Source organism: Stenotrophomonas sp. AS012628 (assembly GCF_010608305.1).
GTDB lineage: Bacteria > Pseudomonadota > Gammaproteobacteria > Xanthomonadales > Xanthomonadaceae > Stenotrophomonas > Stenotrophomonas geniculata.
The window spans coordinates 1-56,093 of record NZ_VMBJ01000004.1; the positions used below are offsets into that span (position 1 = coordinate 1).

Annotated in this window: 58 protein-coding genes, 2 tRNA genes and 1 pseudogene; 24 read left to right on the forward strand and 37 right to left on the reverse strand. The window is 60.2% G+C overall.

Translation table 11 applies throughout. The features are described 5' to 3' along the window. Positions 1–87: 87 nt before the first annotated feature. Genes thrC through thrA form a run of 3 tightly spaced genes read right to left on the reverse strand, consistent with a single transcriptional unit; the run spans position 88 to position 4,822 of the window. Complete coding sequence (thrC, locus tag G5A07_RS03135) at positions 88–1,377, reverse strand: threonine synthase (RefSeq protein WP_049453133.1); 1,290 nt, start codon at positions 1,375–1,377, stop codon at positions 88–90. Positions 1,378–1,406: 29 nt separating this feature from the next. Next, positions 1,407–2,321, reverse strand: coding sequence for a homoserine kinase (locus G5A07_RS03140; protein WP_043397198.1), 915 nt, complete (start codon positions 2,319–2,321; stop codon positions 1,407–1,409). Beyond that, on the reverse strand, positions 2,318–4,822 hold the full coding sequence (thrA, locus tag G5A07_RS03145) for a bifunctional aspartate kinase/homoserine dehydrogenase I (protein WP_191862691.1): 2,505 nt from the start codon (positions 4,820–4,822) through the stop codon (positions 2,318–2,320). The genes G5A07_RS03140 and thrA overlap by 4 nt, the downstream gene beginning before the upstream one ends. A gap of 27 nt (positions 4,823–4,849) precedes the next feature. Between thrA and G5A07_RS03150 the strand changes: the two genes are divergently transcribed. Continuing rightward, the gene (locus G5A07_RS03150) at positions 4,850–5,170 is read left to right on the forward strand and encodes a hypothetical protein (protein ID WP_191862693.1); all 321 of its coding nucleotides are present in this window, start codon (positions 4,850–4,852) and stop codon (positions 5,168–5,170) included. Between the two features lie 9 nt (positions 5,171–5,179). Here G5A07_RS03150 and G5A07_RS03155 read toward each other — a convergent pair whose 3' ends face one another. Together G5A07_RS03155 and G5A07_RS03160 are read right to left on the reverse strand one after the other, a co-directional pair. After that, entirely contained in the window at positions 5,180–6,130 is a 951-nt protein-coding gene (locus G5A07_RS03155) for a DMT family transporter (protein WP_191862695.1), read from the reverse strand. Positions 6,131–6,296: 166 nt separating this feature from the next. Beyond that, positions 6,297–6,992, reverse strand: coding sequence for an AraC family transcriptional regulator (locus G5A07_RS03160; RefSeq protein WP_010482600.1), 696 nt, complete (start codon positions 6,990–6,992; stop codon positions 6,297–6,299). A gap of 81 nt (positions 6,993–7,073) precedes the next feature. Here G5A07_RS03160 and G5A07_RS03165 point away from each other — a divergent pair, with 81 nt between their 5' ends. Beyond that, positions 7,074–7,853 carry a DUF6491 family protein gene (locus G5A07_RS03165; RefSeq protein WP_099560677.1) on the forward strand — a complete coding sequence of 260 codons (780 nt, stop codon included), beginning with the start codon at positions 7,074–7,076 and terminating at the stop codon, positions 7,851–7,853. Here G5A07_RS03165 and G5A07_RS03170 read toward each other — a convergent pair. From G5A07_RS03170 to G5A07_RS03180, 3 genes are all read right to left on the reverse strand, one after another. Beyond that, entirely contained in the window at positions 7,850–8,902 is a 1,053-nt protein-coding gene (locus G5A07_RS03170; protein ID WP_019338492.1) for a linear amide C-N hydrolase, read from the reverse strand. The two genes, G5A07_RS03165 and G5A07_RS03170, sit on opposite strands and share 4 nt — an antisense overlap. Before the next feature lie 67 nt (positions 8,903–8,969). Further along, positions 8,970–9,383, reverse strand: a complete 414-nt coding sequence (locus tag G5A07_RS03175; RefSeq protein WP_191862697.1) for a DUF6691 family protein — start codon at positions 9,381–9,383, stop codon at positions 8,970–8,972. Continuing rightward, positions 9,380–9,817, reverse strand: coding sequence for a hypothetical protein (locus tag G5A07_RS03180; RefSeq protein WP_054171584.1), 438 nt, complete (start codon positions 9,815–9,817; stop codon positions 9,380–9,382). The genes G5A07_RS03175 and G5A07_RS03180 overlap by 4 nt, the downstream gene beginning before the upstream one ends. Positions 9,818–9,903: 86 nt before the next feature. Between G5A07_RS03180 and G5A07_RS03185 the strand changes: the two genes are divergently transcribed. Continuing rightward, positions 9,904–10,224, forward strand: a complete 321-nt coding sequence (locus G5A07_RS03185; protein WP_019338489.1) for a metalloregulator ArsR/SmtB family transcription factor — start codon at positions 9,904–9,906, stop codon at positions 10,222–10,224. 3 nt (positions 10,225–10,227) lie between these two features. On the opposite strand, the gene G5A07_RS03190 is transcribed toward G5A07_RS03185, so the two are convergent. From G5A07_RS03190 to G5A07_RS03210, 5 genes are all read right to left on the reverse strand, one after another. Further along, entirely contained in the window at positions 10,228–10,656 is a 429-nt protein-coding gene (locus G5A07_RS03190) for a BLUF domain-containing protein (protein ID WP_010482608.1), read from the reverse strand. Positions 10,657–10,739: 83 nt separating this feature from the next. Next, positions 10,740–11,873, reverse strand: coding sequence for a hybrid sensor histidine kinase/response regulator (locus G5A07_RS03195; protein WP_191862699.1), 1,134 nt, complete (start codon positions 11,871–11,873; stop codon positions 10,740–10,742). After that, positions 11,870–12,445 carry a chemotaxis protein CheB gene (locus tag G5A07_RS03200; RefSeq protein ID WP_049449145.1) on the reverse strand — a complete coding sequence of 192 codons (576 nt, stop codon included), beginning with the start codon at positions 12,443–12,445 and terminating at the stop codon, positions 11,870–11,872. The genes G5A07_RS03195 and G5A07_RS03200 overlap by 4 nt, the downstream gene beginning before the upstream one ends. Continuing rightward, positions 12,445–13,269: a CheR family methyltransferase gene (locus tag G5A07_RS03205; protein ID WP_010482611.1), complete on the reverse strand. Its 825-nt coding sequence runs from the start codon at positions 13,267–13,269 to the stop codon at positions 12,445–12,447. Before G5A07_RS03205 ends, G5A07_RS03200 begins: the two co-directional genes overlap by 1 nt. Further along, on the reverse strand, positions 13,266–16,367 hold the full coding sequence (locus tag G5A07_RS03210; protein WP_191862701.1) for a response regulator: 3,102 nt from the start codon (positions 16,365–16,367) through the stop codon (positions 13,266–13,268). The genes G5A07_RS03205 and G5A07_RS03210 overlap by 4 nt, the downstream gene beginning before the upstream one ends. A 177-nt stretch (positions 16,368–16,544) precedes the next feature. Between G5A07_RS03210 and G5A07_RS03215 the strand changes: the two genes are divergently transcribed. Then, a complete protein-coding gene (locus G5A07_RS03215; protein ID WP_191862703.1) occupies positions 16,545–17,681 on the forward strand; it encodes a PAS domain-containing sensor histidine kinase in 1,137 nt (378 codons plus the stop codon). After that, on the forward strand, positions 17,671–18,030 hold the full coding sequence (locus tag G5A07_RS03220; protein WP_010482617.1) for a response regulator: 360 nt from the start codon (positions 17,671–17,673) through the stop codon (positions 18,028–18,030). Before G5A07_RS03215 ends, G5A07_RS03220 begins: the two co-directional genes overlap by 11 nt. Before the next feature lie 31 nt (positions 18,031–18,061). Here G5A07_RS03220 and G5A07_RS03225 read toward each other — a convergent pair whose 3' ends face one another. Next, complete coding sequence (locus G5A07_RS03225; protein ID WP_049453152.1) at positions 18,062–18,628, reverse strand: transcriptional regulator; 567 nt, start codon at positions 18,626–18,628, stop codon at positions 18,062–18,064. A gap of 171 nt (positions 18,629–18,799) precedes the next feature. Here G5A07_RS03225 and G5A07_RS03230 point away from each other — a divergent pair, with 171 nt between their 5' ends. After that, positions 18,800–19,630, forward strand: a complete 831-nt coding sequence (locus tag G5A07_RS03230; protein WP_043397173.1) for a universal stress protein — start codon at positions 18,800–18,802, stop codon at positions 19,628–19,630. Here the strand turns inward: G5A07_RS03230 and G5A07_RS03235 are convergent. Continuing rightward, a complete protein-coding gene (locus G5A07_RS03235; RefSeq protein WP_019338485.1) occupies positions 19,578–20,471 on the reverse strand; it encodes a helix-turn-helix domain-containing protein in 894 nt (297 codons plus the stop codon). The genes G5A07_RS03230 and G5A07_RS03235 overlap by 53 nt on opposite strands. 146 nt (positions 20,472–20,617) lie before the next feature. Between G5A07_RS03235 and G5A07_RS03240 the strand changes: the two genes are divergently transcribed. Continuing rightward, positions 20,618–21,175, forward strand: coding sequence for a GNAT family N-acetyltransferase (locus G5A07_RS03240; protein ID WP_143994254.1), 558 nt, complete (start codon positions 20,618–20,620; stop codon positions 21,173–21,175). A 7-nt stretch (positions 21,176–21,182) separates the two neighbouring features. Here the strand turns inward: G5A07_RS03240 and G5A07_RS03245 are convergent, their stop codons facing one another. Next, entirely contained in the window at positions 21,183–21,647 is a 465-nt protein-coding gene (locus tag G5A07_RS03245; protein ID WP_143994269.1) for a GNAT family N-acetyltransferase, read from the reverse strand. Between the two features lie 147 nt (positions 21,648–21,794). Here G5A07_RS03245 and G5A07_RS03250 point away from each other — a divergent pair, with 147 nt between their 5' ends. Beyond that, positions 21,795–22,685: a dihydrodipicolinate synthase family protein gene (locus tag G5A07_RS03250; RefSeq protein ID WP_191862705.1), complete on the forward strand. Its 891-nt coding sequence runs from the start codon at positions 21,795–21,797 to the stop codon at positions 22,683–22,685. Positions 22,686–22,719: 34 nt separating this feature from the next. Here G5A07_RS03250 and G5A07_RS03255 read toward each other — a convergent pair. After that, positions 22,720–22,813, reverse strand: a tRNA-Ser gene (locus tag G5A07_RS03255). 19 nt (positions 22,814–22,832) lie between these two features. Then, positions 22,833–23,339, reverse strand: coding sequence for a hypothetical protein (locus tag G5A07_RS03260; protein WP_029379832.1), 507 nt, complete (start codon positions 23,337–23,339; stop codon positions 22,833–22,835). A gap of 1,676 nt (positions 23,340–25,015) precedes the next feature. On the opposite strand from G5A07_RS03260, the gene G5A07_RS03265 reads away from it, so the two are divergent. Further along, entirely contained in the window at positions 25,016–26,590 is a 1,575-nt protein-coding gene (locus tag G5A07_RS03265) for an N-acetylmuramoyl-L-alanine amidase (protein WP_191862707.1), read from the forward strand. A 284-nt stretch (positions 26,591–26,874) separates the two neighbouring features. Here G5A07_RS03265 and G5A07_RS03270 read toward each other — a convergent pair whose 3' ends face one another. The 5 genes and pseudogenes from G5A07_RS03270 to G5A07_RS03285 all read right to left on the reverse strand — a co-directional run bounded on the left by G5A07_RS03270 (position 26,875) and on the right by G5A07_RS03285 (position 28,796). Further along, positions 26,875–27,450, reverse strand: a complete 576-nt coding sequence (locus G5A07_RS03270) for a hypothetical protein (protein WP_049410722.1) — start codon at positions 27,448–27,450, stop codon at positions 26,875–26,877. Between the two features lie 123 nt (positions 27,451–27,573). After that, positions 27,574–27,924: a hypothetical protein gene (locus G5A07_RS03275; RefSeq protein ID WP_191862885.1), complete on the reverse strand. Its 351-nt coding sequence runs from the start codon at positions 27,922–27,924 to the stop codon at positions 27,574–27,576. A 44-nt stretch (positions 27,925–27,968) separates the two neighbouring features. Beyond that, positions 27,969–28,229, reverse strand: a pseudogene (locus G5A07_RS22375) (hypothetical protein); the annotation flags it as partial. A gap of 15 nt (positions 28,230–28,244) precedes the next feature. Next, complete coding sequence (locus G5A07_RS22380) at positions 28,245–28,391, reverse strand: hypothetical protein (protein WP_231298722.1); 147 nt, start codon at positions 28,389–28,391, stop codon at positions 28,245–28,247. A 225-nt stretch (positions 28,392–28,616) separates the two neighbouring features. After that, a complete protein-coding gene (locus G5A07_RS03285) occupies positions 28,617–28,796 on the reverse strand; it encodes a hypothetical protein (RefSeq protein ID WP_126560419.1) in 180 nt (59 codons plus the stop codon). On the opposite strand from G5A07_RS03285, the gene G5A07_RS03290 reads away from it, so the two are divergent. From G5A07_RS03290 to G5A07_RS03315, 6 genes are read left to right on the forward strand one after another with little or no spacing between them, the layout of a single operon-like run. Next, complete coding sequence (locus tag G5A07_RS03290; RefSeq protein WP_191862709.1) at positions 28,795–29,118, forward strand: hypothetical protein; 324 nt, start codon at positions 28,795–28,797, stop codon at positions 29,116–29,118. The two genes, G5A07_RS03285 and G5A07_RS03290, sit on opposite strands and share 2 nt — an antisense overlap. Then, positions 29,093–29,338 (forward strand): hypothetical protein, encoded by a 246-nt coding sequence (locus G5A07_RS03295; protein WP_010484771.1) that lies wholly within the window; start codon positions 29,093–29,095, stop codon positions 29,336–29,338. The genes G5A07_RS03290 and G5A07_RS03295 overlap by 26 nt, the downstream gene beginning before the upstream one ends. Next, the gene (locus G5A07_RS03300) at positions 29,335–29,769 is read left to right on the forward strand and encodes a hypothetical protein (RefSeq protein WP_191862711.1); all 435 of its coding nucleotides are present in this window, start codon (positions 29,335–29,337) and stop codon (positions 29,767–29,769) included. Before G5A07_RS03295 ends, G5A07_RS03300 begins: the two co-directional genes overlap by 4 nt. Beyond that, entirely contained in the window at positions 29,766–30,062 is a 297-nt protein-coding gene (locus G5A07_RS03305) for a hypothetical protein (RefSeq protein WP_126560415.1), read from the forward strand. The genes G5A07_RS03300 and G5A07_RS03305 overlap by 4 nt, the downstream gene beginning before the upstream one ends. Then, on the forward strand, positions 30,059–30,913 hold the full coding sequence (locus G5A07_RS03310; RefSeq protein ID WP_191862713.1) for a hypothetical protein: 855 nt from the start codon (positions 30,059–30,061) through the stop codon (positions 30,911–30,913). Before G5A07_RS03305 ends, G5A07_RS03310 begins: the two co-directional genes overlap by 4 nt. Then, the gene (locus tag G5A07_RS03315; RefSeq protein WP_010484763.1) at positions 30,906–31,115 is read left to right on the forward strand and encodes a hypothetical protein; all 210 of its coding nucleotides are present in this window, start codon (positions 30,906–30,908) and stop codon (positions 31,113–31,115) included. The genes G5A07_RS03310 and G5A07_RS03315 overlap by 8 nt, the downstream gene beginning before the upstream one ends. 114 nt (positions 31,116–31,229) lie before the next feature. Here the strand turns inward: G5A07_RS03315 and G5A07_RS03320 are convergent, their stop codons facing one another. After that, positions 31,230–31,718, reverse strand: a complete 489-nt coding sequence (locus G5A07_RS03320) for a hypothetical protein (RefSeq protein ID WP_160317664.1) — start codon at positions 31,716–31,718, stop codon at positions 31,230–31,232. 62 nt (positions 31,719–31,780) lie between these two features. On the opposite strand from G5A07_RS03320, the gene G5A07_RS22385 reads away from it, so the two are divergent. The 4 genes from G5A07_RS22385 (at position 31,781) to G5A07_RS22400 (ending at position 33,522) form a co-directional block, all read left to right on the forward strand. Then, positions 31,781–31,912, forward strand: a complete 132-nt coding sequence (locus G5A07_RS22385) for a hypothetical protein (protein WP_262405811.1) — start codon at positions 31,781–31,783, stop codon at positions 31,910–31,912. A gap of 27 nt (positions 31,913–31,939) precedes the next feature. Next, complete coding sequence (locus G5A07_RS22390) at positions 31,940–32,629, forward strand: DNA cytosine methyltransferase (RefSeq protein WP_231298726.1); 690 nt, start codon at positions 31,940–31,942, stop codon at positions 32,627–32,629. Positions 32,630–32,702: 73 nt separating this feature from the next. Continuing rightward, positions 32,703–32,927, forward strand: a complete 225-nt coding sequence (locus G5A07_RS22395) for a hypothetical protein (RefSeq protein ID WP_010484756.1) — start codon at positions 32,703–32,705, stop codon at positions 32,925–32,927. 115 nt (positions 32,928–33,042) lie between these two features. Next, positions 33,043–33,522, forward strand: coding sequence for a tyrosine-type recombinase/integrase (locus tag G5A07_RS22400; protein WP_262405813.1), 480 nt, complete (start codon positions 33,043–33,045; stop codon positions 33,520–33,522). A gap of 11 nt (positions 33,523–33,533) precedes the next feature. Here G5A07_RS22400 and G5A07_RS03335 read toward each other — a convergent pair whose 3' ends face one another. Together G5A07_RS03335 and G5A07_RS03340 are read right to left on the reverse strand one after the other, a co-directional pair. Continuing rightward, complete coding sequence (locus G5A07_RS03335; protein WP_191862715.1) at positions 33,534–34,463, reverse strand: hypothetical protein; 930 nt, start codon at positions 34,461–34,463, stop codon at positions 33,534–33,536. A 290-nt stretch (positions 34,464–34,753) separates the two neighbouring features. Then, a tRNA-Arg gene (locus G5A07_RS03340) sits at positions 34,754–34,830 on the reverse strand. 26 nt (positions 34,831–34,856) lie between these two features. Between G5A07_RS03340 and G5A07_RS03345 the strand changes: the two genes are divergently transcribed. Both G5A07_RS03345 and G5A07_RS03350 read left to right on the forward strand, forming a co-directional pair. Then, positions 34,857–36,281: a site-specific integrase gene (locus tag G5A07_RS03345; protein ID WP_191862716.1), complete on the forward strand. Its 1,425-nt coding sequence runs from the start codon at positions 34,857–34,859 to the stop codon at positions 36,279–36,281. 167 nt (positions 36,282–36,448) lie between these two features. Continuing rightward, on the forward strand, positions 36,449–38,620 hold the full coding sequence (locus G5A07_RS03350; RefSeq protein WP_262405822.1) for a type 4 pilus major pilin: 2,172 nt from the start codon (positions 36,449–36,451) through the stop codon (positions 38,618–38,620). A gap of 20 nt (positions 38,621–38,640) precedes the next feature. Here the strand turns inward: G5A07_RS03350 and G5A07_RS03355 are convergent, their stop codons facing one another. Next, positions 38,641–39,180, reverse strand: coding sequence for a hypothetical protein (locus G5A07_RS03355; RefSeq protein ID WP_191862720.1), 540 nt, complete (start codon positions 39,178–39,180; stop codon positions 38,641–38,643). Positions 39,181–39,416: 236 nt separating this feature from the next. On the opposite strand from G5A07_RS03355, the gene G5A07_RS03360 reads away from it, so the two are divergent. From G5A07_RS03360 to G5A07_RS03370, 3 genes are all read left to right on the forward strand, one after another. Next, entirely contained in the window at positions 39,417–41,024 is a 1,608-nt protein-coding gene (locus G5A07_RS03360) for a YadA-like family protein (RefSeq protein WP_191862722.1), read from the forward strand. Between the two features lie 86 nt (positions 41,025–41,110). Beyond that, a complete protein-coding gene (locus G5A07_RS03365) occupies positions 41,111–41,518 on the forward strand; it encodes a carboxypeptidase-like regulatory domain-containing protein (protein WP_191862723.1) in 408 nt (135 codons plus the stop codon). A gap of 560 nt (positions 41,519–42,078) precedes the next feature. After that, positions 42,079–42,462, forward strand: a complete 384-nt coding sequence (locus tag G5A07_RS03370) for a GIY-YIG nuclease family protein (protein WP_191862725.1) — start codon at positions 42,079–42,081, stop codon at positions 42,460–42,462. A gap of 3 nt (positions 42,463–42,465) precedes the next feature. Here G5A07_RS03370 and mobF read toward each other — a convergent pair whose 3' ends face one another. The 10 genes from mobF to G5A07_RS03420 form a co-directional block, all read right to left on the reverse strand. After that, positions 42,466–45,273, reverse strand: coding sequence for a MobF family relaxase (gene mobF / locus G5A07_RS03375; RefSeq protein ID WP_191862727.1), 2,808 nt, complete (start codon positions 45,271–45,273; stop codon positions 42,466–42,468). After that, entirely contained in the window at positions 45,273–46,577 is a 1,305-nt protein-coding gene (locus G5A07_RS03380) for an ankyrin repeat domain-containing protein (protein ID WP_191862728.1), read from the reverse strand. The genes mobF and G5A07_RS03380 overlap by 1 nt, the downstream gene beginning before the upstream one ends. Positions 46,578–46,641: 64 nt before the next feature. After that, on the reverse strand, positions 46,642–48,513 hold the full coding sequence (locus G5A07_RS03385; RefSeq protein ID WP_191862730.1) for a type IV secretion system DNA-binding domain-containing protein: 1,872 nt from the start codon (positions 48,511–48,513) through the stop codon (positions 46,642–46,644). Further along, complete coding sequence (locus tag G5A07_RS03390; protein ID WP_191862732.1) at positions 48,476–49,132, reverse strand: M15 family metallopeptidase; 657 nt, start codon at positions 49,130–49,132, stop codon at positions 48,476–48,478. The genes G5A07_RS03385 and G5A07_RS03390 overlap by 38 nt, the downstream gene beginning before the upstream one ends. A gap of 99 nt (positions 49,133–49,231) precedes the next feature. Then, positions 49,232–50,095, reverse strand: a complete 864-nt coding sequence (locus G5A07_RS03395; RefSeq protein WP_191862734.1) for a hypothetical protein — start codon at positions 50,093–50,095, stop codon at positions 49,232–49,234. After that, positions 50,088–53,087, reverse strand: a complete 3,000-nt coding sequence (locus tag G5A07_RS03400) for a TraM recognition domain-containing protein (RefSeq protein WP_223107573.1) — start codon at positions 53,085–53,087, stop codon at positions 50,088–50,090. Before G5A07_RS03400 ends, G5A07_RS03395 begins: the two co-directional genes overlap by 8 nt. Further along, positions 53,084–53,608 carry a hypothetical protein gene (locus G5A07_RS03405; protein WP_191862738.1) on the reverse strand — a complete coding sequence of 175 codons (525 nt, stop codon included), beginning with the start codon at positions 53,606–53,608 and terminating at the stop codon, positions 53,084–53,086. The genes G5A07_RS03400 and G5A07_RS03405 overlap by 4 nt, the downstream gene beginning before the upstream one ends. A 98-nt stretch (positions 53,609–53,706) precedes the next feature. Next, positions 53,707–54,585, reverse strand: coding sequence for a hypothetical protein (locus G5A07_RS03410; protein WP_191862740.1), 879 nt, complete (start codon positions 54,583–54,585; stop codon positions 53,707–53,709). A 50-nt stretch (positions 54,586–54,635) separates the two neighbouring features. Further along, a complete protein-coding gene (locus G5A07_RS03415) occupies positions 54,636–55,271 on the reverse strand; it encodes a glycine zipper 2TM domain-containing protein (protein ID WP_191862742.1) in 636 nt (211 codons plus the stop codon). 42 nt (positions 55,272–55,313) lie between these two features. Continuing rightward, positions 55,314–55,781, reverse strand: a complete 468-nt coding sequence (locus tag G5A07_RS03420) for a hypothetical protein (RefSeq protein WP_191862743.1) — start codon at positions 55,779–55,781, stop codon at positions 55,314–55,316. Between the last annotated feature and the right edge of the window lie 312 nt (positions 55,782–56,093).

A 56,093-nucleotide genomic window follows, 5' to 3' on the forward strand; every position in this document is an offset into this window, starting at 1 on the left:
ACATACAGCGTAGGAGCCGGGAGGAACATACAAGCCATGCTCGACTCATCGCGCCGTGCGCGAACAGCAGCCGAGCATGGCTCGGCTCTACATGGGAGCCAACACCTCACGCAACGCCGCGTAATCGGCGGCCAACGGTTCGGCGTGCGCCGGCCGCTGCAACAACACATCCAATGCAGGCGGCACGGCCACGGGTTCGCCGATCAACGGTTCGACCACAGCCTCGAACTTGGCCGGATGGGCGGTAGCCACCACCGCCCAGTCACCCTTGGCACCACGCGCGCGCAGATCCTGCAGCACCTTCACCGCCGTCGCCGTGTGCGGGCAGAACAGTTCGCCGCGGCTCGCATACGCTGCGGCAATCGTGGCGCGGATGGTCACGTCGTCCACCGCGAACGCACGGAACGCAGCGCGCAGCTCGGCATCATCTCCGTGGTAAAGCCAGCGCAGGCGTTCGAAGTTGCTTGGCGCCCCTACGTCCATTGCATTGGCCACGGTGGCCACACTGGCCTGCGGCTGGTAGTCGCCGCCGCTGAAGTACGCTGGCAGTACCGCATTGGCATTGGTGGCCAGCACGATCTGTCCGATCGGCACACCCAGCGCACGCGCCAGCACCGCAGCCATTGCGTTGCCAAGGTTGCCGGTCGGCACCACCAGGTTGAGCCGGCGACGGGTTTCAGCATGATGGGTCAGTGCCGCATGCGCGTAATAACTCATCTGCGGCAGCAGGCGGCCCAGGCTGATGCTGTTGGCCGAGCTCAGCGGCACCTGTGCCTGTAGTTCGCGGTCAGCCAGCGCCTGCTTGACCATGGCCTGGCAGTCGTCGAAAGCACCGGCCACGCGCAGCGCCTGGATGTTGTCGCCGAAACAACCGAGCTGGTGCGCCTGGCGCGGTGACACGCGGCCATCCGGATACAGCACCACCACGCGCACGCCCGGCTGGCGATGGAACGCCGCCGCCACTGCAGCACCGGTATCGCCAGAGGTGGCGACAACAATGCTCAGGTCGCGGTCCTTGCCGGCCTGCAGCCGCGAAAGTGTTCCGGCCAGGAAACGCGCACCGATATCCTTGAACGCCGCCGTCGGCCCATGGAACAGCTCCAGCACATGGTCGCCGTCGCCGAGTGCACGCAGTGGCACCGGGAAGTCGAACGCCTCGCGGCAGATCGAAGGCAGCGCTGCCTCCAGAGCATCACCTGCGAAGAACGGTGCCAGCAGATCGGCGGCGGTATCGGCCAGCGTTGCGCCGGCCTGCAGCTCACGTGGCGCCGGCAGCACCTGCGGAACATACAGCCCACCATCGGGCGCCAATCCTGCAGCGATCGCCGCACTGAGGCCGACGGACGGGGACTGGCCGCGGGTCGAAACAAATTGCATGGGTTGGGTATCCAGTAAAGGGGAAGGATTCAGCACAAGCGGGCTCCCGGTGCATCCAGCGGCGACACCCAGGCATCGCTGTCGAAACCGGCGGCGGCGAATGCCGCCTGCACCGGTGCGGCAGCGGCGCGGGCCTGGTCGGCGTCCTCGAACCAGGCGAACACGCTGGGGCCCGCGCCCGAAATGCCCGCGCCCATCGCATGCGCAGACAGCGCCGCATCGCGTGCGGCCTCGAAGCCCGCAATCAGGCCGGCGCGGCGAGGCTCCACCAGCACATCACGCAGTCCTGCGCGGACCAGCGCGGCGTCGCTGCGATGGCAGCCACTGAGTACCAGCGCAAGGTTCGCACTCTGTGCCACGAATTCACCCAGCGCATAGCTGCCCTGCAGCGCCTGGCGTGCGCGGCGTGTTTCCAGTACCGCGTGCGGATGCACCAGCAGGCTGTGCCAGGTAGCCGGTACCGGAATCGGCAGCAGGCGGTCGGCCGTGCACAGTGCAAGCCCGCCCAGCAGCAATGGCCCCACGTTGTCACCGTGACGGCCACCACTGGCCACCGCCTCGCCATCCAGCGCAAATGGATACAGCGCCTCGCGCGTCAGCGGCGCATCCAGCAGTGCATTGGCGGCGACCAGCGCAGCGACGCACGACGCTGCCGAACCGCCCATGCCGGAGCCGAACGGAATGCCCTTGTCGATCTCCACCGCGAATCCGAAGTCCAGGGCCAGCCCTGCGCGAAGCGACATCAGCGCAGCACCTGCGGTGTTACCAGCCGCATCCAGTGGCAGCTCGACCGCACTGCCACGTATCGCATCGATGCGCACCACCGGTTCATCGATGCGGCGCACGCTCACGGTATCGCCAACACCGGCGATGGCATGACCAAGAATGTCGAAACCCACCGCCACGTTGGCCACCGAGGCAGGCGCGAACGCACGTGCGATCACAGGCGCGCTCCTTCGCCGGCGGCCACCCGCAGCAGGTCGGCGAACACACCGGCCGCTGTGACTTCCGGACCGGCCCCCGGCCCCTGTACCACCAACGGATTGTCGCAGTAACGGCGGGTACGGAACTGCACCACGTTGTCGGTCAGCCGCAGGTTGGCGAAGGCGTGATCGGCGGGCAGTTCCTGCAGGCCCACCGAGGCGCCGCCGGCACCCAGCTGCGCCACGTAGCGCAGCACCGCGCCACGCGCCCGCGCGTCCTGCAGGCGCTGAAGCAGGCTGGCATCGGACTCGCCCAGCCGCGCCATGAAGTCATCCACGCTGCCCTCGCGCAGTAGCGCCGGCACCAGGCTTTCCACCTGTACCTGTTCCAGGCTGAGTGCGTGGCCGGCTTCGCGGGCCAGGATCACCAGCTTGCGTGCCACGTCCACGCCGGACAGGTCATCGCGCGGGTCGGGCTCGGTGTAGCCCATCGACCGCGCCTGCGCGACCAGCGAAGAGAACGGCTGGCTGCCGTCGAAACGGTTGAACAGCCAGGCCAGCGTGCCGGAGAAGATGCCCTCGATCGCCAGCACTTCATCACCGGTATCAACCAGGTCACGCAGCGTGGTGATCACCGGCAGGCCTGCACCCACCGTAGCCTCGTAGCGGAAGCGTGCGCCACTTGCCGCCGCCGCGGCGCGGATGCGCTGGTAGCGCGGCAGCGGCCCGGCCCCGGCCTGCTTGTTCGGGGTGACCACATGGATGCCGGCCGCCAGCCAGCCCTCGTAGCGCTCGGCCACCTCGGCGCTGCCGCTGCAGTCGATCACCACCGCATGCGGCAGGTGCGCGGCCAGCAGGTGTTCGGTGAAGCGATCCAGATCGCTGCACTCGCCGGCGTCCTGCAGAGCCTCCCGCCAGTCGGCGTGCAGGCCGTCCACTTCCAACCGCATGCGCGAGCGTGAGGCCAGTGCACGCAGGCGCAGGTCGACATTGGCCTTGGCCAGCAGCTGCGGGCGGGCCGCCAGCAGCTGGTCCAGCAGTGCGGCACCGACATTGCCCGGCCCGATCACACCGACCGCGAAGGTCTGCGGCGACAGCCAGAAACCGGCATGCGCCGCGCGCAGCGCGCGGGTGGCATCGGCGCTGTCCACCGCGACCGAGATGTTGCGTTCGGACGAACCCTGTGCGATCGCCAGGATGTTCACCTGCGCACGCCCCAGTGCCTCGAACAGGCGTGCGGCCACACCCGGCTGGCCGGCCATGCCGTCACCGACCGCCGCCAGTACGCTGACGCCCTCACTGACCTGCACGCGCTGCACCTGACCCACCGACAATTCGTGCGCGAACGCGTGCAGCAGCGCCTCGCGGCCACGCGCCGCTTCAGCAGCACGCACCACGCAGCAGATCGAATGCTCCGACGAACCCTGCGAGATCATCACCACCGACACCTGTGCCTGGCGCAGGGCCGCGAACACACGCTCGGCCGTACCGGGTACACCGATCAGGCCGGTGCCTTCCAGGTTCAGCAGGGCCAGCCCGGGGCTCAGGGTCAGGCCCTTCACTGGCCCGCGCGGCGAGCGCTCGGCACTGATGCGCGTACCCGGATGCGCCGGCTGGAACGTGTTGCGGATGAAGATCGGCAGGCCCAGGCGGATCGCCGGCGACATCGTCTGCGGGTGCACCACCTTGGCGCCGAAATAAGCCAGCTCGCAGGCCTCGTCGTAGCTCAGTGACTCCAGCTGCACCGCCTCGGGCACCAGCCGCGGGTCGGCCGACAGCACGCCGTCAACATCGGTCCAGATGTGCAGTTCATCGGCGTTGAACAGCGCGGCGAAGATCGCGCCGGAGTAATCGCTGCCGTTGCGGCCGAGGGTGGTGATACGGTCATCGCGATCACGCGCGACGAATCCGGTGGCAACCAGGCGCGATTGCGGGTGCTGCAGACGCCACTTGGCCAGGCGGTCGGCACTGGCTTCCCAGTCGACATCCACGCCCAGTTCACCGTGCCCGACCACCAGCACATCACGCGCATCGAGCACCGCACACTCTTCGCCCAACGCCCGCAGGTGGGTGCCAAGCAGCTGCGCGGAGAACACTTCGCCCAGGCCCTGCACGCGGTCCAGGACCTCGCGCGGCAGTTCACCGATCACCGCCAGCGCGGCCAGCACTTCGGCCAGCTGATCAAAGCGGGCGTCGATCCATTCGACCGTCTCGCCCACCTGCTCGCCCAACAGCGCCACGGCGGCGCCGCGATGGCGCGCGCGCAGCGCATGCCAGGCTTCACGCCAGCTTTCATCACCCTTGGCCGCCAGCCGGGCCAGTTCAATCAAGGCGTCGGTGACGCCCTTCATCGCCGAGACGACAGTGACCTGCAGCGATTCGGGACGGGCCAGCAGCAGGCCGGCAACATGGCGGTAACGTTCGGCATCGGCCACCGAGGTGCCACCGAACTTGTGCACGACAATGGACGGTGCAGCCAGGTCGGCCGGGGCAACGGGATGAGCGGGGGCGTGGGAAGACATGCAGACCTCGGTAGGAGGCCCCGTCGCATGCAGGTGTCGAGTTTCCCCGCCACCTGTATGGTGCGGGGCCGTGGTTTTCGGGAGTTACACGAAGACGACGGGCCGCACCAGGGCAGTGGTGACGGTGGTGGTGGTAATGGTGGTGGTGGCGACCGGCGCAGTCGAACGGCCCGCAGTAGCGGGGGCGATCAGGCTGGCGTGGGCGGCATCAAGAACCATGACGCACAGAAAACACTGTGCGCCGGCCCGCTGTCAAGTGCTGCGATGCAAAAAACCATTGCCGCGATCATCGTTCAACATGCCGCCATTTGGTTGCATCTGAGACCAAGGCGGCATCAGCAGGCTTGACGAGCGCATTCAGCCGGCATGTTCGGCGATCGCCCGCGGTGTGCGGTGGGCATGCGCACACAGCATCACGCCGGCTACCAGGAACACGATTGCCAGCGCCTCCAGCAACGTCGGCCAGCGCTGCTGCCAGGCGAAGGCATACAGCAACGCAAACAGCGTCTCGAACACGATCATCTGGCCGGTCAGCGTCAGTGGCAGCAGGCGGCTGGCACGGTTCCAGAATGCGTTGCCAAGGATCGAGGCCACCACTGCCACACCGGCGCTGATCGCCCAGAAACCACTCCACTGTGCGGCTGTATGCCCGCCGGTGTGACCGATGAAGGCCATCGGCACCAGCAGCAAGGCCAGGCCGCCGGTCGTCACACCGGTCAGCAGCGACCAGTCGTGGCTGGACAGATCCGGTCGGCGCGCCAGCCAGCGGCTGTTGCCGATCGAGTACAGCGCCCACGAGAACAGCGCCCCAAACGCACACAGCAGGCCGATCAGGCGCTGCCGCCACGGAGTTGCCAGGTGCTCGGACATCAGTGCTTCCCAGCCAACCAGGGCCACGCCGAGCACGCACAGGCCCAGTGCCGGCAGCAGCTGCCTCAGCGGCACCGCCCCCTGCTCGCGCACGCCAACCAGGGTGACCACCACCGGAATCAGGCCGACAATCAAGGACGCCGCCGCGCCACCGGCCCACTGCACCGCCGTGGCCAGCAACAGGAAATACACGAGGTTCCCGGCCAGGCTCAGCCACAGCAGGCCGATCCATTCGGCGCGGCCCAGCCGCGGCGCCAGCCGCCTCCATCGCGGCAGCAGCAGGGCTACGGCGATCAGGCCGTAGACCAGATAGCGACCGGCCGACAGTTGCAGGGCGTTGAACGACTGCAGCACGGCGGGCGCGAGGAAAACCACGCCCCACAGTGCGCCGGCGGCAACGCCATTGGCGATGCCCAGGGCCATCGGGTTGTTGCGCATTCGGGTTCTTCGGGGGAGAGAACGGGCCGCGCAGTGTAAGCGCTGGCCGGTGGGCGCTCTTGACCGAGGCTACTGCCTTGTCACCTCTGTAGGGCCGAGCCCATGCTCGGCTGCGATTCGCCCTTGTGCAGATAAGGGCAGCCGAGCGTGGGCTCGGCTCTACAGATCAGCCGGCGCTCCTGCGCCACGCGGCCGGGGTCTGGCCACACTCGCGGCGCAGCGCACGGGTCAGTGCGCTCTGCTCGGAATAGCCTGCGGCCAGCGCGATATCGCTGATCGGCGCCGTGCTGGTGCGCAACCGATGCTTGGCCCAGCGCAACCGGCACGCACTGAGCCAGGCTTGCGGGCTGAGCCCGAACTCCTGCTGGAACAGCGCGTGCAACCGGCTCTCGCTGACCCCGACGAACGCAGCCATGCGCGCCACCGGCCACGCACGCCCGGGGTCGGCCTGCACCGCCGCACACAGGCCCTGCATGCGCGCGCCACTGCCAGCAGGTGCAAATACCTGCAGCAACTGCGGCAGCAGCGCCGGCATCGGCTGCCCTGCCTGCACCTCGGCCAGGCGCCGACGCAATGCCAGCGGCAGATGCAGCCAGCGCTGCCGGCACAGATGCTCCTGCGTGCCGTCATCGAGCACGCCCGGAGGACAGTCAACGATCACGAACCCATTGGGACCGTCAGCCATCTGGTCATGCGCTTCGCCGGCAGCAACGAAAGCTCCCTGCAGCAGGTCCAGCCGACCGCCGCGCCCCTCCATCTCGAACTGCAGCTCACCCTGCAGCGGCAGCACCCACTGCGCGTAGTCATGGCGGTCCAGGCCAGTGGCCTGCCCGTAGTGCCGCAGATGGAAGATGGCGCCCATCCGTGCAGTGTGCGCGTGTAACAACGGCCGTGCAAACCGCTGCTATAGTCGATCCGTCATCCAACGCAGGGAGTGCAGGACATGACCCATCAGCAGGTGTCCCTGGTGCTCGCCACCAGCCTCGGCCTGATGCTCGCAGCTTCGGCCTCCGCACAGGAGCGTACGCCACCGGCTCCGCACTGCATGGACGCTGTCGGCGTACAGGAAGTGGAGCAGGCTTCACCGCGCTCGATCGCACTGCGCGCCGCCTCCGGCCAGGCCTATCGGATCGACTTCAACGAAGATTGCCCCGGCGTCCGCGGTGCCACCTCGTTGAAACTGGAAGCCCCCGCCGGCTGGGCCTGCGGCCGCCCCAGCGAACGCGTCGTGGTCGACGGCCGCCGATGCGCCATCAGCGCGGTCACCCCGCTGCAGGATCGTGACTACGCCAGTGTCGCCCGCGACAGCGACCGCCTGCGCACGGCCACCCTGCCCGCCGTGACCATCCGCGAACGCAAGGAGGTACGCCGCAGCTTCGGCGGCTCACCGTCCTACTGCTTTGCCACGCGCAACGTGCGCGCCTGGTCCTCCGACCCGCAGGGCATGCTGGTGGAGACCAATCCGCACCGAAATGGTGGCCATCGCTACTACCGGGTCGAACTCGGCAGCCACTGCCGCCAGCTCGACCGCGCGCCGCAGCTGAGCTTCCACTCGGGCCTGCAGAATGGCTTGATCTGCGGCAATCCTGGCGATCGGATCATGGCTGCCGAGTTCGAGACAGACGATCTGCGCAGTGAGAGCATCGCCCCGCTGCCGCAGTACACCCGCGGCAGCTGCGCGATCCAGGCGGTCTACCCGGCCTCCAGCCAGGCGTCGAACTAACCGTCGACGCCGAGGAAGGTGAACGGTGCGCTGGGCACGAAGTGACCCAGTGCATCGCCAGCGAAGGTGTTGCGCTGGTCCGGGCCGAGATCGAGCTTGAGCACCTTGCCGCCGAAATCGACCTTGTTCAGATCGACCCAGAAGGTGTTCGGGGTCAGCGCCGATTCGAAGAAGTACAGCCGCCGCTTGTGGTCAGCCACGGTGCGCCAGCGTGTGGATGAGATGTTCGGCTCGCCCGGCGTGGTGATGCCGTACGGCACCGAGGTGTTGCGGATCACGCTGAACACACTGGCCAGCGCCACCACCGGATCCTCGGCCTTGGGAATGGCGTTGATGTAGAACGAGGCGCGCGCGAAACGGTCCGCGGAGCGATTGGTGCCGGGCAGCATCACCGTGCCGCCGATCTGCTGCCAGTAACTGTTGAGGGCCAGCTGCTGCTCGAAGATCGGCGAGTTGGTCATCACCTGATAGCGCCGGTCATGGTGGATCACCTGGCGACCGCCGATGTACTCGACGATGGCGCTGTCGCCGCTGGCATCGGACAGTGAAAGATGCAGTGTTGCCTGCCGATCCTCGCCGGGCACCTTGTCGGTGACGATGGAGTACGGCTCACGCTTCAGCGCTGCCACTGCCTCCTCCACCGTAGCGAAGTTGTCCAGCACGTACTGTGCCCACAACGAAATCGCCAGGCCCGGTTTGTTGCCACGCTGCTGTGGATACTCCGACTCGACCAGCCACAGCAGGTTGGCCACCAGGCCCTTTTCGTTCATGCCATCGGTGGTCGACACGTCGTAGCCGGTGGCCACCACCGAACCGTAGCGCGCGGTCCAGGCCAATGACTTCGGGCCGGCCTGACCGGTGCGGGCAATGCCGCGCGGCAGTATGTAGAGGTTGGTCGCCACATCGACCTTCCAGTCCATCGAGCGCGCGGTGATCACATCGCCGTTGTCGCCCAGGTACACCGCACGCGTGCAGGCCAGCGCTGGTGCTGCTGCGGCGGCCAATGCGACCGCAAGCAGTGCCTTTTCCTTCCACTTCATCCGTGCCATGTCGTTGCGCTCCTTTCCCCGTGATCCATGGATATGACCCCATGCAGGGTGACACAGCGGTGAAGCCTCAGCGGACTGCGCGATCGTGCAGCCAGAAACCTGCAAGCATCGCCGGCACGAACCACAGCGCCTCGCGCGATCCCACCGCCAGCCCGGCGATGGCAGGGCCCGGGCAATAGCCTGCCCAGCCCCAGCCGATGCCGAACAACGCCGCGCCCAGCACCAGGCGCAGATCGACACCGCGCGCAGCGGGCAATTGGAAGCGCGTTGCGCAGGACGGACGCGTGCGCCGCAGCACCCAGCGCTGGCCAACCGCGCTGACCAGCAGTGCAGAGGCCAGCACCCAGGCCAAGGTGGGATCGACATCGCCGGCGATGTCGAGGAAACCGAGGATGCGGCGCGGATCGGTCATGCCGGCCAACGCCAGGCCTGCGCCGAAAAGCGCGCCTGCCGCACCGGCGGCCACCATCGCGCGGCTCATGCCAAGCCTCCGCCGTGACGGATCAGGAACGTGGTCAGCATCGCGCAGGCCATGAACACCAGCACCGCCAGCAGCGACCGCTTTGAGCCGCGGGCCAGGCCGCAGACCCCGTGACCACTGGTGCAGCCATTGCCCAACCGCGTACCGAAGCCGACCAGCAGGCCGGCACCGACCAGCTGCCACGCCGGCAAGGCATCACGCAGCAGGGCGCGGGGCGCTTGCCCTGGCGCGGCCTGCCACCACAGCACCAACCCTGCAGCAGCCAGCAAGCCAAGCAGGAACGCCCAGCGCCAACCTCGCTCACCTGGCGAGGCACGCACACTGCCAGCAGCGATGCCACTGATGCCGGCCACCCGGCCCGTGGTTGCCAGCAGCACCACCGCCGCCGCACCGATCACCGCGCCCCCCGCCACCGCGGCCCACGGCAGGGTCATGACCTGCCTCCGCCCATTCCGTACATTCGCTTGCCTTTTGATTTAGCTTTTTCTAAATTAGCTTTTTCTAAATCCACAGGTCAACCATGGCCCGCCCCCCGCTCGACAGCGCCGCCATGGCCGAGCACGCCTCGCAGGCTGCAGCCCTGCTCAAGAGCCTTGCCCATCCTGCGCGGCTGCGCGTGCTATGCCGCCTGGTCGAAGGTGAGGCGCCGGTGCCGGAACTGCAGGCACTGACCGGACTCAGCGCATCAGCGCTGTCACAGCATCTGGCGGTGCTGCGCGAACTGGACATCGTCGCGACCCGGCGCGAAGCGCAGGCGATCCACTACCGCGTGATTGAAGGGCCCGCACTGGGCGTGCTGCAGGCGCTGCATGCCGCCTACTGCGGCGGCACCTCGCGTTGACGCTCAGCCGGCGTGCAGGACTGGCTGCACGACGTTGTCGAGCAGATCCACCGGCGTCGGCGCGGAACGATCACCCTGGAGGGCACGGGTAAAGCCCGACCAGTCGCTGGATGACAGCTGGCGCAGCAGCGCCTCTTCCACCGGCAACGCGCGCATCGACCAGTACGGAAACTGGCGCTGGCCGAGGCGGCCGCGCGCCAGCTCGATGATGTCGACATGGCTGCCGGCCTGCAGGATGCGCTCATAGACCGAATCGATACCGTCCGGCGGCCCCTCGATGTACTGCAGGAATCGCCCGCCGTCATGCAGCAGCACACCGGTCACGCCCGCCATCTTGTTGAAGCGGGCTGCATCGTCGACCAGCGCCCGCAACCGTTCAGCGGAAAGATCCGGCAGCGCCTGGCTGACATAGGCGATGGCACGCAGTGGCATGGTGCTTCCTTGACAGGATGTACACCCACGGTAGCAGTTGCGGACGAGTCCGTCTCAACACCCGCGGGCGTTTCCTGAAGAATTCAGGTTGCTGCTGCAGTCAGCCCCTCGACGCGCCTCGGCAGCAGGGCTTCGAACACCACCTGCCCGGCCTCGTTGCGCGCGGCGATACGCCCCCCATGCGCGCGCACGAACTGATCGACGATGTACAGACCCAGCCCCAGGCCCTTGCTCTGGTGGAAGCTGGCCTTGAACGGCTCGAACAACCGCGGCAGCAGCGCGTCGTCGATCCGGCCGGCGTTGCTCACACGCAACAGCACGCTGCGGGGGTCGCGCCCGTCCAACTCCACCCTCGCCTCGCTGCCGTGGGTCAGCGCATTACCGACCAGGTTGGCGGCAACCTGGCCGAGACGGTCCAGATCGCCCTGCAGCCGCGTATCACCGTGCATGTCCAGATGGATCCGGCCTGCCCCATGCGCACTGCCCGCCTCAGCCACCACCGCGCGGGTCACGTCGGCCAGGTCGCAGGCACTGGCCTGCAGGCGCAGGCCACCGCTGCGGATCCGCGAGAAGTCCAGCAACTGCTCGACCATGCGTGCCATGCGCAGGGTGCTGGCCTCCAGGTACTGCAGCGTCTGCTGCGCGCCAGTGTTGTCTTCGGGAAGATCCAGCGCCAGCTTGTCGGCACACAGCAGGATGGCCGACAGCGGCGTGCGCAGGTCGTGGGTCAGTACCGCGGCCATCGTTTCGTTGAGCTTGAGCGCGCGTTCCAGCGCCTCGTTGCGCGCCTTCAGCAGCTGCCGCTGCTGGTACAGCTCGATGAAGACATTGACCTTGCTCAGGATCACCTGTGGCGCCACCGGCTTGTGCAGGAAATCGACCGCGCCGCTCTCGTAGCCCTTGAACACGCGCAGGGGATCATCCGGGGAGGCGGTCAGGAAGATGATCGGCACGTCGCGGCTGCGATGCGAACCGCGCATCAGTTCGGCCAGGGTGAAGCCATCGATCTCCGGCATGTGCACGTCAAGCAGGGCCAATGCCACCTCGTGCTCGAGCAGCAACTCCAGCGCCTGCGCACCCGAGCCGGCCAGCAGCAGGTTGACCCCTTCTCGCTGCAGCAGGGCCTGCATGGCTACCAGGTTCTGCGGCACGTCATCGACGATCAGCAGGTTGACCGGGGTCTGCGGCTGCGCAGGGTCCGGTGGCAACAGGTTCATGCAAACAACTCCTTCAGGCGGCGACACATCAGTTCAAGGGGCAGCACGGCATCGGCGCCGGCATGCTGCAGGGCGGAAGCCGGCATCATCGACGCCTCGGCCTCCTCGGGACATTGCAGCCAGGCACGGCCACCGGCGGCGCGCACCGCAGCCACGCCTTCACTGCCATCGCTGCTGGCACCGGTCAGCAGCAGGGCCAATACCTGCCCGCCGAACACTGCAGCAGCGGAGTCGAACAGTGGATCGATGGCCGGACGGGAAAACAGCACCGGCGCATCCACCGACAACGCCACCGATCCCTCGTCCTCCACCAGCAGGTGGTAATCCGGCGGCGCGAACGTCACCGTGCCCGGCTGCAACGGCTGCTTGTCTTCGGCTTCGCGCACCGGCAACGCGCAGTACGGCGCCAGCACCTCGGCGATGCGGCTGGCACGGTCACGCGGCAGGTGCAGCACGGCCAGTACCGGTACCGGCAGCGTACCCGGCAGTGCACCAAGTACCGCCTGCAGGGCGGCCACGCCACCGGCGGACGCGCCGATCACCAGCACGGCTGGACGCGCCGGCAACGCCATCAGGCCACCTTCCGGTACAGGCGATGCTCGCGCGAACAGACATCGAAGGCGTCATGGTGGCACCCAAACTGCAGCGACTCCTTGCTGCCCAGGCCAAGGAAGCCACGGTGCACCAGCGCTTCGCGGAACAGGCCGACGGCCCGGTCCTGCAGATCGCGGTTGAAATAGATCAGCACGTTGCGGCACGACACCAGGTGCACTTCGGAGAACACGGTATCGGTAGCCAGGCTGTGGTCGGCGAACACCACGTTGCGACGCAGCTGGCGGTCGAACACCGCACCATCGTAGGCGGTGGCGTAGTAGTCGGACAGCGACGCCGTGCCGCCGGCGGCCAGGTAGTTGCGGCTGAACTGGGCCATCCGGTCGATGCCATAGGCGCCCGCCTCGGCGGTGGCCAGCGCGGCCGGATTGATGTCGGTGGCATAGACGATGCTGCGATCAAGCAGGCCCTCTTCGTGCAGCAGGATCGCCAGCGACCACACTTCCTCGCCGGTGCTGCAACCGGCCACCCACAACTTCACCGAGGGATAGGTGCGCAGTACCGGCACCACCTGCTCGCGCAGCTCACGGAAGTACGCAGGGTCACGGAACATCTCCGAGACCTGCACGGTGAAGAACTGCATGGCCTGGGCGAACAGTTCCGGCTCGTGCAGCAGCCGGTACTGCAGGTCGACCAGCCGTTCGCACTCGTAGCGCTGCATCGCCTGGCGCATGCGCCGGCGCAGCGATGACACCGCATAGCTGCGGAAATCGTAGTGGTAACGCTGGTACAGCGCCTCCAGCAGGACCTTCAGTTCCAGGTCGAACAGGGCCTGTTCGTTCATTGCCGCGAGCACCAGACCCGGCACAGCGAGACCAGCTTGTCGACGTCGATGGGCTTGGCGATATAGTCGTTGGCACCGGCCTGCAGGCAGCGCTCACGGTCATCGGGCATCGCCTTGGCGGTCAGCGCGATGATCGGCAGGTCCTGCAGGTGACGCTGCGCGCGGATCTCGCGCATCGCGGCCAGGCCATCCTTCTCCGGCATCATGATGTCCATCAGCACCAGGTCGACGTCGCGCTCGGCCAGGCGATCCACCGCTTCCTGGCCGTTGCGCGCGATCTCCAGCGTCACGCCCAGCGGCTCGAGCACGCTGGACAGCGCGAAGATGTTGCGCACGTCATCCTCGGCCAGCAGCACGGTGCGTCCATCGAGCACGGTGTCACGGCGGCGTGCCTCGCGCAGCAGGCGCTGCTGGTCGGTCGGCAGGCTGGCCTCCACGCTGTGCAGGAACAGGGTCACTTCATCCAGCAGGCGCTCGGGCGAGCGCGCGCCCTTGATGATGATGCTCTTGGAGTAGCGGCGCAGGCGCTGCTCTTCCTCGCGGTTGAGCGCACGGCCGGTGTAGACGATCACTGGCGGGAAGCCGACATCATCGTTGCCGGCCATGTGCTCGAGCAGGTCGTAACCACTGCCGTCGGGCAGCGACAGGTCCATCACCATGCAGTCGAACGTGACCGTGCTCAGCTGCTCCAGCGCACCGGCCAGAGTGCCCACCGCGACAATCTGCAGCTGATCACGGCCCAGCAGCAGTTCCAGGTTGTGGCGCAGCTCACTGTCGTCCTCGACGATCAGCAGACGCCGCACGTCGCGCTGGCTGGTCTGCTCCAGCTGCTCGATGGCCGACACCAGACGCTCGCGCGTGGTCGGCTTGATCGCGAAACCAATCGCGCCCAGCTCGCGCGCCACCTGGCTGCGGTCCATCGCCGAGACCACGTGCACCGGGATATGCCGGGTATCGGGGTTGCGCTTCAGGCGCTCCAGTACGCTCAGGCCGGACACGTCCGGCAGGCCGATATCGAGCAGGATGCCGTTCGGGCGCAGTTCGCTGGCCAGGGTCAGCGCCTCTTCGGCGGTCCCGGCCACCACGCAGTCAAAGTCCAGTTCATGGGCCAGGGCCACCAGTGCTTCGGCGAACGTGGCGTCGTCCTCAACGGCCAGGATCAAGCGGCCAGCGCGTTGGCGACGACCGCGGTCATCGGCCACGCTGGGCACCGTCGTGGTCGGCGCCACCGCGGCCGCTGCAGGTACCGGCATCGCCGGCACAGCGGCCGTGGCGGGCGCCGCCACGGGCGCCGCAGAGATGTCAGTGGCGTTCGATGCGGGCGCACCCTGCAACGGCAGTTCCAGGATGAAGCAGCTGCCGCGGCCCGGTTCACTGTCGACCTGGATGCTGCCGCCCATGCGCTCGGCCAGATCGCGCGAGATCGACAGCCCCAGGCCGGTACCACCGTAGCGGCGGCGGGTGCTGCCATCGGCCTGGCGGAACGCCTCGAAGATGACCTGCAACTGCTCGCGGGCAATGCCGATACCGCTGTCGCAGACCTCGAACCGGATGCGGCCCTGGCCGCCCGCACGCACGTGCAGGCTGACCTTTCCATGCTCGGTGAACTTCACCGCATTGGCCAGCAGGTTCTTCAGGATCTGCTGCAGGCGCTGGCTGTCGACCACCAGCTGGCTCGGCGCCAGCGCATCGGCCTCGATCTGCAGGGCCAGGCCCTTCTGCCGCGCCATCGGCTCGAAGGTCTCGCGCAGGCGCTGCAGCACGCTGTCCGTCACCACCACTTCATCGGCCAGCTCGACGTGGCCGGCCTCGATGCGCGACAGGTCCAGGATGTCATTGATCAGCGCCAGCAGGTCGTTGTTGGACGACAGGATCGCGCGCGCATACTTCACCTGTTCTTCGGTGAGCGTGCCGTCCTTGTTGTCGGCCAGCAGCTTGGCCAGGATCAGCGAGCTGTTCAGCGGCGTACGCAGTTCATGCGACATGTTGGCAAGGAACTCGGACTTGTAGCGCGAGGTGGCGGCCAGTTCGTTGCTGTTGCGCACCAGCTGGCTCTGCGCGACCAGCAGCGCCTGCTTCTGCGCCTCCAGCTCGTGGGTGCGCTCTTCCAGCTGGACGTTGCTCTGTTCCAGCTCGGCCTGCTGTTCTTCCAGATGGCTCTGCGACTGCAGCAGGCTGCGGCTCTGCTCTTCCAGTTCCTCATTGGCCACGCGCAGCTCTTCCTGCTGGGCCTGCAGCTCCTCGCCCTGGCGCTGGGATTCCTCCAGCAGCACCACCAACTGTGCACGCAGCAGTGATGCGCGCAGCGCCATGCCGATGGTCTCTGCACAGCGCTCCAGCAGCTCGACATCGAGTCGATCCTGTTCGCCGGCGCGGGTGCGTCCCAGTTCAACGATGCCCACGACCGCACCATCGCTGCTGATCGGCGCCAGGATGCGCTCGCGCACCGGCAAGCGCCCCAGGCTGGTCTGCAGCTCAAGCACCGAATCGTCACCCCCGTGCAGGTGGCGGATGCGTTCGTCCCGCGCCACCTGCCCGGCCACGCCCTCCTGCAATGCCAGCGACGCCGGCATGCCGGACGGCAATGCCAGGCCACCGGTCAGCTGCAGTCGCCCCCCTTCCAGGCGGTAGACGGCGGCGACATCCGCACGCAGTTGGGCCCCCAGGCTGGTTGCCGCGGCCTCGGCGATCTGCTCCGGACCCAGGTCACCGCGCAGGCTCATCGCCACCGCGTTCTCGGCTTCCTGCAGCCACAGCGCCCGCATCGCTTCGCGCCGCGCCTGGATGGCGCGGGAGACGATCAACGCGATCATCAGGAACGCACAGCCGCCGATGCTTCGGTTGACCAGCGAGAACGCCGAGTTGGAGCTGGCCGGAGCGACGTTGTAGCCAATGATCAACAGGACGCAGGCGACGACGGCCACGATGAACGGCGCGCGCGCACTGCGCTGGAACAGCGTGACGCCAACAGCGAGGAAGTACGCCAGCCAGACGGCATAGCCCAGTGGAACCACCAGTTCCAGGGCGATGGTCGCCCCCAGCAGCACGGCGGAGGTCATCCAGATCCAGCGGTCACGCGTGGTCGCACCAGGACGCATGCAGGTCGGTTCCAGGAAATAAAGGTGGGAGATGGTACCCCGTGTCGTATTCAGCCGCACAGTACGAATGGCACGTGCCATGCCTCCACACACTCTTCACACTGCACTGCCTAGCTTCACGTCCCTCCCAGGGGTAATGCTCATTTCCACGTGGACGCTGCCGCCTCTACGACGTCCGTGCTGACGGACCCTTCACGCCAACTGCGACTGCTGATCGACAGCGTGCGCGACCATGCGCTGTACCTGCTTGATTCTGATGGCATGGTCTGCAGCTGGAACCCGGGCGCGGAGCGCATCAAGGGCTATTCAGCCGATGAAGTGGTAGGCACGCACTTTGGCCGTTTCTATCTGGCTGCCGATCGCGAGGCGGGGGAACCGCAGCGCCTGCTCCGCCATGCAGCTCAACATGGCCACGTTGCCAGTGAAGGGTGGCGGGTACGTCGCGATGGCTCCTCGTTCCGTGCCAGCGTGGTCATCGAGCCGGTCGTCGAGGCAGGCGAGCTGCTCGGCTTCGTCAAGATCACCCGCGACATCACCGAGCAGTGGCAGGCACAACGACTGCTGCGCGACGCCCAGCGTGCGCTGCGCAACACCCAGCAGTTCGAAACCGTCGGCCGCCTCAGCCGCGGCCTTTCGCACGAATTCAACAACCTGCTGACCACCATCGGCAACGCGCTGGACCTGCTCTCACTGCGTGTAAGCGGTGACGATGCGCGTGCCGCCGAGCTGCTGGATGCTGCACAGGCAGCCACCGACCGCGGCGCGCTGTTGACCCGCCAGTTGCTGGCGTTCAGCACCGGCCAGACCCTGATCCGCGAGCCACTGGACATCAATGCCCTGGTACTGCAATGGCTGCCGGACCTGCAGCGCGCCTGTCCGCCTGCGGTGCTGCTGGAGTTACGGCTCACACCCGGCCTGCCCTTGGTGAACACCGATGCGATGCAGTTGCAGGCTGCGCTGGCCAACCTGGTGGCCAATGCCGCCGATGCCACCCTCGAAGGCGGCCGCATCCTGATCGGCACCGCATTGGAGCATCGGCTCGACCCGGATGCGGACTCCACGCTGCAACGGGGCTATGTCACGCTCAGCGTCTGCGATGATGGCCACGGAATGGCGGCCGACATCGCCGAACGGGCCACCGAGCCCTTCTTCACCACCAAGGACATCGGCAAGGGCAGCGGCCTGGGCCTGAGCCAGGTGTTCGGATTCACTACCCAGAGCGGCGGCTTCGTCGACGTGTCCACCACGCCCGGTGTCGGCACCACGGTCAGCCTGCTGCTCCCCGCAATGGAGGACACTGCCGATGACCGATGACCCGATCCGCGTATTGATGGTGGAAGACCAGACCGATCTGCGTGAAATGATCGGCCTGGCCCTGCGCGACCTCGGCATCGACGTGGCCACGACCGCCGACGCGCATGAGGCCGCCGCCCTGCTGAAGGGCGAAGCACGTTTCGACGTGGTGTTCAGCGACGTCAGCATGCCCAACGGCATGTCCGGCATCGAGCTGAGCGAGCATGTGGCGCGCGAGCAACCGCAGGCTCGGATGATCCTGTCGTCCGGTTATGCGCGCTCGCAGCTGCCGCCGCTGCCGGAACAGGTGGAGTTCCTGCCCAAGCCGTATCGGCTGCGCCAGCTGGTGCAGCTGCTGAAGCAGGCGTAAGCCACGGCGCCCCGGCCGCAAGCCCCTGCGGTCAATCCTTCATCGCCCCCCGCTGGAACGACGCGAGCAGCGTGGAGGCCGCCGCGGCCGGCGCCAGCCGACCACGTGCGAGTGACCAGGTGATGCCGTAGAAACACGTCCAGTAGAAGTCCGCGAGCCACACTGCGGTGAAACCGACGTTGAACTCTCCGGCCGCCTGACCACGCAGGAAAAAGGCCTCGAAGCGCTCGCCGATCGGCGCCCAGCGCTCCGGCAGCAGATGCAGGTCGCCTTGGCGCTGCTGCTCTTCCATCATCCGCGCGAACAGCAGCGTCACCAGTTCCCAGTCCGCCAGCAGCGTGGCGGTGACCTGCTCCAGCACGTGGCGTGCATCACCGCCCTCGTCGAACCAGACCGCCGCCGCTTCCAGACGCTCGAAGCCTGCGGCGAACAGTGCTTCGTCTATCGCTTCACGTGTTGGTGCAAACCGATACAGCGTGGCCCGGCTGATGCCTGCCCCCTGCGCCAGTTCGCTGAGCGTGCAGCGCGGATGGCTGACCAGGGTGGCTGCCAGGGCGTGGTGCAGGTCGCGGCGGGTGCGTGCTGCGGCAGGTCGCATGAAAGCGCTGAGGTGTGGGTTCACCCTCACGCTAGCATGAATCATCAATTAATAAACTGAATCACGGATGATTCATCCGAATCACCAATGCGCTAAAACGGGTGTGCGTCCGGTGCACCCGGGTCGGTGCGCGACAGGGAACGCGTCACAGGCATCGAAGGAGACAACGCCATGCTGCATCCACTACGCGATATCGCTGTACTGTTCGACGCCAGCGACACCGGGAACCGCGTTCTCAACATCGCCGCCGATCTGGCGCAGGCGCAGCAGGCGCATCTGGTCGCAGTCTCCACCGCCCAGCATCCCACCGACATCGCCAACGGCTTCGCGCGCGGCGCCGGCATCGCCGCCGCGCTCGACCATGAGGCGCGCGCGGATGCCGCCTGCACCGCACAGCTGATGCAGAACCTGCGAGCCGTGTCCGAGCCGCTGCAGATCAGCACCGAACTGCGCATCGTCTCGGACTATCTGGGCGGCGCCGACCTGGCCCTGCAGTCGCTGTACTGCGACCTGATCATCGCCGGCTATCCGCGTACTCCCGGCGCCCCTTCTGGCTGGCACCCGCTGGGCACCCTGCGCCAGACCGGCGTGCCGATGCTGCTGGTGCCGCCGCACTGGCAGGGCGATCAGGTCGGCCATCGCATTGTGGTGGCCTGGAATGCCAGCAAGCAGGCACGTCGCGCGGTGGCCGATGCGCTGCCCCTGCTCGCGCGTGCACAAGCGGTGCACCTGCTGATGGTCGACACGCCCAAGGCCGAGGCCACACCCGGCGCAGAGATGGCCCAGCATCTATCGCGGCATGGCGTTGAGGTGGAGATCCAGACGATCAGTTCGAGCCAGGGCGGCGTTGCCGCAACCATCCGCCAGCACGTACTCGATGCCGACGCAGACCTGCTGGTGCTGGGCCCTTACAGCCGCAGCCGGGTGGTCGAGCGCGTGCTCGGCGGAGTCACCGAGGATCTGCTCGCCGAAGTACCGGCGCCGCTGTTCGTATCACATTAGTGCCACCCTGCCCCGCCCGGCGGTAGCCAGTCAGCGATTGACCGGTATGCCGCCGGAAGTAGCGACACAGGTAGGACGCATCCTCGAAACACAGGCGCTCGGCGATGCGACCGATCGGCAATTCGCTGTAGGTGAGCAGTGCCTTGATCTCCAGCACCACCTGACGGTCGATCAATGCCTTCGGCGTCTCGTCGAAGCACTCGCGGGTCAGCTGCGAAAGATAGAACGGGGTGATGCACAGCGCCTCGGCGTAGGACTGCACGTCACGTTGGCGCGTGCTGCGCTGCCCGACCAGCTCCCAGAAGCTCCAGGCCAGGCGCTCGCGTCGGCTGACCTGCGCGGGCGCCCGCTTCTGCTTCGGCAGCAACGTGGCCATCTTCAGGAAGAAACTCTGCAGGAGATTGCGCAGCATCACGTGGCGATGCCGTCCACCGTTGTGCTGCGCGTCCATCATCAGCTGCAACCATCCCTGCAGCAACGGCACATCCAACGGTGACGGCCGGCAGTGCGGCTGTTCGTGCAGGAACTGGAACAGCGCATTGGGCAACACATAGGCCACCTCCGATGCCAGCGCTTTGGGCATCAGGCAGACCATCGCCAGGAAGCCGCGCGAGCGATGCCGCAGCAGCGCCAGCGTGTCCTCTGCCAGCACCAGCACATCATGACGCTGCACCGCTACTTCGCGGAAATTCAGTGCAAAGCGCGCGCACCCCGAGACGCATACCAGTACCACCAGATAGGCGTGACCGAACGACAACGGGACGCCCTGTCCTTCGGCCAGCGTACTGACCTCCAGCCGCATGGATTCGTCCTGGTCCAGAAGCTGGGGTACGCGGTCCATGGGCCGATCCGGCGGTATTCCGGGCCCCAGCATACCCGGGCTCGACCATCAGTTGTGAAAAGTACCGAAACCATCAAGGTCCCGTTCTGGGCCGGTCGCGCCTGGCGACCTAGCCTGTGCACTCTCTTTGTCTCCTTGGAATCGACATGCAGCTGCACACCGAACGCTTGATCCTTCGCCCCTGGCGAGACACCGACGCCGCCGATCTGTACGAGTACGCCCGCGACCCGCGCGTGGGTCCGATCGCCGGTTGGCCGGTGCACACCAGTGTCGAGGAAAGTACCGAAATCATCCGCACCGTCTTCAACCAGCCAGAGGTCTACGCTCTGCAGAACCGCGAAGACGGCCGCGCCATCGGCTGTGTCGGCATCCTGATCGGCGCTGACAGCAACTTCGAGATCAGCGACCGCGAAGGCGAGATCGCCTACTGGATCGGCGTACCGTACTGGGGTCGCGGGCTGGTCCCCGAAGCGGTGCGCGAAGTGATGCGGCATGCATTCCTGCAGCTGGAGCTGGAAGCGCTGTGGTGCGGCTACTTCGCTGACAACCTCCAATCACTCACCGCGCAGCGCAAATGCGGTTTCCAGCATCACCATACCGAAGTGAACAAGTTCAACAGCTTCCTTGGTGACTACCGTACCGAGCACATCAGCCGCATCACCCGGGAGCAATGGTGTGCCCTGCAGGCCGCCACACCGGCTTGAACAGGATTCAGCCCGACGTGCGCTGCATGAACAGAAGTTCCGGCGTTGAGGACGCTTCAACCTGCTGGAAACCGAGATCGCGATAGAGGGCTGCGGCGGCCGCGTTGTCACGATAGACGCGCAGGGTGAGGTGTTGGATACCGCTTTCGCGCAGCGCCTGTGCACTCAAGGACTGAACGAGCAGCCGGCCAAGGCCGCGCCCGCGTGCCAGTGGGGAAACAATGATGCGGCCCAGGTGCGCGGTGCCGGCGCCGGTCATCCAGTACTGGCCGAAGCCTACACAAACACCCTGCTCGTCCAGCAGCGCCCAGCCCGGGCGCACCTCGAGCTCAAGCACCTGCGCGAACCGCTGCGGCGGTAGTGGAAACGGCACACCCGGGCCTGCCCAGCGCTGGGTGGCCCCGGCGGATTCGGGCCAGCTGGCGACGGTGGCGTAGTTCGAAGGCTGGACGGGGCGAAGGTTGGGTTCCATGACATTCATGGTGCGCCATTTGCACCGGATAGACACGCTGCATGGCCGCACTTGAGTTTTGTCATAGGACAATAAACAATTCCAGACGTCCAGTCGTCACGCCCCAGGCGCGGTGGCACCCAACCCATCCCAGTTCCGGGAGATCCCATGTTCAATGGCCTCAGCGCGTTTCCCCTGACCCCGCTCTCTGAAGCCGGCATCGACTTTCGGGTATTTGCGCACCTGATCGAGCGCCTGGCTGATTCTGGTGTTGATTCAATGGGCGTCCTGGGCTCTACGGGCAGCTACGCCTATCTTGAAAAGCCCGAGCGCAAGCGGGTGCTGCGCGAAGCACTCGCGCATGCCGGGGGCGTACCGGTGATCGCCGGCATCGGTGCACTGCGTACCCGCGACGTGCTGGCACTGGCGCTGGATGCGGAGGATGCGGGTGCTGCTGGCCTGCTGCTGGCCCCCGTGTCCTACCAGCCCCTGAAGGATCATGAGGTGCAAGCGCTGTTCGAAACCGTATGCGCTGCGGTGCGCACACCGATCTGCGTCTATGACAATCCCGGCGCCACGCATTTCCGCTTCACCGATGCGCTGCATGGCCGGATCGCCGCACTGCCCAACATCGCCTCGATCAAGATCCCGCGCCTTGCTGATGATCCGGCCGAGGCGGCCGCGCGCGTTGCGGCACTCCGTGCGTGCGTTCCTGCGCATGTGACGCTGGGCGTCAGTGGTGACGCCTCGGCGGTGCGTGGACTGCTGGCGGGGTGCGATGGCTGGTATTCGGTGACAGCAGGGTTGTTCCCTGAGGTTGCGCTGCAGATCGTGCGGGCCGTGGGAAACGGCGATGCCGGGGGCGCCATGGCCCTCTCGGCACGACTGGCGCCGCTGTGGTCGTTGTATGACCGGTTTGGCGGGATTCGCGTCATGGCCTGCGCGGCGGCCCTGCTGGGGCTGTGCGGCCAGAACTGCCTGCCGCTGCCGTTGCAGGGGCTGCGGGGCGGTGAGCGCGAGGAGGTGGCAGCGGTGCTGGGGGGGCTGGGGTTGTTGTAGAAGCCCGGCGAGCGGTTGCCGTGCAGGTGGCGGGTGGTGACCCCGGCCCGATTCGAACGGGCGACCTTCCCCTTAGGAGGGGGATTTCGTCGCCCGATCAATCAAAGACTTACAAAGTGCATGGGACCGGCGTGGGCCCATTTCCGCTCAAACACCCCGTCGCAGCTGCTGCAGCCCTGCACTCACCCACGCCTCGCGGGCGTCCTTCGGTCGGGGCTTGGCTGTCGGCGGCTTGGGCGGCTCCAGTGCTTCCTTGACCCGCGCGGTAGCGGCGGCCGTTGCCTCGGCGAGGCGCCGAGCCTGTTGCTGCTGCTCTAGGGTTGGCGGCAGGCCGGGCAGTGGCTCCAGCGGTTCACTCGACGTGGTGTCCAGCAGCCGGGCCACAGCCGCGCGCAGGCGCATCTCTGGGTAGAGCCTAGCCGCGCACCAACGTTCGGCGTAGCGCTTGCCCTGGGCGATGCTGGCGGCCCGGACGTCCTTGGTATCCCACATCTTCCAAGCGTTCACGCGGACGCGCACGCTGCCACCACAGGCCGGCGAGACGTTGACGATCTGCCTGCCGTTCCACCACAGCACCCATGTGTCGCCCAACTGGACCCAGCCGGCGGGCATCGGGGCGGTGCGGAAACTTTGGTAGCCGTGCGAAGGAAGCATGGCCGGAAGAATACGACCGGCCGTCTCAGCCACTGCGATCCAACCAATTGACATTCTTAGCCGCTCAGACTTCCCTGCAGGGTGGCTCTTGCACTACGGCGTAGGGCTTCACCTACAGCCGTGTTGGCGGTTTTCCGATTGCATCCCCGTCTTGCTGTTGCGACCTTGCGCGAGCAGTGCAGCACTACCCTACTCATGGAGAGATGGAAGTGAACTCAACGCAAAACGATTGCAGGCCTGCCCGCTCCCCCCAGCGCCGCCTGATGCTGCGCATGTCACTCGCATTGCTATCGGTAAGCTTCGCCCAGAGCGCATTCGCCGGTCAGTGGGTCCCAACGGGCCGCCTGCTATGGGTGGATTCGGAAACTATCCAGCCTTATCCAGTGGCGTATACCAACTTTTGCCAGGGAGGCGTGGACGGGCCGAGCGGAGTTTATTTGTACGGCGACTGGGGTTCGGAAGGGCTTGGCTCGTGCCCGACGGACGCATACACCGGTTTTGACAACATGAAGTACGGTGGCGGCACCTGTAGGCCAGATCCTCAAGGCGTTGGCGGCGGCTATTCCTGCCAGGAGTATCACCACGTTTTCGCAGGTCAGAAGTACCAGGGTCCGATACCGGCGACCTGTAGTACACCGGGACTTTACGGGGTCACCAACTACTACCGTGCAGAGCTTGTGTACTTCGGCTCTGGCGATAATCCCAACGACTATTACGACAGGTTCTTCGAAAGCTCTACGGAGTACGTTTGCCAGTAGTCGGCATCCAAACACCAAGCTCTCAGGCGATGTGCCTTAAGAGCTATTGATCCCCATCTGACTACTACAAGCAGGATCGTCCCCGCGCGAGCGGGGACACTACTTCATATCGTTCCAAGGTCCTTCACGACGGCCTGTGCTCTTTGAAGGAATCCGATCAGCAGGCGCCCTCCGGCGACTTGCCGGCCCATCGGCTCATTGAGGTAGCCCGCTTGGAGCCGCCCGGCGCCCATCAGGTCGGCCTACAGCATGCTTGGGTGCCACGCCCTTGAGTGGATCACCTTGTGACGCGAACTGACCGCCGATCGGCTGCACAGACGTAGCCTGCCGGCTGTCGCTCTTGGCGTAGGCCGTGGCCATCATCCTGCCGCTTCTGGGCGACCAACCGCCCAAGACAATCCCGGCCTCGAAATGCACCGCGGCTATCTCAAGGCAATGGAGTACGCACTTCGCTTGTGTGTACTGACTCACCCTGAGCCTGAGAACCTATCTGTTGCATGGAATCAGCTCCTCCCCAGCATCGCGGCTAAGCACAAGGATAGTGGCGGCGATCTCTTCGCCGCTGCCTTCCAGCAATCTCTAACAGTTCTGACTGAGCAAATCGGCGCAGTCCAAGGAAGCTAGACCACTATGTAAAACCGGCGCGGCACTGCTCACGCGCCCTCGGGTTGAGCTGCCTGCGGCCCTGGATTCGGCAAGGTCAGGATGCCCGTCTTGCTCAGCTAGCTCAATCGGGCAATTCCGCGCTGAAGCCTGGCCACTCCCCTACGCCGGCCGCTTGTAACAGCAGCGGGGCCACTCTACACCCTCGCAGAGCTTCATCTATTTGCAACAAACGCAATGGCCCACCATTTCATCTAGTCCGGTCATTGCTGTTACCCTCACTCGCGGGGGATCCATCAGCAAAGGAGATGCATGATGTCTGTTACTCAAGGCAATAAGCTTGCTTTTATAGCTGCAGGGCTAGCGCTTTCTTTGGCGCTTACCACCAATGCAAGCTCTCAATCAACGCAGCCCATAAAGGAACAACCACTTCGATCCATTGATCAAAGCACGGCGATTCTCGTCCAACTTGAACCTGAGCTACAGCGCTTCGTTGATAAACAGAAAAGACTGCCCGGACAGGAGTCGAAGGTAATAGTTAGAATTTCTCCTGATCAATCTACCGGAATAGTCTGGATAGACCTTGATTCGGGCTATCTACCCAAAGGCGCCACGGAGCTCAACGAAGATCTAAGCGAAAAGATTGGCGAAATCAAGATGGAGCTCTACAACTATCTATCTGGTGTCGTTGCCTTCAAATTTATTAGCTTGAGAATTGGCGGCAGGACACTCAGTGAGATATTCCCACCTGAGTACGTCAAAGAGAGGAAAAACCAACGTAGTACTCGCGCTGCGGCACCCCCTGTGCCGGGACTGGTTCTCATCAATCCAGGCCACGGAAAATACTTCCACCATGGCGATAACGTTTGGAAGTACCAGCGCCCAACCGCCTATGCAGGCACCACCAACGTCCATGAGGACGACATCACGCCGCTGTATGCGTCGATGTTGGATACATACCTGACCTCACGCAGCCGCATGCACGTCACTGACGTCCGCCATACCCGTGACATCCTGATGCCATACATCGAAGCGGAGAGCAATCTTCCGTGGAAAGACCTAGCCGCCCGTTACTACATCAAATCGCTACTACCCAATGAAGGCCCCACGATCTGGAACCTCTACCCAAATGGGAAACCCGATCGGGGGAATCTTCGGGAATACGACGACGATTTGATGGCCCGCGCCAAGTATGCCAACCACATCAATGCCGAGACCTTCATCTCTCTGCATACCAATGGCGCCGGCCCAACCGCCCGCGGCACCCTCGTCATGACAAAAGCGGATGATCCGCAATCCGTGCAACTCTCCAAGAACATCCTCTGCTACATGAAGGAGCAGATCAATGCAGTGGAGAAATATGCCGATTTCAGCATCCGACCTGACCTCGTAGATGGCAGTGAGAAGGCCGAAGTCCGAGAGGCGGAAATGCCGACAGCACTAATCGAGATAGCCTTTCATACCAACACCGAAGACGCCGCAGCACTTCAGGACACGGAATTCCGCGAGGCGGCTATGAAAGGCGTGGAGAAGGGCTATCGCACCTTCAAGGCAGGCGAGACTGACTGCCGACCGCTGACCATCACCAATGCTCCTCCGGTGACCGGGCCACATCGTACCGACATCCCGTACACGGTGCAGTTTTCCGGCTCTCCAACCTACCCGATGTACTTGCGCACCAAGATCGTCACCTGCCCGGCGGGCTACAGTTGCTCGCAGATTTCAGAGCAGTACATCTTCCCCAGTAGCACACCCGGCACGCTGCAAGCAAAGGCCAGATGCACCGTGGCACGCCCCGTACCCGGCAGTGTCATTGTAGTAGATCGCTACTTGGAAGACGGCGACGGGGTAAGGAGTCCTCTCGTGCGCAGTTCTATCACCTGCACCTAGCGCGGAGTCGCTTCAGAGAAGCATCACCTATTGAATCAATTCAGCGGCCTTGTCCAAGGCCGCTTTTCTTTACTAGTTCAATGCCTCCCAATGCAGATTCGACTAAGCCTCGCGAATCTGGACGGCGCAGCACATGGGCAGCATCTGGGCGCAACTGCCGTTGGGTCTGCGTGATGGAAGGCTTACTGCGTCAGCCGAGTAGTGAACACCCCCCGGAACAACAGTGGGGAATGGCTTTTGCCTATAGGCTGAGCCGCCTAGCCACAAGCCAGGCGGCCACTCAATCACATGAAGACGTAGCCTTGCGGCCCGTCGTTGTGGGCGCCCGAGATTCCTTCGCAGCCGATATCGCGGGTGTCGAAATGACGCAGCTTTCCCTTCCAGGCATAAGCGCATCGATACAGTGGCGCGGTGCCTGGCAACTGGACCGTCGAAAGGTAGCCGATAATCCCTCGATAGGGAGGAATTACTTGTCCCTCGCAGTTCATGTCAGTTGAGGTGAAATCGTCATACGGCGTGTGGCTCAAACACGCCCTGATCGCATGACCACCCTCAAAAGGAGTCGAGGAGATAAATCCAATGACGCCTTCGTCGATAAATCCCGATCGCAACCACGATGCAATGTCATAGTGAATGATCATGTGCGAGTTTTGCTTGGGGTGATAGAGACGATGCAGTTCTGCCAGCGTGACGCCTGCTGGCACAGCGAGACTGGGATCCATCTGCACCGCCGCATTCGCCACGGATGCAAGGTCAGTCCCGCCTGCATGGGCGACGGACGCGCCACCAACTGCGAGAAGCAAAGAAATACTCAGAAGACTCGATTTCACGAAATGCTCCATTTCTTCAATCGCGAACATCTTGCTCGCTGCTCGATCCTATCCAGTCTTGCGAGCCCACAAAGTGACAACGCTCACATCGATCGCCCTCCATCAGCCTCTAGGCAGATTGCATTGAATTGAAACTCGGCCACGCCTGAGTCTTCAACCGAACCCTAGCGGCACTTCGATCAGGTCCACGATGAAGATCGTGGCGTTCTGCGGCCCGATCGTCACGCCGCCTACCGGGAACGTGCTGGTGATCAGGGTCTGTTGAGTTACCTGCAACCGCGAGAGAAAAATCCGGTTGTCGCTCATCATGTGGAAGTAGTCCGCATTCATGGTGCACCGATCCTGCGACTGCGAGTAGTAGTAGTAGAACCGCGGCGACGGGATGGTAATGCCGATCTTGACCCCAGGGAAGAACTGGCCGATCTCAGCGGGAGGTCCTGGCACCGTTTGTAGCGCCACCACCTGGAGGACCCACAGGCCCTTACGCCTGGAGTCGTAGAACACTGTGCCGTCTCCGTTTCCAGATTCTCGCTGTAGAGAATGTGCAGCCCGACGCGCTGTGCCTGCGACTTGGAGTGGCAGCCGAAGGCCGTCACCTCGATCTGATTCACGCCGTAGCGTGCGATACTCTCCTGCAGCTGGACCGGCTCGACCTTCTGCCGGCCGAAGTCATCGGGATCAGACCAGGACACCAATGCCACCGTGTGCCGCGCTTTGCTGCCGCTGCCGATGTAGGTGAACTTCCCGTCGACCACGTTGGCCTGGCTGTAGGTGTAGACCGGGTCCTTCGGCATGTCCGCCGAGGCCATGATCTGCCCTGCCGCTTAGAAGCTGATGCCGCGGAACATGCTGGCCATGTCCTGCAGCGCCTTGTGGGCCGACTCCCGGGTCTGCAGGTAAAGGCTGCAGGTGAAGCGCGGCTCCATGCCGTCGCTGACCCGCTGATCGCAGTACTGCGCGATCTCGTACATCGCCGGCGCCGACGAGGTGGCCGACGGTCTTGCCCATCCCGAGTTCAACGCTGCGCAGTCCCAGCCCAAGCACACGATTGAAGATCTTCGCGCCGTCTGGAAGCGCATGGAGAACGGCATTACACGTGCTCTCGACGCGATGGAGCGAGCTCAGAATCGTCTTAGCGATCATTAAGCCCCCTCCCCTGCTGTCGGCCGTTGACCACTGGCGTGGCCGGGAAGTACTCAGCCAGCTTTGACGGTCTGACGCTGCTGGAGGACACCGCCTGGGAGCACAAACGCCTGAACCAGACGCTGCGCGATACCATGTTCGAAGGCTGCGTCGGCACCGATTTTGCCGCTGATGTACCAGATCCAGATGGAGCACCAGGCGATGGTCTCCAACTGCGAGCGCGTGTTCTTCATGGCTTCCGAATGGCGGCAGGCCTCCGGCGGCTGGGAACTGGTCGAGGAGCGGCACTGCTGGTACCTGCCCAACCCGGATCTGCGCGCGCGCATCGTCTCCGGCTGGGCCCAGCTGGAGGCCGACGTCACAGCGTTCAAGCCGGGGCCGGCCAGCGAGCCTGCGCCGGTGGGCCGCGCGCCGGAGAATCTGCCCGCGCTCAGCATCCAGGTCACGGGCATGGTGACCGCATCGAACCTCGCGGAGTTCAAGGAGAACGCATTGGCGGGGCTCGGTTCGATCAACCGGGAGCTGCGGCATGCGCCTGCACGCCATGAAGGATGAAGGCGGCTGGAACGTCTCCGGCTGGCGCCGCACCCACGGCGCAAAGGCCATGGTCATGTTCGCGGTTGCAGATACCGCGCCGACCTTCAGCGAAACCGCTGGTCAGCATCACGTTATTGCCGGCCGTACCTACATCGCAGTGCCGCCTGCAAGCCAGAAGAAGCTGCAGGCGTTCATCGCCTCCACCGAGGGCGCAATCGCCCAAGGCGGTGCCGCTTGACCGCATTCCCCTGCGTACCGGCTGCAATGCAGACCTTCACCCTGCCGCGCGACGAAGACCTGCAGCGCGCTGACGCAACGCCGCCCAACAAGTTCACCGGCTTCGTAGTCGGCCCGTTCTTCTGCCATCACGTCTACAGCGATGACGAGAAGGCCATGATGGGCGATAGCACGGTCGCCGAGCTGGGCGACTGGCAGGTCACGCACGTGGAAACCGGGGCGTGCGTGCAGCGCGGCCTGCCGACCCACTACCGCGCCATCTGGTTGGCCGAGAAGCTGTCCGCCTTCCAGGACTTCACCCTTCCTTCGTTCCAGGCCATCAAAGACGCCTTGGCTCCGCACGAGGAAGAGATCGCCTCGCTGCGATGGGAAGCCAAGAACGGCAACTGTCAGCGCACCTGCAATTTCAGTTTCAGCGAGGTGCAGTCGTGACCGGCCGGACGCAAGGGCCTTGGGCATACCAGGAACAGAACGATGCCTACACGCACATCGTGCGCGGACCCAACAACCGCTTCATCTGCCAGCTTTCTCAGGACAGTTCGGGCGAGAGCGAGAGAACGGCGCGCCTGATCGCCGCCGCGCCGGAGTTGCTGGATGCGCTCGTAAAGGCCGAACGGATGTTCCGCGAAATCGGGTTCATAGCCGCGGCAGATAAGGAACGCCCTGAAAGCCTCTGGAATGAGATCAGCGCCGTGATCGCGAATGCAAACGGCGGTCGCCCATGACCGAGCAGACCTTCTTCGCCGCCATGGCCGTCGGCATCTCGCCTCTCGTCACCCTCCAGCTAGAGTTCGAGACCTGCTGCAGTTGTGTGCGCCAGATTGCCAAGGAAGGAGCTGTCGCTTGCTGCGCGTGCTGCGATTTCCTTAACGGCGGCGTAGCCAGCGCGAAGCAGTTCCCTCTTCCGCTCCGCCTTTTCGCTGGCTTGGTCCACATCGGCAATGCTGACATTGGCGAGATCTCGAAGGTGGCGCTGCAGTACAGGCACATCACCGGCAAGGCGTCCCAAGCGCATCCCCGTGGACGCCTGAATTGCGTGAAGACGTCCTATCACAGAATGGAGCTTTTCCAAGCTTACCTCCGCAGCTTTCTCTGCAAGAACTCCTCGCATCTTGGCATTCCCAACGAAGGCTTCGACTTCGCAGTGGACGCTCTGCAGCAACTCATTGAGCGTGCCCATCTTGAGGCGAGCTACATCCAGCTCTGCGGAAAGAAAGCACAGCAGGACTTTCTCTTCGCGCCCGCGCTGCCTGTCCGCCTCATCGCTCAGTCGATCTCGCTCAGCGACTCCATTGTCAAGCCCGACTTTGGCGACCAAATTGGCCTGCCTTCCCAGCCAAAAGACAGCAAAAGCAGAGACGCCAGCAACAAGAATTCCTATCGTTGCCACGAAGACGCCCAAGACAGCGACCACGACAGCCCAAGCGTCCCACCAAACGACGCAGTCGCCAATACCCGGCTCCATGCACGGGCTGACACCGTTCCACAACTGCTCCAAAGCGCTCATTCCCTGATCCCCCTGTGGACTCGCGGGCATTCTGGCATGGCCCGCGCCGCGGAGGTTTGCCGTGCGTAACCAGCTCGACATCTTCGATCACGACCCAGCCCGCATGGCAGAGGCCGACCGAGCCGCAGCCGAGCGCGCACTGCACGACGTGCAGTTCACCGCAAGGGTGCGCCAGGGGCGCCACGAGTACTACGTGGGCGAAGCCGAACGCTGGGAACACCTCGCCGCGCACAGCGCGCGCTCCACCAACAGCAAGGACATGCAGGCATGAGCAACGGCAGGAGAAACCTGGCAGATGTGCAGCCGGCTAGAGGGTGAGGCTGTGGGCAATGGCTAAGCTGCTTCGGCTCCGCACCAAAGTCGCTAAAGCGTGCGACAGCTCTTACTACTGCGCCCCTCTTGGACGGCCGCACTCAGCAGCGACTGCCGCTTCGATCAACTCTCGCATCTCATTTTTTTCAGCTGCGGACTGCTCGCGCTTTCTATCGTCGATGCGTCGACTATCAGCGATGGATTCAGCGGTCCTTGCATCGTGCCACATCAGCGCTGAAGAGTTCAAAAAAATGCTGGCTAGAGCCACCAAAAAAATGGATGAAATACGAACCAGGCCCGACGTACGGCCCATCTTTTTTGGGCATACGCCAGCTACGAAGGAGACGAAAGGGATCAACGGAAGAATCAGACCAGCCAAAACTAACGCTGCAATTACGACGTTGCGCGAAGCGTATGGCAAAAAATCTGTCGAAGGGTCGAACACGAGCAGGACAATTGCTGGACCACCTGCGATTGGCGCAACCGCGAGTAAACCCTCGCAGATTGTCTTTGCTAGCTCGAATTCGTTCGCACGCTTCACTTCTTCTGGCTGTGGGCTCATACCGCATTCCTTGCTTGATGTTCGGCAGATGCTCACACGTTATGGCGGCGAGGGATAGTCGGGTGAATTACTACAGCGAATGGGATCCCTACGCAGCGCAGTGGATCCGCAACCTCATCGATGCCGGGCTGATCCCGCCCGGCCACGTCGACACCAGGAGCATCACCGATGTTCAACCCTCAGACCTCGCCTGATACCGGCAATGCCACTTCTTCGCCGGCATCGCCGGCTGGTCCCTTGCAGCTCGACTTGCTGGGTGGCCCGACGACCGCGAGCTCTGGACCGGCAGCGCCCCGTGCCAGCCGTTCTCCGTCGCCGGTAAAGGAAAAGCCCAGGATGACGATCGGCACCTGTGGCCCCACTTCCTTCGCCTCATCCGTGCCCGACGGCCCGCTGTCGTCATGGAAGAACAGGTTGCGGCGGCGGTTGGCAAGAGCTGGCTCGACGGAGTGTCTGCTGACCTGGAAGCAGAGGACTACGCCTGCCGGGCGGTCGTTGTCCCAGCTTGTGCCGTCGACGCGCCCCACCGACGGGACCGGCTCTGGTTTGTGGCCCACGCCAACGACTTGCATGCACAAGGGCGCTTCTCCGGCAGCATTAACCCGGAAGAATGGCGCTTCCAGAGCGAACGATCGGCTGGATCACTGCGTGCTGGCACAGGCCTTGTGACCGTTGAGGAGGCCGCCCACTACTGCGGCGTCTCCAACAGCCAGTTCAGGAAGAACGCCATGGGCTATGGGCTCACGCCCCGCCGCTTCATGGGAAAGCAGTTGTACGAAAAGGCGGCGCTCTATGCCGCGATTGAGGGTGCAGAGGAATGGCAAAGGTTCGACTCTACTGGCGCGGCAGCAAGGCCTACCTCGACTGGCCGGAAGGCGGCGAGCGCTTCGCAGGTCCATTGGGGAACCTGAAGCCCGTGAGGCGGAGAGAATACGTGCCGCGAAAGAAGCAGAACTGACCCACGGGGTCCGGATCTTGGCCCGCTTGCCCAAGGTCCGCGAATACCTGGAGTGGTATCTGGACTGGTACGAGGCCGAGCACCCAACCACGATCTCGAAGGCCAGGAGCGAGGTGAAGCGCTTCATCGAGCGATTCGGCCACCGGCCGATCGACAGCATCCGAGCGGTCGAGGTGGAGCAGTGCAAGCGCGCCAGGCTGCTGGACGACAAGGCGGCAAAGGAAACAGTGGGAAGGAGATTCGACGGCTGAAGGCGGCGTTCAATCGCGGCGTCGAATGGAAAGAGCTGGACGTGAACCCGCTCGCCTCAGTGAAGCGCCTCGCGGCGTGCGGAGCGTGGCAGTCAAGTTCTATGACAGGGCGGCCATGCGCCGCCTGTATCGCGCGAACCCTGCGCGGGCGCCGCTGTGGATGTTCATGGCCCACACCGGGCTGCGGCGGGGCGAGACCATCGGCTTGGAGAAATGCTCGGTCGTAGCTGGTCGCCTCTTGGTAGAGAGCGACCCGGACGAGAGCGGTGAAGGCAGGACGAAGTCAGGGAAATGGCGGGAGGTTCCCCTTAACCGCTATGCCAGGTGGGCACTGCGTCACCTGCCGGGCCCTCTGGTAACGGTTCACAAGGACACCGTATCGGACTGGTTCAAGAAAGATTCGGAGCTTGCCAACGTAGGTGGGCATTTGCATCGGCTGCGACACACCTTTTGCGCTCATATGGTGATGGCCGGCGTCCCGCTACGCAGGGTACAAATCTTGGCTGGGCACGCTGAGTACTCAACCACTGAAAAGTACTATGCGCACCTTACCCCCGAAGGAGATGATGCCGCTGTTTCCCGGCTCAAGTTCTAGCTACTGGTCTACTATCCGCGCACAACCTTTGCGATAGCTGATGCCATTTCAGCTATTAGTTTGGGATCCAGCGGCGCCGTAGCGTCATCGGATCGATCAGAACATCCATCAGTAGGTGCCACCAACATTTTGGCCAACTCCAAACGATTTTCAGCCGCGTCCGACCATGCGGTCAAAAGTGCGCCCTCCTTCAGGGCGAATGCGTCAAGGTCTCCGTCGAGCAAGCGCGAGTCCGATAGGGTAGCCTTGTAGAGTCGCAGGAAGAAGAATGCGAGCACTTCGAGCATCACAACAACACCAAACTTCGGCAGGTAGTAAGACAGAATTTGCTGCCAAGAAATATCCACCAGGGCAATTGGCGTAAACGCAAACGCCACCAACATGACTACCGCCGCTACTGACGTGGAAGTACCAATGATGAGGTTAACGGTAGCTCGCCTCTCAAGATCTGCAGCCCTTTTTGACAGTCGGCTCCTAGCCTCTTGAAATACTGCCCTGCTCGCCAGCAGCCGTGCGTCAGTTTCGCCATCTGCAGATCCCGTTTGAGTGGCGGTCGCTTCTGACAGTCGAGCGGCAGCAGACTTCACGTTCTCCACAGCCAGCAACAGCTCTTGCCTCGCCAGCGTGTCCAGGGACGAAACTCTTCCTGTCTCAACTTTGGCTAGGCTGAGCCTCCCATCCAAGTAAAGGCTGATGCCGGCAGCGGTGCTTGCGCCAGCAATTACGATGCCGACAAACGTCAGCAGCGAAGACTTTATGCTGAACAGATCTGCGGCAAATCCCGAGATCACGCCAATGCTCAAACCGACGGTTACACCTAGGACAGCCCCGAACGCTTGGAGCCGGTTCGAACGGACCATACGATCCCGTGTTTCAGACGCCAAGCCCGCGATGGAGGACGTTCCGTCAGTGGGCAGCGCACTGGAGTCATCGGTTGTCACGACCAATTCCTTCTGGCTGTGCGGAGAACCTTGGCGACTAGCCTCTGCTAGGAACCAGCTAAGTGTGCCAGCTGTGCCAAACGCAGGGCTAGAAGATCACGAATAGATCAGAGTAGCTCGGCGCTTAACGGGCTAAGTCATTGATAACTGGTGACCCCGGCCCGATTCGAACGGGCGACCTTCCCCTTAGGAGGGATAAGATCGACAATCGCCAAGCCCTGTGGCACAAGGATGTCGAGGGATCTCGGAGGATCTGGGGCAACCGATTGGGGCAAAATCAATCACAACGATGGTGACCCCGGCGCGATTCGAACGCGCGACCTGCCGCTTAGGAGGCGACCGCTCTATCCAGCTGAGCTACGGGGTCAAGGACCAGCGTTAAGGATACAGGCAATGTCGAAGATGACCAAGATGAAGAAGCCCACAAGTAGCGTACCGGGTGTCGCCTTCCGCAGTGACGGCTCCCCTCGTTGGGAGGTTCGAATCCGCTGGATGGTCAACGGCGAGAAGCGACACCTCCCAACGGTCCGCTACCCAGTGGACCTTGACGCGCCCAAGGGGGCAGACACCCACATCGAACGTGCGCGCACGGATGCCGAGGTGTACGCCAAGCAACAACGTCAAAAAATCAAAAGCGACTCCTTGGAGTGGTCCAGCGCCGCCCACCACTACACCCTTCGCGGAATTTTGGAGCGCTACCGCCAAGAGGTGGAACAAGGGCTCATCACTACCCAGGAGGACCGCGAAAAGAAGAAGATGGCCTCTGAGCATGTGCCCTTGAAGGCCCACGTGCGCAAGAGCGTGACTAAGGAATTGTCAGCCATTGCCGTGATGCTCGGCACAGCCACCACCGGGCCCAACCGCGACGGGTTTCCCGACATCGTGGACCGGCGAATGGACCAACTTTCCTACGACCTGTTTCACTCCCCCAACAGCACCGAGGCGTTGAACTGGCGGTTGAAGGGGCAAGACGGTAAGCAAGCCCCACCCGGAAGCGTTAAGCGTCTTTTGTCGTCTCTGCGCACAATCATCAACCACGCCAGAAAAGTATGGAAGTTGTCACTGGACAACCCATTGGCGACACTCAGAGACATCAAAATCAATGATAAGCGCGAGCGAACCATTGATGCCGAGGAATGGGAGTTGCTTTGCCAATGGATGGAGCGAAGCCGCACTGATCCCACAACCTACGCTGCCATCCGCTTCGCCCGCTTCTCTGCTGCACGCCGGGCGGAAGTGTGCAAATTGGATTGGTCAGACATCGACCAACGGAAGAAATTGGCTTTGCTGCGCGACACCAAATCGAACGCCGGGGAGAGTCGTCAGCGCTCAATTCCTCTCAACGGCGACACAATGGCCATTTTGGAAGCGCTTCGGGCCAATCGCACAGCCAAGGACCTAGTGGGACCTGTGTTTCGAACCAGCAGAGGTAAGCGCTTGCGTCCCGACACCATCACCCAGGCTTGGTCCAGGGCGCGTGAGGCAGTGGCCGACGAAACGGGGCGTGAGGAAATCCGCACCGCTCGCCTGCACGATCTGCGCCATACCCGTGTCACGGAATTGGGCACTTTGCTTTCAGCGGCAGAAGCAGCCATGGTGTCCGGGCACCGCGATATGGGCACATTCATGCGGTACTTCAACCCGAAGCCCGAAGACATTGGGCGGCGCATTGACGCACTGGAAGCCCAAAAAGGTGATAACAAGGAACTACAGGGTTTGATTGAAAGACTAGCCCTGCATTCGGTTGAAGATATCACAGCGGTTTTCATGTCAGCCATCCAACGAAAAACGCTCACAGAGTCGAATAAAGGACGATAACCCAAGCCCCAGCAATGGGGCTTATTTAATGAAAACGAATTTCACCACCCTTACAATGGGAACAAAATAAAACGCCACCAGAAGACATTTATTTAGCAGAGCAAAAGCTTGCCAAAAGAAAAAAGCCTCGTAATGTGATTACAATAGATATTATTTTACGGGGCGCGATGACGCAAAGAGGTTTTAATTTAATCGAGATGACTCTAGTCATGGCGCTCATTGTCGGACTGGGTGCATTTACTTATAAGCTATTCAAGCCATCAGCTTCGATGGCTGCGATCCGCACAGAACAATCCCGCTCGGGACAAATTGTCCAATCGCTCACGGATCTATATGTACTGCAACCGTCGTACGCTGGCCTATCAACAGCGACGCTTGAAAGCACGTACAACTCAAAATTCATTGTGCGCAATGGAACATTGGACACACCATCAAGCGTTGGCGCCTCGGCCATTGTGCAACCCGGAACGGCTTTTGGGACCAACGACTCAATTGATCTGATTTATCAGTCTGTACCAAGTGGCTCGTGCGTGAACCTGGCAACAGCATTGGCCCGCTCGGCGGATTTTGTGCGCATCAACAGCGTTGAGGTGCAAAAACCCTACTCCAAATTGCGCGAGGACTTATTGGCAACTCAATGCGCCACGCGCAACGGCAATGAAGTGCTTTTTCGCTACACCAATAAAAGTGTTTCATCTCAAGCAACAGATATGCTGGCCTGTGAGTGTTCGCCCACGATTGAAACCCAAACATTGGCGTGTCCAGACAACGCAAGCGGCTCTATTACCCAGCGGCGCAACGCTACGTGCCCAGCAACATCGTGCCCCAGCCGCCAATGGACATCATGGGTGACCATCAGCAACACATGTGGTGCCAACGCCGCTCCTGTTCCAATGATCGATCCCCACGCTCCACAGGCCGCGTGCGTACCGAACGCCGAGCAGCGTGTATCGAACTGTCCAAGTAATCAAATTGGATTTGTCATTGAAGGACGATCACGCGCGTGCCCAAGTGAACAATGGGGAGCGTGGGCTCCCGTCACTCGGAATTGCATCGATCCGGGCCCACCACAAACAGCATGCGAATTTGACCCGGCAACGGATAAAAGCACAGAAACGACTGCATGCCCTGCCGATCAAGGTGGAAACATCATCCGTGAGCGCTACCGCAATTGCAAAGCGGATGGAACAAAAGAATGGGGTGAGTGGCAGACGATGACAAATACATGCAGCGCGTCGTGCACAACTACAGGCACGTGCTGTACGCCAGGACGCATGCAAAGGGCCACTTCTGTGCCCTGCGCAATTCACACCTATGGTGAGCGCAATGGTGTTGAACAACAATACTCGCGCTGCGCCAACGCAACAACTGCTCCTGTTTGGAGCGGTGTGTGGGAACTAAAAACCTCATCTGTGGTGGGACAATGCAACGCATGTCCGGCTGACACGTCCTCCACATTATCCCGCACGGAACCCCGCTCAGGATCCTGCCCGGCTGGCTCATATGGAAATCAGACTTGGGAAGCGGTTTTCAATCAGTCCATGACGGTAGCGTATGCATGCAACAGCAAGTCTGGTCAAACATCACCTGGGCGATCAGAAACGTATGGCGCATGGGTCGAGTCTGGCACCAGAAACCACAGTAGCAATTGTGCAACATGCCCATCCCCTTACAGCGAAACCGATGAGCAATGGCAACGTGTGGATCTTGGATGCCCAAGCGGTTACGCGGGACAAAACTCGTATGAGAAGCAACAGCATCGCCAACGGACAATAAGCTTCAATTGTCCAAACGGTCAGGCAACTGCACCCTCACCCAGCGTCGGCGCCTGGGGCGGCTGGTACGATACGGGCGCGCAACGCAATCATGTGAACACCTGCACCATTTCAGAAACATTCCCAACCAGACTCCCTGTGCAAACGATCCGGGGCGCGTGGGCGCGTGCCGGAGAGAGTGGTTTCGGCTGGGCGATTGCTTGCGACAATTCAACATTGACATCGCTATACGGTGCGCATCAATACAACGCAGGGCAATGCATCAAAAATCCAAACGTCAGCGAGAACTTTGGATACGCAACCTGGGCACCTGAATATAACGGGCCGTTCTCATTCCATAGATCTGGAACGATCACGCCCGCCGTGAGTGCGTGCTTATCATCCCTAACAGCTCAGCACTACGGGATGAGGATTAGCAACATTGGGGCAACACAAATCAATTGGCCCAGTCAATGTTCGTGTGAAAAGTTGAACCGGGCCAGTGTGGTCGCCTATGAATACACAGCAGTGGGTTGGGATAGCGATGGAGCGCGACTGAAGCTTTACGAATACAGATGCGATTGACACAGCACCGCGCATCACTTTCAGCGGGGGATTTCTCCAACCTTCCGAGTCTTCCCCCGCTCGTCCTTTCTTAGGAGTGTACGACCAGCAACCAACCAGCTGACGCCCGAATAGTTGTAGTCAACGCGCGAAAAACCGGACGAACCATCGTTGCGTACGGTTGCTGCCCCAGCGGATGGGTCTTTATGGCGTTCGGCCCATGCCCGTTCCGCAGCTCCAATTGAAAGAATTTTTTGGGTGGGGTGGGAATGGATGATTTCGCCAGTGAACCGCGCCCCTTGCTGGATTTCGCCCGTATCAATGGTGCAGCCAATGCTTACGCCATCAGTGAAAACTTGAACACTGTACGAACCATCGTCCCGGACGCCAATCGCCGCACAGGCCTCATGACCGGTTCTATCCGTATAAGTGCGAAGCTTTAAGCCGACCACGGCAAGAAATTCGGTCAGACCCTGCCCGTGCATCGATTCGATTATGTCAATTTGCTCGCGAGCCTGACAATGCACTATGGAAACAACGCTCAGAGCCAAAGCAATACTTGTTGAATATATAACTCTCATAATTACCCCATAAATGCACTAGACACTTACCGGGTAACAAAAAACAAACAATGTCAATATGATATGACTTGACTCAGCAAAGCATTCTGCTAATTTCAAAACACCATTCGCATTCACCTCCTTGTGCGATATGGCAAAGCCCCCTCACCGGGGGCTTTTTTTCAGTGGAATTCTGAAGCTTGACAAAAACAAAATGTTTGCTTTCTTGAGATAAGTACGTCTAAAAGGAGGCACTCATGAGACATCCGTTGTTTTATCACCTATTCACTGCCACTTGCGTTTCCATTGCGTTCAATGCGAGTGCAAACGCTCAAGCAACGATCCCGAACTACGGGGATGCGGCGCGTCAACAATATTGGGTCGGCCCAGGGAACTCCGCAACCCATGCCGATCCAGCCTGGGAACGAAACCTGACCAACTTGTATTTCAGCGGAACAAACAATGATCTAAACATCACAAATCCACTGACACACAATGTGGCCGATGTATTTATTAGCGGATCAAATAACAAAAGCGATACGGGTTTTGTCGTCATCAACGGGTCTGAAAATATCCTTCGATCCGATTGGGTGTACGCAAATGATCCCGCCATATCACCAACCACCGGCCAAATTTATGTGAACGGCGGCGGAAATGATTTGAACGGGCGAAACCTCAATATTCACGGAAGTTTCAATCGCGCCAATGGGGAGTTCACAAGCTCGTTGGGAGACAACAACGAACTCGGCTCCAATGTCCGCAACCTTGGAAGCGGCAATGCCGTTGCGGACAGTGGAACAAGTATTGGCTTCGGAAACCGCGTGACCTACGCAAGCAGCGCAGGAGGTCCGGGGGGGATCGCGCTTGGCAACTACACCGTCGTTGAAGCGGCGTGCGTCTCCATAGGTTACGGATCCACTTGCAATGAGAACCGCACTGTCTCGTTCGGCCAGACGGGAAGTAGCTTGCTGTCTCGTCTCATTGGTGTTGCCGCTGGTCAAGCTGACGACGACGCTGTGAACCTCGGACAGTTGAAGGCGGTGACCCAAACACTCGGCGGAACCGCCGGGTTCACCAATGGCGTCTACAACGGCTGGAACGTCACCCTTGGGGGATCAAGCTACAGCAACGTCCACGACGCTCTCACGTCGATAGACGGGCGTTTGACCGCCGTTGAAAACAACCCTGGCGGCAGCGCACCGGGTCCGGCAGGTCCACCAGGTCGAGACGGGGCTCCTGGTCGAGACGGCATTGGGCAAGACGGGCGTGATGGATTGAATGGTTTGGATGGACGCAGTGCGTACGAGGTGGCTGTTGATGAGGGATACAAAGGCTCAGAGCAGGAGTGGCTCGCATCCCTGCGTGGGCAAGATGGGCGTGACGGCAAGGACGGGGTTGATGGTGCCTCCGATCCGCTGACCGTCAAATACGACGACGAAAGCAAATCTCAGGTGAGTCTCAAAAGCTCAACGTCCCAGCCCGTCCGAATGACTGGCGTGGCGAATGGACGGATTGAGCAAGGCTCAACCGATGCCGTAAACGGTGGTCAGTTGTGGGATTTTGAGACACGCATGAACGATCGGTGGGAAGACACGAACAACCGCATCTCCCGCCAAGACAAGCGCATCAATGGACTGGGTGCGCAGGCTATGGCGATGGGGCAAATGGCCATGTCAAGCCAGTACCTACCCGTTGGCAAAGTGTCGATCAACGCGGCTGTGGGCTTCTATGGGCCAGAAACTGCGGTGGCAATTGGAGCAACCGCACAGGTCACTGAGCGTGTTCGCATCACATTAGGCATCACAGGGGGATCTGGTGGATCCAACGTCGGTGGCGGCTTTGGGGCCTCGTACATCTTCGATTGATCCAACCGCACCGCCTACAACTTGGCCGTACCAATAGGGGCACCGTCAAGTGCCCCTATTTTTTTACCTCAAAAAGGAGAAGTCACATGATCAAACTTTTAATAATCGCCATCGCGATGTTGTTCTCATCGCATCACGCCCACGCAGCAAATGCACTTGCATCGGACATTGTTGGCGTGGTTGTCGATGCCTCTGGCAGGCCCATGGCCGGGCAAGTGGTGCGGGTGCTCCATCACGAGACAAACCGAACGATTGAACGCAGAACCAATTCAAAGGGCCGGTATCACTTCAACAACCTTCGCTCCGATGGAACCTACACCGTCGAGAACAACGCCACGCGCCACACAGGACGCGTGCAATTGGGGCGGACACACCGACAGAACATTATCGGCGAGCCCATTCGTTACGACTCTCCATCGCACTTGTTTTCTTGGATTTGGTCGGGCCCAGGAACAAGCATTCAACCTGAAAGCGGACTTGTAGAACGCAAATAGCGGATTGACAAAATTCACTTATTTGGTTGGATGAATTGGACATAACGCGAGAGGAGAGCCAAGCGATGACGAACTACAAATTGCGCGTACAGCCCGTTTCCGTTCAACAAACGAAACGACGACATCAAGCGCATGATCCCCCAGTGGTCCGTATTGAAACGAGCCATTACTGATGCCTCAGCCAACACCTGCAACATGTGCGGAGCGCGGCTGAATGGAGGCGTGTACCGACCCGACGTTATGTGCGTATGGGAGTACGACACGCACACCCAGGAACAGCGTTTGATCAACATCGTTTGCGCGTGTGAGATGTGTTTGATCACAAACGACTGGATCAGCGCTATCGCCTCCCATCGGGGTGCACAAGCAAAAGAACACTTCAAGAGGGTAAACGACTGCAACGACGATGCAGCAGACGCGCACATTTCTCAAGCGATGAGAAATTGGAGCGCACGCAACAGCATCATGGGGACCTACAACTTATCGTGGATCAACACGCACTTTGAAGGGACTGCATGGGTTTAGGGCGAAGCGAACGACACCACGCTCGCGTTCGTCACTTGTACGCTTTGCGCTTCAACAACAACGCCGTATACATCGGACAGACCGTAGATTTAAAGCGCCGGGAGAACCAGCACCGATCGGCAGCTGGCGGATGGAAAACGGAATTTGAGTTCATTCCATTGGAGTCCGTCACCGGCACAAAAGAGGAACTTGAGCATCACGAGTTCGCGTGGCGGTACGTCGCCCAATGCAATGGTCATGTGGTGTATGGCAAGCCACCCAACATCATTGTCAACCCAGCCAAGAAGCTGACGTGGGAGCGCAGGCGGCTTGTGAAACAAAAGGCCTGGACCATACGCAAAAAGCACAACCACACTTGGTCCTGGGCCACCGCATCTGCGGTCGTTGCACTCGGTCTGGCCCTATGGATGCTCTTGTAGACCCTATCGCTGGTGGCTGCGTGTCCGACGGACCGCAACCTCCTGTTCTGAGCTTTGTCCCGCAATGTCTTGCAACTCGTCTGGCGAGAACAGGGGATCACTGCTCTTGAGCATATTCTTGTAACGCTGCGCCACACTTTGATCGCGCACGCCTGCTTGCAAAATGTTCTCTGTGAAGCGTTCGCGCGCGTTGTTGTCCCGAATGAAGTCCGCGTCCTCGGCGTCCAGGTAGACCTTGAAAGACCCCTCCGTCATGCGTGTGTAAGCGACCCCAAACGAGGACACATCCACCATGCCGGGGTTTCCCCACAAGCGGATTTGGCTTTTTCCTTGCCCTTGACTGTCGTGCACCGTTCGGGCGTAGTTGAGCTTGACCGCTTTCCACTCATACGTGTTGAAGGTCAATTCTCTTTGATCTTCGTCCATGCGCACCGTGATGTCATATCCTCCCTTGCGGGTGTTTGCGACGACGGAATGAACAACAGCCTCAGTGCCGTTGATCACATTCATCACGCTGTCTGCTGTCGTGAAGGAGATGGGGTCGCCCTTCGCCAGGGTGATATCGACAAACCCCTCCGCGCCCTTGGCCTTGAATGACGCTCCCAAACCCGACACCAAACCCGCCTGCTTGCGGGCCTCACGGATGGTGTCATTGCAGTCTTTGAGGTCGGCGTGGGTGTGCGCAAGAATGAGAAATTCGTTGTCCGGGACATTCTTGCTCATGTAGTCCCGCGCCAGCAGCAGCAAACCATCGGATCTGTTGCTGTACTCCTCGATGCACCCCATGCGGTCAAGCGCGTCAAAAATTTTGCGGGACTTAGAAACGACCTCATCGCGGCTCATCACGTCGTTCTTTCGCGTGCGCTTGCCGGTCTCCGCGTCGTAGAACATCATGGCTATACGACGGGCCTCAGCGTCCTTTTGTCTGCGAATTTCCGTGAGCTCTGAACTGGGAAGCACATCTTCCAACAACGACATGCCCATGCCAGCGCCAACCGGTTGAAGCTGTCGTGTGTCGCCTTGCACGAGTAGCTTTGCGCCGCTGGCCTTGCACGCATCGGTTAGGGCTTTTGACTGATGGATGTTGATCATGCCGCTCTCATCGAGCACCACCACTGTGTTCCTGTCCAACACCAACTCACCTTTCTCGATCATCGCCAGTGTTTTGGTGACCGAACGGCTGACTATGCCCGACTCGTTTTGCAGCTTTTTAGCCGCCTTGTTGCCCACCGCACATCCAATCATCGTGCGTCCTTCAGCTTCAAAGATGTTCTTGATGAAGTCGCCGGTTGCTGTCTTACCGGTCCCCGCAAAACCTGGAACCACCGCGATGCCTGCGCTCTCCACGCAAGCGTGCTGGATAGCCCGGTATTGCTCATCAGAGGGCTTAAAGCCCTTACGCTGCGCCACCCGCTCAATGATGTCATCAGCCGTGGCCTTATCCACTTGCAACCACGTCTCTTCCAGGCGCTGCTTGGCACTTTCGACAAAACGCAACTCTGTGTCCAACATCCATCGCGCCGCGTACCGTTTCTCCGTGTGCACCTTGGAGAGCTTTGCTCCCTTGTCCTGCTCGTGAACAGCCATTGGATCAATTTCAATGGCGTGCTGGCTTGCCTTCATGTTCTCCCACATTGCGAGCATTTCATCCGATGAAAGAACTCCCAAGCCCTCAAGGCCGATGTGCTTCAAAAGTGTTTGCTGGTCGATAACAGATTGTTCTTGGTGCAGGAATGACCACAGTTCCGCCTCCGTACGCGCCTTCACCACGTCATCTTTGCGCTTGGTCAACTCTTCGATGCTCGGAATGTCGTGTGCGTGCGATAGCTCCTCGATCAATCCCTTGAAGTGCTCAACAAGCTCGGCGTGCGAGGGCTCATCTTTGTGCTTGCGCGATTTGGACCATGCATCCTTATCGCTGAGCCCCTGCGCTTTCAGCTCCCGGATCTCCAGGTGGCGCGAGGAAAGGGCCTCAATGAGATCACGGTCGTGCAACCCCTCAATTTCCCAGTATCTCTTTCCTGTGCGCTTGTTATTGACGTCCACAATCTCTTCTTGATGGATGGACACATTGAAAATTTCCTTGAACCGGCTTGCGAAGTGGTTCTCTCCCAACACGCCCATAGCGTGCCGCCAGCGAAACAGCTCGTTGCTGTCGTAGGTTGAGTACTCACCATCAACCCCTTTGCACAAGTTGTAAAAAAGCATATGCACATGTGGGTGGGGTTCCAGATTTCTGGTAGCTTCATGGAAGTGGTGTGACACAACCGTCCCTTCAACACCGATCACATCCTTCCCTCCCTTCCCACGTCGCGTCTCAATCTTCCCTTCCGCGAACTTTGATATGACTGCGGCGCTTTCCATCATCAACTCTTGAATGGTCTGGCGAGCTTTGTCGTCGGCCATTGCGTAGAAGATGCCGACGGATTTTGGCAGCGTCAGTGTCATATCAAAGCCCACTCTGTGACCGCCACGCTCAATAGTCATCTCTGTGCCATCGTCGCGCATGATCGGCTGGCCTTGGCGGTTGCGCTTGACCTCAATGGAACCCACCTGCCCCGCGTTCTGACACAACGGCGTTCCATCGGGCGCAAACCCTTGAGCCAACGCCATCATGTCGTCCTTCTCGACAGGCTTGTCACTCAACCCAAGCTCATGGGCAAGTTGCCCGCACCAACGCATGGTTGGGGCTCCCTGGATCGATACACCATCGTGGTAGTAATGAATGCTCTCCGTGGCAATCAGGTAGTCCACTACATCCACACCCGCTTTATTCTGACCGCGCGAATTCAGCCGTTGAATTGTGAGCATTAGCGGCTCCGGGCTTTGCGCTGGTGGATTTCAACCTCAGATTCGACGCTGCTGTCGCTCTCTCCCTGATGTTGTCGAATGGACTCAAGCAGCATCTCATTCTCCCACTCGCACTCTGCAATACGCTCGTGCAGATACTCAAGCTCTTCCGTGGACCGGTACCGATAATTTAATGTCAGCGTATCCACCAGCGCCGCTGTGTGCTCACGGTTTTCCACGTGCTTGGCGACCAACCGCTCAAGCTCCGTCTCCTCCTGGTTTCTATCGGACTGTGGCTCGGGATCATCTGCGAACAAATCAGCGTCGTCGTCCAACCAATTTTCGGGCGTTGCCTCTTTTCGCACAGCTTCTTCGGGGACCGGCATGTACTCATTCAAGAATTCCGCCACATCACTGTTGTCGCTGGGCTTTGCCTGGGCGGCGTTGCTGGCTCGTGCGCTCTCAAAATGCCGCGCAACGATTTTCATTTGTATCTCATCGCGCCACAACTGCGAGGCCCCATCACTTGTATTACGCGCGACCGCCCCATCGAGATTGACAGTGTTGATGTCACACCCCGACTCCACCAGCACGCGGGCCACCTCTTTGTCTTTGGCAACATGCAAGGGAGTGTTGCCATGAGCGTCCACACTGTTGGGATCACAACCCGCTGAAATCAAAAGCTGGGCCATCTCCGCATCCGACGCGTAGTGCAAGGGCGTGCGTTTGTTCTCATCCAATTCCGATGCCTGATGCAGCAACAACCCAACCAACTCGTGTTTTCCCAGGCGCGCCGCAGCATGAATAAAGAACTCACCGTTCGCCGGTTCGTCCGAACCATAGCGGTACGCCAGGTTGTCCATCCCCTGCTCCAACGCTTTTGACCACAATGGAACGTCTCCATTCCATTGAACCCCATCACTCAAATACTTCATAGCCACATTTTCTTTGCCATCGTCCACCGCCTTGATCAACTGAGCGGACAGACCAATATCTATAGCCGTTTGCCCGAATGCATTGCTCATGTTCGGGTCCACACCTTGATCAACCAAGAATTTCGAGATCTGCATGTGCTGTGGATCAGTGTGGCGCGCCGCAATGTGCAATGGAGTTTCGCCATCGTCGTTCAGCGGTGAGAGTTCGCACCCGCGCGCGAACAAACTGCGAACCATATTGACATCACCTTTTTCCACAGCGATGTGCAGCGCCGTCAAACCGTCCTCATAAATGAAATCGGGATCAGCACCATTTCTAATGGACATATCAAAGAAATCCTTCCGCCCCAATTCGACCGCCTCCCGCATCACCACATTTGACTTATTCATTAGCACCCCTTGAAATACAAATCGCCAATTTCCATAAAAGCAAATATTGCATTTAAGTCAAGATCTAGCGAAACAGCTGATCGATTTCCTCGGACGACAAACCCAACACGTGTTTCCTTTGGTTATCCTCGGGTGTTTTCTGCACCATCTCCATGCCGCAATCAACACTCTTTGCTGCCGCTTCAAGCATCCAACGCGCAGGCACTTGCCCATCGCGCTTGTCGGGGAGCGGCTTACCAGGCCAGGTGAGTATCATTGGATCTGCGTTAGCAAGGCGAACGATGGCTTTGATTCGATAGCCCTTCTTCAACGACACGGGCCCAATATCGCGCGTCAACCGTTCTTCGTGCATCACCGCCTTCCCTTCCGTGTGCACGTTCGATGTGGCGCTATGGTCTTTGCTTGCCATGAGGTTGGTTGAGAACAGGTCGGCAACGTCCTTGCGCTCTTTGTTCGCTTGCATTTGGCACACGACGTGTGTGCCCACGATAGTGGGCAAGGTCTCAGCCTCATCAGGCGGATACCACTTCGACAACATCTTCAGGGACTGTACCGCTGCGATGAACGACACGCCTTTACTGCGGCCCAGCGCCACGAGAGGAAAAATGTTCAACCGTCCCGCTGTCGTCAGCTCGTCAAAAACAAAGTTGATGTGCCGTCTCTTGTGCGGCGGCAGGAATTTATTGTCTTTAAGCTTCGGAGAGATGATCTCCTGAACCGCAACGTTCACCATCGCAGAAATGTACGCCGCTGTTAGTCCGTCGATCCCTCCGCCCTGGACGATCACAGCGTTGCGACCGGTGTAGTCATCGCTTGCCCACTCAGTCACCGAATAGCGCCGCTTTCCGACGCTCGGCCACGCCTGGGCAAGAATGTCTATGTACTGCGTGTACGCCTTGACGGTAGAAATGATGGACGCAGTGGTCTGGCTTTCCGCGTTCTCAACCAAAGCGTAGGCTGCTTTGTAGTTTTCAAATATATCCCCCGCCATTTCCTCAGCGGTCTTGTTTTTCTGATCCCGCAACTCCACCCAGCCCCACCCTTTGCCGTGCTTGGCGATCAGGGTCCGGATAGCGGCGGAGAAAACCATGCGCGCCGCCGTTGTAAAGAACGCGTTGTTGCCACCGGATTCTTCGGGAATAAACGACGCAACAATCACCTCCACCTGAGCAACGGTGTAACAGTCGCACCCAATATCCCAGACATAGGAGCGCAGGTCATAAGGACTGACAATGATTGGTCTTTTTACAACCCGCCGCTGTTGTCCTTTAGGTGTGAGCTCGTCGGCGCAAAAATCGTCATACGCCGTAAAATCCCCTTTCACGTCGTAGCAGAACAGCTTTTCGTCCCGATACAACATTTGACGTATGACATGCTTGAGAATTTCTGTCTTTCCAGCCCCAACTTTGCCGAAAATGAGGATATGTCTGCACCACTCTTCGTCCGGCAACATCAGATCGGGGTGAAGCGTCCGGCTTACGCTGTCTTTGCACGTCGTCTTACTGACGATGCGGGCGTACCGAATAGCATCATCTCCTTCGCGCACCACCGAGCCTTTCAAGGCCCATGTATTGGCTCTTGGCTTGAGAGCGACGGTTGCGACGGCCACCGCTGCCACGCAGCTCAGCAACCAGGTCGAAACATACCGCGTAACCTCAACAACGCTGCGCGCGGCCACCTCCTGAAACGAGCGGGCCGCATCAGGGAATACGCTGCCGAGCGTGAGCAGATCCACGCCCGCCCGCATTGACTCGACCACTTCGTAGTAGACAGACTGGCCGCTGGGAACGAACACATTCCCTATCAGTGAGACAAGGACATAGACGAACAGCCACACCGCCGCCGCAGCCGGTACCGCCGTATTCCAATAGCGAACCGGAACAGTTGGGGCGACTGTGTTAGGAACTTGGCCAAACCAGTGGTTGTATACCTGCATAGACCTCCTGTTGTTGGTGTATTGGGCACATCTGTATGACTGCGAACATATTCCGCTCCCATATGGTTTCCGGCTTCGGCAAATACGCTGCTAAAGCAACGTACGGATCGATAGTCGCTTTTTCTGACTGAATTGATCGCCGTGCGCGAATGCTGGCGGCACACGATGCCTTCAATTCGACATGAGGGTAGTCCTGGAACCCTCTCCAGCTTCCACCCCAGCGAAGCCCCACCATTTCTGACAATCGGCCATACAGCATGTAGCCCTGCCGCACGTGGCGGTCGCTCATATCCCAACTGGGCTTACCGTCAATGTGCACCACACTGTCCACAGCCAAGCCATAGTTGTGGCAGGAACGCCCAGCGCCCACTTTGGTGACCCCACTGTTGCTGCTTAGAAGTTGATCCTGGCGCTCCAGCGAGCGGTATCCCTCCATAGGCCGCACGTCGTAACCATTTAATTCCAAAACGTCGTATACGACTTTAAGTCGCGTGCGCAATTCCGGATCAACTTTTTTGAGCTGAACAGCGTTTTTCCGCCATCCTTGAGGCTGTTCTCCAACCGTCGCACACGCGGACAAACCTAGCACAACACATATCAATGCAATACATTTGATCATTATTCCTCCTTGTGGAATATGGCGATCATTCCATTACAATTGACATTCCATTTTTGTCAAGCCAAAAAAAAGGCCGCCGCAGCAGCCTTTTCTATTTGGTTATTGGACACGTTTGCGCACCTGCGTATCACTTTCAGATTCAGCGCTTGAATGCACTGGGTTTCTTGTCGCCATAAGAGCTTGATCCACTTCACGCTCCTTTGGCATTCGTCCCAACTCCCGCTGCAAGTTGCGTTGCACCTCTGCAAGCTCCTTTAATTCCGGATCATCACCGGCCAGAGTCCGCGCCGCCCAAACCATGGCGGACATCTGATCACCGTTTTCATCAATTCCTTTCGAGAAATCACCGGCACGCTTCTTCCTAAGGTTCGCAAGGATGTCAAATGAATCGTCGCTCAAGCCCATCTTTTGGCTGCGCTCGGATGTAGCTTTGTTGATCTCTGACTCCTCGCTGGGCAACTTTCCCAGTTGTCGGCGCTCGTTGGTGGCCTCGATCAATTGCTGATACTTCGCCTCGCGCTGTTCCTGTAAGACCGCGATCTCTTTGGGGGTGCACTTGTCGCTGTACTCAAGCAAAGCCTTGTGCGCTTCACTGACGTTGTTGTCATACACTTCCATTTGCTTCTTCCACTCACCGCGTCCGACCAACAGTGGCTTGTCGTGATCTTTCATGAACATCTCGCGCAATACCAACTGTTCTTCGTACTCGGCTTCACGCTTTGCCAGTCCTGATCCCGACTCGCGACGGCGCAACTCTTCGTCGTACTGCTGTAGGCGTCGATCAAGGCTTAGCACTTCTTTGTCCTTTTCCACCCATTGCTTGGCCTCGGGCTCTGCGCTCCCGCGCATCTTGTCGCGGTACGCGTCATCCGGCTCGGGCAAGATGACTTCCGATGGCGCGGCCTTAGATGTAGCGGGTGCTGATCCTGTGTTCAATAATTCGTCTATTTTGTAATTACTCATGTGTCACCTCCTGTTGTTCAATAGTTGTTTCGTCGTCGTGTAACGAGAGGATATCCTGGGGCTTCACGGCGTACGTCCGTATCACGTCAACCCGTGGTGCGCCAGCGCGTTGGAGAATGACGAACGCTTTGCGTCCGCTTGTCCCCTCCAATGCTTCGTTGATCCGCGCTTGGTTGAAAATATCCCCGTAGGTGTAGCCGGGAGACGTGGCAGCAACCACATAGGATTGTGCGGAACCGGCAATACTGTCCAGGTCACTTCCAGCTAAAGCGTCATTGGCCTTATTCACGCCCCAATTGTTGTTGCGCAAAGCGGACCTACGATCCGACTCGGTGATGATTTTTCCAAACCCGTTGTCCTTCATTTTTTGCAGCAGCGCACGATTTGGGTGATCTTCGATGTTGACCGTCGCCCGGCTGTAGTCCATTAGCGCTTGATCGTAATCAATTCCCAACTGGAACTTGTTGCTGTCGATGACAAGGCTTTGACCTATTTTCCGTGCCAAGAACTCATAACTGGCGGGAGAGCACTTCAAAGCCATGAAGTTGGCAAACTTGTTCAACAACATCATTGCCTTGTCTTTGTTGTGGTTGTACCGCTGCATGAACGACTCAATATCTTGCGTCAAGAAGTACAAACTGACACCGAGACTGCGGAAGATGGACGCCATTTCGGCGATTTCGTCGGTCATTAAGAAGTGGCATTCATCCATCATGTAAAGCATGTCCGTCTCGCCTTCCACCGAACGCCAGTCCACGTCCGCGCGAGCTTTCGCGTATTTGTGAATACGCTTCATCAGCAGCAACATCACAATCCGTGCCGATGGATATTTGTCGGTCTTCAAATCCACACCTACAAATTTTCCACGGAAGACTTCGGTGATATCCATTCCATGCTCGGTCATGGACCAACGGCCCTCGTCGGTTCCATCGCTGAAATCCTCCGTCGAGATAAGTTGGTTCATCCAGGTGTTGACGTTGCCCAGGATCGATCCTGCGGTTTCCTCGGGCTGCTTCACCCATTGGTCAACAAAGAACGCGGTTGCGTTTGCCAGCGCGGACCCAGCGACAGCCAAGCGGGGATGCACGCGCTCCACTGTGCGCTCCTTAGTGAAGCCAGGAACCCGATAGCCCAAGTGCGCCAGTATCTTTTTAGCGGGCAGATCCAATTCGTTGTTTCCATCGGCGCGGCGCTTGACCTTCGCCAATTGGTGGCGCATGTCCTCAAGGCTCTGTGGTGTCCAGAAGTATGTCCGTCCTGTTTCAATGACAGTTCGGAACGCAACCATTTGACGCGATAAGTCTCTCTGCCGCTCGTTTAATTCCAAGACCTCTGGAAGACCTTCGTTCCAGGCCGCGCCCAAGGTTTTCACCAACTGCCGCTTTGCGGTTAGGATGTACGCGTTTTCCTTTGATATCCGCGTAATCTGCTCGGCAGCGTTATTGATGTTGAACTTCTCGTTCTCAATCAGCGCGCTTAAAATGATGAGCGCTGCCTTCAAAAAATCGGCTGCGGATTGCGTCCAGAAGTCCGGTTCTGCTTTTGGATCCAAGGACATTAAAGCGTCCAACACCTCATCGGGTGTCAACCCCTCAAAATACGCAAGCTTGATACCCGGTCTTACGCACCAATCCAAGCCATTGCGCACCTCAGAAGCCAATGCCCCTTTTCCGCACAACACCAGCATCCCCATTTTGACCCCAGCTTTGCGCGCTTTGATCATCTCTTGACAACGGGGCCGCGCACTGACGGTCGTCTTCCCCTGTCCGGTGTCGCCAATGGTCAACATGTGCATGCTCATATCATTCATGGACAGCCACACGGGAAGATCCGACGGCGGCCCAAACGGATATCCCCGCTGGGTGCGAACCGTCCCGGTGGATGTTCCAATCGTGAACTTCCAGGTGTCGTCTTCGATGGCGCGCAACTGCTGCCCTTCTTTTTTCTCACGAATTTCTCGGCGCTTTGATTCATTGACCACGCCAGCGACCTCAGCGGCATTTTTTTGCAGCATCCACGTCCGCTGTACATAGTTTCGGTACGCATAGATCAAGGGATATAAACAGAACACGGACGCCACAACGACCACTTTCATCACACCGGGGAACAGCATCAACAACGACATCAACACAACAGCGATGACGCCCACGATCATCCCCTTCCGAACTTTGGTGAGCGCTCCCCCCATGACGCTGGCCGAGTTGCCCGCAATGCCTTGCCACATCCATGCAAGCACACCGCCCACCACCGCACCGAGCAGTGGCAAGGCAAGCAATCCTGTTTCTCCAATGATCGGCATCTTCCTAGCCAGCCCCATGATCTCTTGAGTGCTCAGCGCTGAAATCAGCATTCCCAATACACCGCTGGTCCCGCTGTATAAAAGACCAACGATCAACGTCACCACGTACATGGCCCCGGCCTTCACCGCCTCCGTCCCATTTTCGGAGTGGTAGAGTGCGACGATGTTGATCCAAGCAAACAGAGCTGGGATGACACCAAGCCAAGCGTTGAATTGCATGAGCAAGACGGTTGCGCAAGCCATTACAGGGACCATTGCGTAAGCAATAGGTGTTGCTGTGGAGTCGGAACCCTGTCCCAGGTCATCCGGGTGAACAAAGTGCTCCCACGACTTGCCGTCTAATGTCTCCCGGCCATTGATGGATCCAGACTCATCAAGGTCTTCCGTTGCGGTCGGCCAGAACAGCGCCCACTTGTCCCGCAATGAACGATCATTGCGTATGGCTTCGTCGGAGATGTACGCAGGCATGGTCCACAGATCTTTGTCTTCGTCGTACTCCGCGTCCCAGTTGACAAGAACCTCTTCAAGCCCCTCTGTGTTGTACAACTTGCGCGAAGGGATTTGCTGTGAAACCTCATTCGCCAAGCGCTCATAGCGGCGCTGCGCCTCTTTAGAAATTTCCGTATTGATGTACGAACCAGACTTGCCGCCCAACAATCGCGATACAACGTCTTGTAAAAAATAGAGCATCATTCACCTCCTTTTATTTTTTCTTGCGAACTCTGGGCTTCAACCTTCTGCTTGAATGCAAGCACTTTGCTGTCGCGCGCGGCCTTCAAATCCTCAATCCTCGCCAACTTCTCCTCGGCGCTGTAATCGGATTGCTCAATGGAAGAAATCTTCTTCGCCGTCTCGGCGTTCTGTTGCGCCTCAAACGACGCGATCAGGCGCTGCTCGACCGTCGGCATAAACAACCAGGTCAACACCATCAAAATTGAACAAAGCACCACACCATTCAGGAACGATGACCAGGCCACATGTTTGGCCTCCACGTCCCGCAGCTGCTGGGCCGCAAGTGAACTGCTCATCCATGCTTGCCTCCCATCCAACGCAATATCTTGATCGGTTCCCCGGTCTGTCTTGTCGTAGTAGTACTGCTCAACAACCTTTCTGTGGGTCATCATCATCTGCGGGATCGGCGACTTTATTAAATGCCGACCGTAGAACCCATACAGTCGCGACGACAATTTCAGCTTTCGCGGGTTCTTGTACATGATGAGCAATTCGCCACGCACTTTATTTAGTACTCCCATACAACCTCCTTCTTAATCATGACTTCATACAATCCGAAACCAGCAATTTGTCAACACCATCAAAATTGTTCCGCCCACTTATCCAGGTCATCGCTTGCGCGTTTCTGCCAATCATCAGCCAGGCTCTTCTGCGAGCGCGCTTTTGGCTTTTCTTGCTGACGGGTTCGGGGCGCAGCTGTGCTTTCAGTGTCTTGTGGATGAGCAGAACGAATTGACTGGGACTCTTGGACCACTTTCTTTGGACTGTCGTTGCTATCGGCATTGGATTGCGAATTGGCATCAACCTGATCTTGGGTTGGCTCAATATTCGTCACCGTTGGCACGTCTTGATCCACAATCTCTTCAGTTGAATCACCGAGCGACTCACTGGCAACGGCAAAGGGATCGACGGGTGCGACCGCAGGCAGCGCCGTGGGGCTCGCTCCCGCGACACCTTTGGTGCCAAACACTTTTAGGTACACACCGCACCCAATGCCGATAGCAGCCAGGATGGCAAGCACAATCGTTATACGTGGGGTCTTTCGTTTGATTGAGGCTGGGCCCTTATCGTTACCAATCTCGTGCAGCGGGCTAGGGTCGGGCGTGTTGATTGATACAACGTCCGACACGTCATGGAAATCTTCTTCCACTGACGCAGTTCGCTCGATCTCCGCTCCAACATTGTTCTTGGTGTGTACTGAGCCCTGCTGCCCCACCTGCAACTTTTCGACAAGCGCTTTTTTTCCTTTCCCTACCGCACCCATCAATTGAGCACCGACCTTAACAGCCGATTGTTTGGCCACGTCCGTGACCGCATGGATTGCCTGCACCGTCTTTTCAACCTCGCCATCCAAAACAACGGGTTCGACTTCGGTTTTAAATTTCAATTCACCGCTTTGCTTCAAGCGCTTGAGTTCCGCTATTCGCGCAGCCCGCTCGTGTTTGCTTTCATCACTCATATCTGCTTGCTCCTATATGTAGAAGACAGGGTGGTTGCCCACCCTACCGATCAGTCCAACTGTGCAATTGGGGAAATGACGAACTGGGATTCACCGCTGCCACAGCGCACGTTGACGATGTGCTGAACTCCTTTCCCTGTGAACGCGTTGCGCTTGCCCAGTTCAATAAACGGAACCTCACAGGCTTGTTTGCCCGTAAACGTGAATGTCAGCTGGTTTTTTGCGCCGCTCGATATCTTGGCAATCTTGTCGAACACCGATGCCGTCTTGTCACTGATGGCCGTCATGTCCGTAGGGTTATAGGCCACAACCATGGAACCGAGCTCCTTCGTTGCCTGCCCCTTGTCGTCCACTCCGTCTTGCTCCACAACAGCCGACCGCAATCCCGCGTCGGCGATTTCCTGTTGCGCGCTCTTGAACTCCTGCAACTGTCTTGCCTTACTCCATTTCTTTCCAAAGAAATTACCGGCACCGCAACCTGCAGCTGCACCGCCAATACCGCCGAGTGCCTTGTCGTCTTTGAACAACTTCGTACCCAAGACGCCGCCCAGGACTCCGCCGACAGCGCAACCAATCTTTCCTGCCTTCTGCGTTCGCTGTTCGCTTTCTTGAGCAGCTTGTTGCGCATGCACGCCAGTCGTGGCTAAAAGCGCCGCAACCAAAACCATGTGTGTAATCTTTTTCATAATTGACTCTCCTCAAACGATTGATAGTGGATACAACTGTTTTTATCCGCCGCCAAATATCATTTCACCCGTATCGGGATCGACTCGGCGGTTCTGCGGCGCGCCCGACCCAGGGCGGTGCAATTCGACTGTGCCTCCCAGCACACTTTTGATTTGCTGTGGAATGGCTTGCACGAGCGCCTTCATTGCGTCCTTAGTGTCCTTGCGGTACTTGTCAATCTCTTCTGAGTTGTGCCTAACAAGCATCTCAATGACTTCATCAAGAACGGTTTTGAATTGCTCACGATTGCTGCGGCTGTCGGCAATCAACTCCAAGCGCGACTGCGCAATGCTGACTTTGAAGTCACGTTGCAAATCCATCATTTCGGATTTGAGTTTCGTTATCTCATGACGCAACTCCTCTGTTGCCCCCACGTCCATCAAAGAACGCCGGACCAATTCTGAAAACGTAATCCCCCGCCGCTTCGCCAACGCCTCATAACGAGTTACTTCAACATCATCGAACAACACATTTTTTATTTTCGACACAGAAATCCCCAATTACCCCGTTCAATTCAGAGAAACAGAAAACACATGTTTGTCAAGAGGGGTTTTCGTATCTAAATCAGGGGATTCACAAATAATTGATACCCTTTTGAATGTGTGTGCTGGCACATGCCCTTAAACTCATGTGGCGCAATGGCTTCGCGCACTTTAATGCCACCAGAACACACATGAGTTCAGACACCGAAAGGTGCGTAATGTGCATATGTTTTAATCGTCGTCCCCCGACCTCGCTTTGTCTTCGGCCACCCCGGCTGTTGCTTTTTTCTTTTTAGCTTT

Excerpts from the sequence above, each read along its gene's own strand:
- thrA (WP_191862691.1), bottom strand. The coding sequence starts at position 4,822 with ATGTCTTCCCACGCCCCCGCTCATCCCGTTGCCCCGGCCGACCTGGCT.
- G5A07_RS22400 (WP_262405813.1), top strand. The coding sequence starts at position 33,043 with ATGCGCCGCCTGTATCGCGCGAACCCTGCGCGGGCGCCGCTGTGGATG.
- G5A07_RS03230 (WP_043397173.1), top strand. The coding sequence starts at position 18,800 with ATGCTGCATCCACTACGCGATATCGCTGTACTGTTCGACGCCAGCGAC.
- G5A07_RS03240 (WP_143994254.1), top strand. The coding sequence starts at position 20,618 with ATGCAGCTGCACACCGAACGCTTGATCCTTCGCCCCTGGCGAGACACC.
- G5A07_RS03225 (WP_049453152.1), bottom strand. The coding sequence starts at position 18,628 with ATGCGACCTGCCGCAGCACGCACCCGCCGCGACCTGCACCACGCCCTG.
- G5A07_RS03160 (WP_010482600.1), bottom strand. The coding sequence starts at position 6,992 with ATGGGCGCCATCTTCCATCTGCGGCACTACGGGCAGGCCACTGGCCTG.
- G5A07_RS03320 (WP_160317664.1), bottom strand. The coding sequence starts at position 31,718 with ATGAGCCCACAGCCAGAAGAAGTGAAGCGTGCGAACGAATTCGAGCTA.
- G5A07_RS03195 (WP_191862699.1), bottom strand. The coding sequence starts at position 11,873 with ATGAACCTGTTGCCACCGGACCCTGCGCAGCCGCAGACCCCGGTCAAC.
- G5A07_RS03355 (WP_191862720.1), bottom strand. The coding sequence starts at position 39,180 with ATGAGAGTTATATATTCAACAAGTATTGCTTTGGCTCTGAGCGTTGTT.
- G5A07_RS03290 (WP_191862709.1), top strand. The coding sequence starts at position 28,795 with ATGGCTTCCGAATGGCGGCAGGCCTCCGGCGGCTGGGAACTGGTCGAG.
- G5A07_RS03270 (WP_049410722.1), bottom strand. The coding sequence starts at position 27,450 with ATGTTCGCGATTGAAGAAATGGAGCATTTCGTGAAATCGAGTCTTCTG.
- G5A07_RS03405 (WP_191862738.1), bottom strand. The coding sequence starts at position 53,608 with ATGTACAAGAACCCGCGAAAGCTGAAATTGTCGTCGCGACTGTATGGG.
- G5A07_RS03265 (WP_191862707.1), top strand. The coding sequence starts at position 25,016 with ATGTCTGTTACTCAAGGCAATAAGCTTGCTTTTATAGCTGCAGGGCTA.
- G5A07_RS03390 (WP_191862732.1), bottom strand. The coding sequence starts at position 49,132 with ATGATCAAATGTATTGCATTGATATGTGTTGTGCTAGGTTTGTCCGCG.
- mobF (WP_191862727.1), bottom strand. The coding sequence starts at position 45,273 with ATGCTCACAATTCAACGGCTGAATTCGCGCGGTCAGAATAAAGCGGGT.
- G5A07_RS03165 (WP_099560677.1), top strand. The coding sequence starts at position 7,074 with ATGACCCATCAGCAGGTGTCCCTGGTGCTCGCCACCAGCCTCGGCCTG.
- G5A07_RS03360 (WP_191862722.1), top strand. The coding sequence starts at position 39,417 with ATGAGACATCCGTTGTTTTATCACCTATTCACTGCCACTTGCGTTTCC.
- G5A07_RS03235 (WP_019338485.1), bottom strand. The coding sequence starts at position 20,471 with ATGGACCGCGTACCCCAGCTTCTGGACCAGGACGAATCCATGCGGCTG.
- G5A07_RS03210 (WP_191862701.1), bottom strand. The coding sequence starts at position 16,367 with ATGCGTCCTGGTGCGACCACGCGTGACCGCTGGATCTGGATGACCTCC.
- G5A07_RS03395 (WP_191862734.1), bottom strand. The coding sequence starts at position 50,095 with ATGAGTAATTACAAAATAGACGAATTATTGAACACAGGATCAGCACCC.
- G5A07_RS03180 (WP_054171584.1), bottom strand. The coding sequence starts at position 9,817 with ATGACCCTGCCGTGGGCCGCGGTGGCGGGGGGCGCGGTGATCGGTGCG.
- G5A07_RS03150 (WP_191862693.1), top strand. The coding sequence starts at position 4,850 with ATGCAGGTGTCGAGTTTCCCCGCCACCTGTATGGTGCGGGGCCGTGGT.
- G5A07_RS03250 (WP_191862705.1), top strand. The coding sequence starts at position 21,795 with ATGTTCAATGGCCTCAGCGCGTTTCCCCTGACCCCGCTCTCTGAAGCC.
- G5A07_RS03170 (WP_019338492.1), bottom strand. The coding sequence starts at position 8,902 with ATGGCACGGATGAAGTGGAAGGAAAAGGCACTGCTTGCGGTCGCATTG.
- G5A07_RS03415 (WP_191862742.1), bottom strand. The coding sequence starts at position 55,271 with ATGAAAAAGATTACACACATGGTTTTGGTTGCGGCGCTTTTAGCCACG.
- G5A07_RS03220 (WP_010482617.1), top strand. The coding sequence starts at position 17,671 with ATGACCGATGACCCGATCCGCGTATTGATGGTGGAAGACCAGACCGAT.
- G5A07_RS03365 (WP_191862723.1), top strand. The coding sequence starts at position 41,111 with ATGATCAAACTTTTAATAATCGCCATCGCGATGTTGTTCTCATCGCAT.
- G5A07_RS03260 (WP_029379832.1), bottom strand. The coding sequence starts at position 23,339 with ATGCTTCCTTCGCACGGCTACCAAAGTTTCCGCACCGCCCCGATGCCC.
- G5A07_RS03380 (WP_191862728.1), bottom strand. The coding sequence starts at position 46,577 with ATGAATAAGTCAAATGTGGTGATGCGGGAGGCGGTCGAATTGGGGCGG.
- G5A07_RS03200 (WP_049449145.1), bottom strand. The coding sequence starts at position 12,445 with ATGGCGTTGCCGGCGCGTCCAGCCGTGCTGGTGATCGGCGCGTCCGCC.
- G5A07_RS03310 (WP_191862713.1), top strand. The coding sequence starts at position 30,059 with ATGACCGAGCAGACCTTCTTCGCCGCCATGGCCGTCGGCATCTCGCCT.
- G5A07_RS03175 (WP_191862697.1), bottom strand. The coding sequence starts at position 9,383 with ATGAGCCGCGCGATGGTGGCCGCCGGTGCGGCAGGCGCGCTTTTCGGC.
- G5A07_RS03205 (WP_010482611.1), bottom strand. The coding sequence starts at position 13,269 with ATGAACGAACAGGCCCTGTTCGACCTGGAACTGAAGGTCCTGCTGGAG.
- G5A07_RS22380 (WP_231298722.1), bottom strand. The coding sequence starts at position 28,391 with ATGTACGAGATCGCGCAGTACTGCGATCAGCGGGTCAGCGACGGCATG.
- G5A07_RS03400 (WP_223107573.1), bottom strand. The coding sequence starts at position 53,087 with ATGATGCTCTATTTTTTACAAGACGTTGTATCGCGATTGTTGGGCGGC.
- G5A07_RS03155 (WP_191862695.1), bottom strand. The coding sequence starts at position 6,130 with ATGCGCAACAACCCGATGGCCCTGGGCATCGCCAATGGCGTTGCCGCC.
- G5A07_RS03385 (WP_191862730.1), bottom strand. The coding sequence starts at position 48,513 with ATGCAGGTATACAACCACTGGTTTGGCCAAGTTCCTAACACAGTCGCC.
- G5A07_RS03190 (WP_010482608.1), bottom strand. The coding sequence starts at position 10,656 with ATGCCACTGCGTGCCATCGCCTATGTCAGCCAGGCGCTGCCGGATCTT.
- G5A07_RS03185 (WP_019338489.1), top strand. The coding sequence starts at position 9,904 with ATGGCCCGCCCCCCGCTCGACAGCGCCGCCATGGCCGAGCACGCCTCG.
- G5A07_RS03295 (WP_010484771.1), top strand. The coding sequence starts at position 29,093 with ATGCGCCTGCACGCCATGAAGGATGAAGGCGGCTGGAACGTCTCCGGC.
- G5A07_RS03410 (WP_191862740.1), bottom strand. The coding sequence starts at position 54,585 with ATGAGTGATGAAAGCAAACACGAGCGGGCTGCGCGAATAGCGGAACTC.
- G5A07_RS03285 (WP_126560419.1), bottom strand. The coding sequence starts at position 28,796 with ATGAAGAACACGCGCTCGCAGTTGGAGACCATCGCCTGGTGCTCCATC.
- G5A07_RS03345 (WP_191862716.1), top strand. The coding sequence starts at position 34,857 with ATGTCGAAGATGACCAAGATGAAGAAGCCCACAAGTAGCGTACCGGGT.
- G5A07_RS03350 (WP_262405822.1), top strand. The coding sequence starts at position 36,449 with ATGACGCAAAGAGGTTTTAATTTAATCGAGATGACTCTAGTCATGGCG.
- G5A07_RS03245 (WP_143994269.1), bottom strand. The coding sequence starts at position 21,647 with ATGGAACCCAACCTTCGCCCCGTCCAGCCTTCGAACTACGCCACCGTC.
- thrC (WP_049453133.1), bottom strand. The coding sequence starts at position 1,377 with ATGCAATTTGTTTCGACCCGCGGCCAGTCCCCGTCCGTCGGCCTCAGT.